We start from the raw sequence: 57,671 nt of genomic DNA, 5'->3' as shown, positions 1-57,671 counted from the left end.
GCCGTGTTCGGCCGGGTCGGCAGCTTCTCGGCCCGTGAGGTCTCGACCTTCGGCGCGCCGTCGCTGATCACCCGCGCCACCAACGACGTCCAGCAGGTGCAGATGCTGGCGATGATGACCTGCCTGATGGCCGTGACCATCCCGATCATGATGGTCGGCGGCGTTATCATGGCGATGCGGGAGGACCTCGGCCTGTCCTGGCTCGTCGTCGCCGTCGTGCCGGTGCTCTTCGTCTGCATCGGCATCGTCGTGTCGCGGATGGTGCCGGCCTTCCGGCAGGTCCAGGAGCGGCTCGACGACGTCAACCGGGTCATGCGCGAGCAGATCTCCGGCATCCGGGTGGTCCGCGCGTTCGTCCGCGAGCCGCAGGAGGTCCGGCGCTTCGAGCGGGCCAACGACGACCTGACCGCGGTCTCGCTGCGCGCGGGCCGCTGGATGGCGCTGATGTTCCCGCTCGTGATGGCCGTGTCCAATGTCGCCAGCGTCGGCGTGATCTGGTTCGGCGGCCACCGGGTCGACGGCGGCCAGATGGAGGTCGGCGCGCTCACGGCGTTCCTGTCCTACCTCATGCAGATCCTGATGTCGGTGATGATGGGCACCTTCATGCTGATGATGATCCCGCGGGCCTCGGTCAGCGCGGACCGGATCGGCGAGGTGCTCGCCACCCGCACCAGCGTCGTACCCCCGGCGCGGCCGGTCACCGAGGTCGCCGTCTCCGGCCACCTCGACCTCGAGGGCGTGGGTCTCACCTATCCCGGCGCCGAGGCGCCGGTCCTGCGCGACGTCACGTTCTCCGCCCGGCCCGGCCAGACGATCGCCGTCATCGGCTCCACCGGGGCCGGCAAGACCACCCTGGTCAACCTGGTGCCGCGGCTGCTCGACGCCACCGAGGGCACGGTGCGGGTCGACGGTGTCGACGTGCGCGACCTGGAGCCGGAGCTGCTCCGGTCGCGGATCGGACTGGTGCCCCAGCGCGCCTTCCTGTTCTCCGGCACGATCGCCTCCAACCTGCGCTACGGCCGCCCGGAGGCCACCGACGAGGAGCTGTGGGCGGCGCTCGAGATCGCGCAGGGTGCCGACTTCGTCCGCGCGATGCCCGAGCAGCTCGAGACCGCGGTGTCGCAGGGCGGTACGACGGTCTCCGGCGGCCAGCGGCAGCGCCTCGCCATCGCCCGCGCGCTCGTCCGGCGTCCCGAGATCTACCTGTTCGACGACGCCTTCTCCGCCCTGGACGTCGCCACCGACGCCCGGCTGCGCGCGGCGCTCCGGCCGGTGACCCGCGACGCCACGGTGCTGATCGTCGCGCAGCGGATCGCGACCATCCGCGACGCCGACGTCATCCTCGTCCTCGAGGACGGCGAGGTCGTCGGCCAGGGCACGCACGACGAGCTGGTGCGCGACAACGCGACGTACCAGGAGATCGCCGCCTCGCAAGGCATCAGGGGAGAAGAGGAGGTCGTGGCATGAGCGAGGTCTCGACCGGCTCGGCCGGCGGGGGCAAGCCCCCCGCCAAGACGGGCACCATGAAGCAGACCGAGCGGATCGTCCAGCAGGGCGGTCCCGGACGCGGGCCGATGGGCGGCATGGTCGGCCAGAAGGCCGACGACTTCGGTACGTCGGCCCGGCGCCTGGTCGCGCGGCTGCGGCCGGCGCGGGGGCGCGCCGTCGCGGTCCTCCTGCTCGGCATCGGCAGCGTCGCCTCGGTCGTCGTCGGCCCATGGCTGCTGGGCCGCGCGACCGACGAGGTGTTCAACGGCTTCATCGGCGGCCGCCTGCCCGAGGGCAGCACCAAGGCCGACGCGGTCGCGAACGCCGAGGCCGCCGGCGACAGCGGGTTCGCCGACTTCCTGCGCGGCCTCGACGTCGTCCCGGGGCAGGGCGTCGACTTCGACAAGGTCGCCCACATCCTGCTCATCACTCTGCTCGTCTACGTCGGCGGGCAGGTTCTCGGCTGGCTGCAGGGCTATCTGGTCAACGACATCGTCCAGGCGACCGTGCGGCAGATGCGCACCGACGTGGAGGAGAAGGTGCACCGGCTCCCGCTGGCGTACTTCGACCGGCAGCCGCGGGGAGAGCTGCTCAGTCGGGTCACCAACGACATCGACAACGTCGCCCAGAACCTCCAGCAGACGATGAGCCAGCTGCTCACCTCGCTGCTGATGGTGGTCGGCGTCCTCGGTGCGATGTTCTGGGTCTCCCCGCTGCTCGCGGTCATCTCGCTGGTGTCCGTGCCGATCGCCATGTTCGTCACGAGCCGGATCATGAAGCGCTCGCAGACGCAGTTCATCAACCAGTGGCGCCAGACGGGCCGCCTCAACGCCCAGGTCGAGGAGTCGATCTCGGGACACGCCCTGGTCACCGTGTTCGGCCGGCGCGCGGCGGTCGAGGAGGAGTTCGACGCCGCCAACGAGGAGCTCTACCAGTCGTCGTACCGCGCGCAGTTCATCAGCGGGCTCGTGATGCCGATGATGATGCTGATCGGCAACCTCAACTACGTCGTGGTCGCGGTCGTCGGCGGCCTGCGGGTCGCGTCGGGATCGCTGTCGCTCGGTGAGGTGCAGGCGTTCATCCAGTACTCCCGGACCTTCACCCAGCCGATCACCCAGATCGCGTCGATGGCCAACCTGCTGCAGTCCGGCGTCGCCTCGGCGGAGCGGGTCTTCGAGCTGCTCGACGCCGACGAGGAGGTCGACCCGGTGGACGCCGGCGCGGCGGGCGGCGCGACGCATCCGACGCGCTCGGCCCGGACGAGGGGCGAGGTCGCGTTCGAGCACGTGGACTTCTCCTACGACCCCGACGAGCCGCTCATCGAGGACCTCTCGCTGATCGCCCACCCCGGCCAGATGGTCGCGATCGTCGGCCCCACGGGCGCCGGCAAGACCACGCTGGTCAACCTGATCATGCGGTTCTACGAGCTCGACGGGGGCCGGATCACCCTCGACGGGGTGGACGTGACGCAGATGTCGCGCGCGGAGCTGCGCAGCCGGATCGGGATGGTGCTGCAGGACACCTGGCTGTTCGAGGGCACCATCCGCGACAACATCGCCTACGGACGCCCCGACGCGACCGAGGAGCAGATCCGCGAGGCCGCGCGGGCGACGTACGTCGACCGGTTCGTGCACTCCCTGCCGGAGGGCTACGACACCCGCGTCGACGACGAGGGCTCCAACCTGTCGGCCGGTGAGCGGCAGCTGATCACCATCGCCCGAGCGTTCCTGGCCCAGCCGGCGCTGCTGATCCTCGACGAGGCGACGTCGTCGGTCGACACCCGCACCGAGCTGTTGCTGCAGCAGGCGATGGCGGCCCTGCGCTCCGACCGGACGTCCTTCGTGATCGCCCACCGGCTCTCCACCATCCGCGACGCGGACCTGATCCTCGTCATGGAGCACGGGCGGATCGTGGAGCAGGGCTCGCACGCGGAGCTCCTCGAGCGGGACGGCGCGTTCGCCCGCCTGCACGCGGCGCAGTTCGCCGCGGCGGCGGGGTGAGCGACCCGCCAGCGCGTCACGGCGCGCAGGGACTCAGCAGTCGGACCGGAAGTACGCCGGCTCGCCGCCCGTGACCGCGATGGCGGCGATCGGGGTGTCGCCGGTGACCTCGTCGGGCGGGGCGTCGAGCAGGAACCCGAGATAGGGGAGTCCGTCCTCCTCGCCCGGCGGGAAGACCGAGGCCTGGTCGAAGCCGTCGTCGACGGGTTCGGTGAGGTCGGGGAACGCCGCCGCAAGTTCGCCGTACGTCGAGCCGACCTGGAGGCCGCCGTGGTCGGTCGCCGGGCCCGGCGCGGTCACCCAGAGCTGGACGATGGTCGCGTCCTCGTCGGTCAGGACCCGCAGCCCGCGGCCGTCGGGGTCGTCCTTCCAGTGGATCAGCTCGCTCTCGCAGATCGCGGCGCCGTCGGCGAACAGACCGGTCGCCTCCCACTCCGCGCGGGTCATGCCGACCTGGGCGTCGCCGACGGCGGCCGGCCGGATCACCAGCGCGGGCAGGTCCACCGGCGCCGGGTCGGTCGGGCTGGGCGGCGGCTCGGTCGCCGGCGGGGTGCTGGCGGGTGCCGGACGAGCGTCGTCGGGATCGTCTGCGGGATCGTCGGCGGAGCAGCCGGCGAGCGCGGCGGCGCCGAGGGCGAGCAGCAGGGCGAGGGCAGGAGTACGCCGGGTCAGCGGTCCGGTCATGTCCTCCGCCTACCCGCGAACGCGACGTACCAACCGAATCTGTCGCCGGCCGGGCCGCCGGACGACGAATCCGGTCGGTGCGTGGTACACCCGGGTCAGCGGCGGAGCACCTTGCGTGCGAGCAGGTTGCCGCCGAGCTGGATGACCATGACGAACGCGACGAGGGCGAGGATCGAGGCCCACATGACGACGTCGTCGAACTGCCGGAAGCCGAAGCGCTGCGCGAACGAGCCGAGTCCGCCGCCCGCGACGACGCCGGCGATGGCGGTCATGTCGACGATCGCGACGAACGCGAAGGTGTAGCCGAGCACCAGCGGGCCGAGCGCCTCGGGGACGAGCACGCTGAACGTGATCCGCGCACGGCCGGCGCCCATCGCGCGCGCGGCCTCGATGACTCCGGGGCTGACCGTGACCAGGTTCTGCTCGACGATCCGGCTGATGCCGAAGGTCGCGGCGACCACGATCGCGAACGTCGCGGCGGGCGTCCCGATGCCGGTGCCGACCACGACCCGCGCCAGCGGCTGCAGGGCGGCGACGAAGATGACGAACGGGATCGGGCGGAAGAAGTTCACCACGACGTTGAGGACGACGTACGACGGCCGGTGGGCGTACAGCCCGCCCTTGCGGGTGAGGTACAGCCCGAGCCCGAGGGCGAGGCCGAGCAGGCCGCCGAGCACGAGCGCGGTGGTGGCCATCAACAGGGTCTCGCCGGCGGCCTGCCAGAACTCCGGTTGCAGCTCGCCGAGCCGCGTGTCGATCGCGAGGCCGGGTGTCACGGCCCTCATCACGCGACCTCCGTCCAGCTGACGAGGGAGCCGATCTCGGTCAGGGCCCGTTCGATCGCGCCGGCGTCGCCGGCGAGGGCGAGGGTCAGGTTGCCGAACGTCGTGCCCTGGACCTCCTCGATGCCGCCGTAGACGAGCTCGAAGGCCACGTCGTGGCGCAGGAGGGTCGCGAACACCTCGGACTGGCGGACCTCATGGCCGCGGAACGCCAGCCGGACGAGGCGACCCGGGTGACGGGCGCGGAGCGCGGCGAGCGCGTCGGCGTCCGGGAGGTCGTCGACCACGGTGCCGACGAACCGCCGCGTCACCGGGTGCCGCGGGTCGGCGAAGAGGTCGACGGTCCGGCCCTGCTCGACCACACGGCCCGCCTCCATCACCGCGACGCGGTGGGCGATGCGGCGTACGACGTCCATCTCGTGGGTGATGAGCAGGATGGTGATGCCGAGCTCGCGGTTGACCCGCGCGAGCAGGTCCAGCACGTCCCGGGTGGTGTCGGGGTCGAGGGCGCTGGTGGCCTCGTCGGCCAGCAGCAGCCGCGGCTCGGTGGCGAGCGCGCGGGCGATGCCGACGCGCTGCTTCTGGCCGCCGGACAGGTCGCCGACCCGGGCGTGCGCCTTGTCGGCCAGGCCGACGAAGTGCAGCAGCTCGGAGATCCGGCGCTGCTGCTCGGCGCGGGACCGCCCGGCGACGCTGAGGGGGAAGGCCAGGTTTCCCCAGACGGTGCGCGACTCCATCAGGTTGAACTGCTGGAACACCATCCCGATGCCGAGCCGCAGCTCGCGCAGGCGCTTCTCGGGCAGTGTGGTCACCTCGACGCCGTCGACGACCACGCTGCCCGAGGTGACCGGCTCGAGGGCGTTGACCAGCCGGACCAGCGTCGACTTGCCGGCCCCGGAGTGGCCGATGATCGCGAAGATCTCGCCGGGCTCCACGCGGAGGTCGACGCCGTCGACGGCCCGGTGCGCGCGGTCGCCGCGGCGGGCGCCGGGGAAGTCCTTGACGACGCCACGCAGCTCGACGAGGGGAGCGGTCACTGCTGGGCGCGGATCTGCTTCTCGACCTCGTGCAGGCTCTGCTCGAGCTCGGCCTGGCCGAGGGTGACGAACTCGGCGGTGCCGCCGGCGGCCGCGTCCACGCCGTCCAGGACGGCCTGCGTCTGCTGGTAGACCTCGACCAGCCGGCGGAGCACCGGGTTGTCCTTGTCCTCGGCACGGACCGCGAAGATGTTGACGTACGGCACGGCCGTGGGGTCGCTGGCGTCGTCGACGACGATCGCGTCGTCGAACGAGAGCCCGGCGTCCTCGACGAAGTCGTTGTTGACGATCGCCGCGGCCACGTCGGGCAGCGAGGTCGGCGTCAGGTCGGCCTGCAGCGCCTTCACCTTCACCCGCGAGGCGGCCTCGTCGACGTCCGCGACGGTGGAGAAGATCGAGCCGCCGCCCTCGAGCTCGATCAGGCCGGCCGACTGCAGCACCAGCAGGCCGCGGGCCTGGTTGGAGTCGTCGTCGGGGACGATCACGGTCGCGCCGTCGGGGATGTCGGCGACGTCGTCGTACTTGTCGGAGTAGAGGCCGAGGGGATAGATCGCGGTCGCGCCGAGTGGGACCAGGTCGTCGTCGTTGGCGACGTTGTACTCCGCCAGGTAGACGATGTGCTGGAACTGGTTGGCGTCCAGCTCGCCCTCGGCGAGCGCCGGATTGGGGAGCGGGTACTCCGCGAAGTCGCGGATCTCCAGCTCGATCCCGGCCTCGCGGGCAGCGTCCTCGAACGTGGTCCAGTAGGGGTCGCTGGCGCCGACGGTGCCGAGCACGACCTTGACCGGGTCGTCCTTCGACGGCTCGGCCTGCTCCGTGGCGCCGTCGCCCCCGGTCGCGCGGCGGGTCTCGTCGCCGTCGCGGGTGAGGAGGAACACCGCGGCGGCGACCACGGCCAACGCCACCACCACCGCGCCGACGACGAGCGGCAGGCGGGACTTCGGGGCCTCGATGAGGGGATGCGGGTCGGACATGCCAGGTCAAAGGCGACTGGGCCGCTCGACATTCCGTCCCGGGGACGTTGGCTCCGTCACAGGCGGCGTGGAAGGCCGCGCCGAGAGGCGTGCGCGGGGCGCGGCGGCGAAATCCCGTTGTGCACGCCGGCCGCCCGACCTACCGTTGTCGCACACGGGAAAGGAGGTGGTCCGAAGAATGATTTCTCATCGGATGCGTGAGGTGGCTGCCCGCTAGCAGCCCAGCCGTTCTGAAGGCTGCGCGCGAATCCAACGCAGCCACCCGACCCGCAGGTGAGCCCGGACCATCCACCGGGCGGGGTCCCGTCCCGGGGCCACACCTGCGGGTCGCTGCATTTCGGCCCGTCCGCCGGCGTGCCCGGCGCCGGTGTCGCGCGTCACAGAAGGTTGTCGCACATCAACCAATCGTCATATGGTTGATCTACGACAACTATTCGAGTGATGACGAGAAGAGATGACGACTCGATGACGACAGCTCCGTCGGCCACCGCCGAACCGGGCCAGATGACGCACCGCGAGATCATGGAGGCCCTCACCGGGCTCCTGCTCGCGATGTTCGTGGCCATGCTCTCCAGCACCGTGGTGAGCAACGCCCTCCCCGCGATCGTGACCGACCTGAAGGGCAGCCAGACCGGCTACACCTGGGTCGTGGTCGCGACGCTCCTGACGATGACGGCGACCACCCCGATCTGGGGCAAGCTCGCCGACCTCTTCAGCAAGAAGCTCCTCGTGCAGGTGGCGCTGGTCATCTTCTCGGCCGGTTCGGTCGTCGCCGCGGTGGCGCCCACCATGAGCGTGCTGATCGGCGCGCGCGCCTTCCAGGGCCTCGGGGTCGGTGGCCTGACCGCCCTGGTCCAGGTGGTGATCGCGTCGATGGTGTCCCCGCGCGAGCGTGGCCGCTACAGCGGCTACATCGGCGCGGTCTTCGCCACCGCGACGGTCAGCGGCCCGCTGCTCGGCGGCCTGATCGTGGACAGCCCGATGGGCTGGCGCGGCTGCTTCATCGTCGGGATCCCGATCGCGGCGATCGCCTTCGTCGTCCTGCAGAAGACCCTCCACCTGCCCACGATCAAGCGGGACGTGAAGATCGACTACCTCGGTGCCACCCTGATCATGGCCGGCATCAGCCTGATCCTCGTCTGGGTCAGCCTCGCGGGCACCAACTTCGACTGGGTGTCCGGTACGTCGGCGGCGCTGGTCGCGGGCAGCGTGGTGCTGATCGGTGCCGCGCTGTGGGTGGAGGCGAAGGTCGCGACCGAGCCGGTGATCCCGCTGCGACTGTTCCGCGACCGCACCACCAGCCTCGCCACGGCGGCCTCGGTGATGATCGGCGTCGCGATGTTCGGTGCGACGGTCTACCTGAGCCAGTACTTCCAGCTCGCGCGGGGCATGAGCCCCACCGAGGCGGGCCTGATGTCGGTCGCGATGGTCGGGGGCCTGCTCGTCTCCAGCATCGTGAGCGGCCGGATCATCACGCGGACCGGGCTGTGGAAGCGGTGGCTGGTCGGCGGCATGGTCTTCGTCATCGCCGGCATCGCACTGCTCGGCACGATCGACACGACCACCTCGCTGTGGGTGATCGGCGGCTACATGGCGCTCACCGGCATCGGGCTGGGCGCGACCATGCAGAACCTGGTGCTCTCGGTGCAGAACAACGTCGCGATGGAGGACCTCGGCGCGGCCAGCTCCGTGGTCGCGATGTTCCGTTCGATCGGCGGCTCCGCGGGCGTCGCCGCCCTGGGCGCGGTCCTCGCCCACCAGGTGACCAGTGGGGTCAAGGACGGCGTGACCAGCCTGGCGAAGGCCGGCAAGATCAGCCAGGAGCAGCTCAGCGCGATGGAGCACTCCACCGGCGACATCCCCAGGCTGTCGGACCTGCCGGGCCCGATCCGGTCCGTCTACGAGGCCTCCTTCGGCGACGCCGTGGGGCACCTGTTCCTCGTCGCCGCGCCCTTCGCGGTGGTCGCCTTCCTGTGCATCCTGTTCATCAAGGAGGTCCCGTTGCGCACCACGAACGGCCCGGCCGAGGCGGCCCCGGCCGCCACGCCCGCCGGGACGACCGCGTCCGGCCGGGCGTCGGCGCCGACCGTCGCGGAGTCCGAGGTCGAGGCGGCCCTGGTCGCCGCCGGCGAGGCGGCCGACTACCCGGGCTACGAGATCGAGAGCGGGCGCGCCGACGAGGGCCGGCGGCGATGAGCACCCCGGCGCCGGCCGCGCTGAGCCGCACCGACGCGTTGCGCGACCTCGAGGCCGAGGTCGGCGTACTGATCCGCCGGGTCCGGCGGGTGATCGGCGAGCGGGCGCGCGCCGTGCACCCGGAGCTGATGCCGTCGTCGTACCTCATGCTCGGCTACGTCCGCGACCACGGCCCGCTGCGCGCCTCCGCGATGTGTGCGGTGTTCGAGATCGACAAGGGCGCGATCAGCCGGCAGGTGCAGCACCTCATCGAGCTCGGCCTGGTCGACCGCTCCCCGGACCCCGAGGACGGCCGGGCGACCCTGCTCAGCGTGAGTGCGCACGGTGCCGAGCGGCTCGCCGCCGTCGCGGCCGAGCGCCGGGAGCTGCTCGACGAGCGGCTGGGGGACTGGCCGGCGGAGGAGCTGCGGGACTTCGCGGTGTCGCTGCGGCGCTACAACGACGCGCTGGGCATCCCGGCCGATCGCTGACCGTCTGCCCCGCTGCGACAGTCCCGGCCCACAAGCACCGGAAACCGGCGTCGAACGGTGCTTGGGGGCCGGGACCATCGCGGTCGGGTCAGCGGATCCAGACGGCCGTGTCCGGCGGCAGCGTGGCGCCGGGCAGTGGGCCGCTGCTGATCAGCACCTCGCCCGCCGGCAGCGGCGCCGCCTCGGAGCCGGCGTTGAGGACGATCGCCACGTCGCCGCGGAGGACGACGAGCAGGTCGTCGTCGGCGACCGCGGTGGTCGCCTCACCGGCGCCGGCGAACACGGCCCGCCGCGCCGCGAGGGCGCGCCGGTAGAACGCCAGCGTCGAGTCCGGGTCGTCCTGTTGCGCCTCCACGCTGAGCGGCCCCCAGTCCGCGGGCTGGGGGATCCACGGCTGGCTGCCGGGCGGTCCGCCGAATCCGTACGGCGGCGCGTCGCCCGACCACGGCAGCGGGACCCGGCAGCCGTCGCGGCCCGGCTGGCCGGTTGCCCCCGGTTGACGCAGCCACGACGGGTCCTGACGCGCCTCGGGAGGCACGTCCACCTGCTCGAGGCCGAGCTCCTCGCCCTGGTAGAGGTATGCCGAGCCCGGCAGCGCGAGCATGGTCAACGTGGCGGCGCGCGCCCGGGCGAGACCGACCGGCCCGCCGCCGTACCGGGTCGGGTGGCGCTCGACGTCGTGGTTGGACAACACCCAGGTCGGTGCCGCATCCGCCGCCGCGACCGCGGCGATCGAGTCGTTGATGACGTGGGCGAAGGCCCGCGCCGACCACGGCGTGCCGAGCCAGCCGAAGTTGAAGGCCTGGTGGAGCTCGTCGGAGCGGATGAACATCGCCATCGACTCCGCGGTCTGCGTCCACGCCTCGGCCACCGCCATCCGGTCGCCGGGATAGGAGTCGAGCACGCGCCGCCAGCGGCGGTAGACCTCGTGCACCTCGGGCTGGTCCCACATCGGCTCGTCGTTGAGCACCCGCTCGACCATCGACTCGGCGAGCTTCGCCGGCTGCTCCGGACGCTTCTGGTCGCGCAGCGTGGCCTCCTTGTAGAGCCCGTGCGCCACGTCGACCCGGAAGCCGTCGACCCCGCGGTCCAGCCAGAAGCGCAGCACGTCCTCGAACATGTCACCGACCTCGGGATTGCGCCAGTCGAGGTCGGGCTGCGAGGTGTCGAACAGATGCAAGTACCACTGTGTCTTCTGGGCCGAGCGTGTCGCAGACGCCGCTCGCCGCCCGGGACTCGCTTCGCTCGCCCCACGGGCATCGCGGAGTGCCGCTTCGCTGCCCGCCTCGTCCGGCACCCGGGTCCAGGCAGGGCCACCGAAGATCGAGTTCCAGTTGTTGGGCGGCTCGGCGCCGTCCGGTCCACGGCCGGGGCGGAAGATGTAGCGCGCCCGCTCGGGCGAGTCTGGGTCGGCGGCCAGCGCCGCTCGGAACCAGGGGTGCTGGTCGGAGGTGTGGTTGGGAACCAGATCGACGATCACCCGCAGTCCCAGGCCGTGGGCCGTCTCCAGCAGTCGGTCGACGTCGGCGAGCGTGCCGAACAGCGGGTCCACGTCGGTGTAGTCCGCGACGTCGTACCCGTGATCCTTCTGGGGCGAGGTGTAGAACGGCGTGATCCACAGCGCGTCGACCCCGAGGTCGCGCAGATAGGGCAGGCGGGCGGTGATGCCGGGCAGGTCGCCGATGCCGTCGCCCGCCCCGTCCGCCGGCAGGCCGTCGGCGAAGCTGCGCACGTAGACCTGGTAGACCACGGCGTCCCGCCACCACGGACGATCGGTGGGGGCGGTCACGCGAAGTCCCGCGGGTCGACGGTGAACCACACGTGCTCGGCGGTCGCGACCACCTCGTCATCGGGGCCGTAGAGCGTCGCCGCGGTGTAGGTCCGGCGGCCGTCCAGGCCACGCTGCTCCCCGACGACGACATAGCGCTCCGACGTGCGCGGCACGCTGCGGACCTCGGCCGTCATCCGTCCCAGCACCGACGGGCGGCCCTCGAGGTCGCTCGACCAGCCACCCGGGCAGTCGAGGGCGGCCCAGGCCACCGGCACCGCGCTGTCGTACGGCGTCCAGGTGGCTGCGACCCGGTCGCCGCCGACCGCTCCGGGGAAGATCCGCAGGCCGTCGCCGACGCGCCGGTCGGGGCCGCACACGTAGCAGGTGGGGAACGGATGGGTCCGGTGGCCGGGGTAGTGGGCCTCGGCGTCGGCCGCCACCGTCGCCGGGACCGGTGCCACCGGCACCGGCCGCGCTTCGGCGTACACCGCCTCCGCGACGACCTCGCCGTCGTGGGTCAGGGTCGCGCCGGCGGCGGTCGGGAGCACGGGCATGGGGCGGTCGAGGGGAGGCGGCCGGCGCAGGGTGACGGTGACGGCGGTGCCGAGGCCCTGCGCGGGCAGCGTCGCGGCGAGCGCGCCCGCGGTCCAGCCACCGTTGCCCGAACGGGGCGGTCCGTTGAAGCGGTGCGGGACGATCAGCGGAGGCAGGGAGGTCACCGGGCCAGCATGGCAGGCGGGTGGTGTGCGCCCTTTCTCTTAATGGGTCAGAATAGGGGGGTGAGCGATCTCATCGACACCACCGAGATGTACCTCCGCACGATCTACGAGCTGATCGAGGAGGGCATCATCCCCCTGCGGGCGCGCATCGCCGAGCGCCTGCACCAGAGCGGGCCGACGGTGTCGCAGACGGTGGCCCGGATGGAGCGCGACGGCCTGCTGACCGTCGAGGGCGACCGCCACCTCGAGCTGACCGAGGAGGGCCACCGCCTCGCCACCCGCGTCATGCGCAAGCACCGCCTCGCCGAGCGGCTCCTCACCGACGTGATCGGCCTCGAGTGGGAGCTGGTCCACGAGGAGGCCTGCCGCTGGGAGCACGTGATGTCCGAGACCGTCGAGCGCCGTCTCATCGAACTGCTCGGTCACCCCACCGAGTCGCCCTACGGCAATCCGATCCCCGGCCTCGCCGAGCTCGGCCAGGACGCGGTCGGCGAGAACTTCATGGCCGACGTCGAGCCGCTCTCCCAGGCCGCTGGCGCGGAGAGCGCCCGCGCCGTGGTCCGCCGCATCTCCGAGGAGATGCAGAAGGACGACGCCCTGATGAGCGCCATGCGCCGGGTCGGCGCCCTGCCCGACAAGACCATCACCATCCAGGCCACCTCCGACGGGGTCCTGGTCGGCTCCGGTGGCGAGACCGCCGAGATCTTCCCTGAGGCGGCGGATCACATTTTTGTGAAGCGGTTGTAGGGGCGCCGGGCCGCGTGAGTTTCACCGGCCGGCCGGTGAAACTCACGCCTGGACGAGGAAACTTCCTCGTCCCAGCATGAGTTTTCTCGTCCCGGCTCACGTTATGACAACGCTCCCGGGCCCTCCGGCCGCCGGCACGGACGCCGGCACGGACGCCGGCACGGACGCCGGGGCAGGCGCCCGTACGGCGGCCAGGGCCGGCAGCCAGTCGCTCGTCCCGGCATCCACGGTGTACGACGCCAGGTCGTCGCCGCGGGTCGGGCCGCGGTTGACGACGACCACCGGGATCCCGCGCTGGGCCGCGCGGCGGACGAACCGCAGGCCGCTCATCACGGTCAGGCTGGAGCCGGCGACGAGGAGAGTGCCGCCGGTGGGGGCGAGCGCCTCGACGGCCGCGTAGCACCGCTCGACCCGCGGCTTCGGGACGTTCTCGCCGAAGAACACCACATCCGGCTTGAGCGGGCCGGCGCAGTCGGTGCAGGTGGGGACGACGAAGTCGGCGGTGTCGTCGAGGTCGACGTCGCCGTCGGGGCGGGTCGCGACGGCGGCGTGCCGCGCCGCCCAGCCGGGGTTGGCGTCCTCGAGCCGCTGCTGCAGCGCCCGCCGCGGCGTCGTACGCCGGCACGCGAGGCACACCACGTCGGCGATCCGCCCGTGCAGGGCGACCAGGGCAGGCGTTCCCGCGGCCTCGTGGAGACCGTCGACGTTCTGGGTGATGACGAGGTCGGCGCCCAGTGCCGCCACGGCGCGGTGCCCGGGGTTGGGCTCGGCGCGGCGCATCCGCGACCAGCCCAGGTGGCTGCGCGCCCAGTACCGCTGCTGGGCGGCCGGCCCCGACACGAACTCCTGGTAGGTCATCGGCATCCGCGCGGGCGCGCCGGGTCCGCGGTAGTCCGGGATGCCGGAGTCGGTGGAGAGCCCGGCACCGGTGAGCACGACGAGGGGCCCGCGGGCGCACAGGTCGAGCGCGGCCCGCTGATCGGGGCGCCGGCCGACGAGGGTCACCGGTCCAGGGTACGCAGCGGCACGAACACGTACCGGCCGTGCCGCTCGACGCGCAGCATGTCCCCGGCCACGGGACCGACCAGCACGCCGCCGCGGCGCAGCTGGCCGACCAGGGCAGGGGGCAGCACGTCCGCGTCGGCCGATACCAGCACCCGGTCGTACGGCGCCGACGCCGGCCAGCCGAGGACCGCCGGGTCGGCCTGGTGCAGCTCGACGCGACGGCTCCGGCCGAGGGCGGCCCGTGCCATGGCGAGCACCTCCGGGATCAGCTCCACCCCCACGACGTGTCCGTGCGGCCCGGCCAGGTGGGCCAGCAGCGCGGTCGACCAGCCGGAGCCGCAGCCGACGTCGAGGACCCGGTCGCCGGGCTCGACGTCGAGGAGCGTGAGCATCGCCCGCACCGTCGACGGCTGGGAGTTCGTGACGCCGTACCCGAGGGGCAGGGCCTGGTCCACCGCGGCGTACCGCCGCTGGTCGGGAGGCAGGAAGCCCGCGCGCTCGACGGCGGCGAAGGCGGCGCTGACGCGGCGCTCAGCCGTAGCGGAGCCGCGCACGCTCGCGCGCCTTCTCGGCCTCGACCTCCCGGTTCTTCGGTGGCGCCGTCGTCACCAGGTCGTCGAGGAGGTGCTGGGTGATGTGGGCGATCTCCGCGACGGCCCGGTCGAAGACCTCCTGGTTGGCCTGGCTGGGCTTCGTCGAGCCGCTGACCTTGCGGACGAACTGCAGCGCGGCCGCGGTCACCTCGTCCCGCGTGGCCGGGGGCTCGAAGTTGTTGAGCGGACGGATGTTGCGGCACATGCCTCCACGGTACGCCGGGAGGCAGGCGTGCCACGGGCTACAGCTCGAAGAACTGCGCATCCTCGCCGGTCACCAGCACCACCCGGCCGTCGGGAAGCGGCACGGTCCGCACCCGGTCGACGTCGGTGCCGTACTCCACTTGGACCCGGCGCTCGTGCAGGCGGCCGCCGGCGAGCTTGAGGACCGAGAGGTAGCCGACCCGGCGGCTGCCGGAGCGCTGGACGACGGTGAGGATCGTGCGGTGGTCGGGGAGCCAGGTGAACGCGCGGGGGTCGGTGCCGGCGAGCGGTTGGGTCCGGCGGCCGTAGCCGAGGACGTCGAGACGGGTCACCTTCCGGGTGTCGCGGACGTCGAAGAGCCCGACCTGGGCGCCCCAGCCGGCGCGGCCCTCAGGACCCTGCGGCCCCTCGCCGACGCCGATGAGCCGGGCCCGGCCGAGCGGATGGAGGTACGAGGAGAAGCCGGGGATCTTCAGCTCGCTGAGCAGTCGGGGCGCCGCGGTGTCGGTGAGGTCGACGGCATAGAGCGGGTCGATCCGCCGGAAGGTCACCAGGATCGCGAGATCGTCGAACCAGCGCACCGAGCGGATCTCCTCGTTGCGGCCCAGCCCGTCGAGCCGGCCGCGCTCGACGAGGTCCCGGCCCTGCCGCTCGAGGGTGAGCACCGAGTTGAAGTCGCCGGTCTCGCTGGTCGGGCCGACGGCCACGCGGAGCACGCCGCCGGCCTCGTCGAGCGACCAGCGGTCGCGGATCGCGCCCTCGACCTCGCCGGACGCGACGTGGGTGGCGCGGGTCCCGTCGAGCGCGAAGTCGAAGAGGTACGACGTCCCGCCGGTCCCGCTGCCCGGCACGAACCGCGGCATGACCGTCGCCCGGTCGGCGCACCAGTCGAGGCAGCCCCACCCCCCGCCGGCCGCGGCGGCGAGGTAGAGGTGGTCGGCGGACTCGTAGGCGACGTCGGTCAGCCCCGCCAGCCCGATCGCGTCCAGGGTGCCGGCGTCGCCGGCGTCGAAGCCGACCACGCTCGTGGTGCCGAGGGCGAGGTCGTCGGAGAGGAGGGCGACATCGCGGCAGTCGAGCAGCTGCGCGGCCGCGCCGTCGTCGACGGACACCGTCGGCAGCCAGTCCGCGAGGGTGCTGTCCTCGACGGCCTGCCGGTTGTGGGCGAGCGCCTCGTCGGGGCTGCGCTTGCCGGTGGGCTGCACGAAGTCGAGGTCGGGCAGGCCGTTGGCGAGGACCAGGCGGACGGTGTCGCCGTGCTGGCGTGCCGAGAGCCGCCCGCCGTCGTACCGGACGTCGTCGACGACCTCGGGCGCGGCGGGGTCGGCCAGCGACACGGTCAGCACCCGGGTGCCGCGGACCCCGGTGGGGCCGGTGGGGCCGCGGACGTCGCCGATCGCCACCACGGTGTCGCCGGCCAGCAGGATCTCGGGCTCGACGACGCCGGGCAGGTCGACGGAGGAGAGCCTGACGGTCGAGGAGCCGGTCACGTCGTACACGTCGAGGCGGTCGCGCCGCTCGACGAGCATCAGGCTGCCGTCGGTCTTGACGGTGTCGGGCTCGTCGACGCCCTCCTCCTGGACGTTGGTGCCGGTCTCGCTGCTGGTCTGCCGCTCGGTCCGCGGCGCCGCGACGGCGTGGCCGGTCGCGGGGTTCGCCGACGTGGTCGACAGATCGTTGCGGAGGGTGTCGTTGAGCGCGCCCGACTGCAGGGCCGCTGTCGGGACCGCGCCCCAGCCCCACGGCCCGACGACGTCCAGCCCCCGCCGGACGTACGACGCCAGCAGGTCGTCGCAGGACGCCGCCGCCTCCAGGTCGGCCTGGAAGGCGACGTGGCGCGGCAGCCGGTCGGGTCCGGCCGGGCCGGCGCCAGGCCCGCCAGGCCCGCCAGGCCCGCCGCCGGGGCCGCCGGCCAGGGTGCCGACGACGAACGCGCCCGCCAGCGCGGTCGCGGCGCCGGCGGTGAGCACGGGCCGCAGGACCGGCCGCCGGCGCCGGCGGCGTTCCCTGGCCGTCGCGGCGAGGATCGCGCCGACCGGCGCCGGGGCGGTCGGATAGTCGTCCCAGAGGTTCTCGAGGTCGGTCATGACGGGCTCCGTCCGGAGAGGTCGAGCAGATGGTCGTCGGCGGCGAGGTGGGCCAGCGCGCGGGACAGGCGGCTCTTCACCGTCCCCGCGGGGATGCCGAGGGCCTCGGCGGTCTGGCGCTCCGTGAGCTGGACGAAGTACCGGAGCACGACGACCTCGCGGTTGGGCTTCGTCAGGCCGCCGAGCGCCCGGTGGACGGCGTCGGCGAGCGCGACCCGGTCGGTCTCGTCGGGCTCGGCCGTGCGCGCCCCGTCGATCGGGGCGTCGTACTGCCGGTCCTTCCACCAGCGGGTACGGCGGCTGTCGCGCAGGCAGTTGAGCAGCATCCGGTAGACGTAGGCGTCCCGGTTCTCGGCCTCGGTCACCCGGCTCCAGCCGGTGTAGCAGCGCACCAGCGTGGTCTGGGCGAGGTCCTCCGCCTCGTGCGGCCGCGCGCCGAGGAAGACGGCGGCGCGGACCAGGCTCGACCAGCTCTGCTGGACATAGTCGGCGTACGCCGCCTCGATCTCGGGTTCCACAAGGTCTCCTCGCTGTGCTGAACCTATGACGGAGCCCGGGCCGCGAAGGGTTCCATCGAGTTCGCGACCGATGGAAGAGTGGGGGCCATGGCAGACAGCGCGCGCCCGTACGACGTCGTCCTGTTCGGCGCCACCGGCTTCACCGGGGGGCTCACCGCCGACTACCTCGCCGAGCACGCCCCGACCGGCCTGCGCTGGGCGCTCGCCGGCCGCAGCGAGCAGCGGCTCGCGGCGGTCCGCGACCGCCTGGCCGCCTCCCACGAGCGGCTCGCCGACCTGCCGCTGCTGGTCGCCGACGCGACCGACGCCGAGGCCCTGGCCGAGGTGGTGGCGACCACGAAGGTGGTCGCGACGACGGTCGGGCCCTACATCGAGCACGGCGGCCCGCTGGTCGCCGCCTGTGCCACGGCGGGCACCGACTACGTCGACCTCACCGGCGAGCCCGAGTTCGTCGACCGGACCTATGTCGAGCACAACGCCGCCGCGGAGGGATCCGGCGCCCGGCTGGTGCACTCCTGCGGGTTCGACTCGATCCCGCACGACCTGGGTGCCTACTTCACGATCGGTGAGCTGGCGAAGGAGGTCGGCGGGCAGATCACCACGCCGGTCACCATGCGCGGCGTGGTTCGCAGCAGGGCCGGCTTCTCCGGCGGCACCTTCCACTCCGCGCTCACCGCGTTCTCCCGGGCCCGGCAGATGAAGGAGGCCGCGTCGGCGCGACGGCGCCTCGAGCCGCGGCCCGAGGGCCGGCGCTCCCGCGCGGTCGCCGGTCGGCCCCGCCGCGACCCCGACCTCGGCTACTGGCTGCTGCCGCTGCCCACGATCGACCCGTTCGTCGTCGCCCGCAGCGGCGCCCACCTGGCGTCGTACGGGCCGGCGTTCACCTACTCCCACTACGCCGGCACGAAGACCCTGCGCTACGCCGCGGGTGGCGCGGTGGGCGTCACCGGACTGACGCTGGCCGCGCAGGTGCCGTCCCTGCGCAACGCCCTCCTGAAGCGGGTTCCCCAGGGCGAGGGGCCCTCGCCGAGCCGCCGCGAGAAGTCCTGGTTCACCGTCGACTTCGTCGCGGAGACCGCGGGGGCGAAGGTCCGCACGCGCGTGTCCGGCGGCGACCCCGGCTACACCGAGACCGCCACGATGCTGGCCGAGTCCGCGCTGTGCCTGGCCCTCGACGACAACCCCAACGTGGCGGGCCAGGTCACGACCGCCACCGCGATGGGCGAGGCGCTCCTCGGCCGCCTGCAGCGAGCGGGGATCGTGTTCGAGCGTCGCTGACCGCGGTCCCGCTCACCGGACGTCCTCGCCCGGGGGTGCCCGACGAAGCAACCGCTTGGGTACGCTGCTCGCGGCGCTCGGGGGCGCGCCATGGGGAGATGACCGTGCGGCGCCGGGGAGGGCCGACGTCCGCGCGCGTCCAGGGAGAGAGGGCCCGGCGATGGGGCGCGGGAGCGAACGACGTACGTCCGAGCGCGGCGCGAGCGCGCTGCTCGTGGCGCTGTTCTTGTCGGTGGCGATGGTCGCGACGGCGTTCGCGGTCGACCTCGGCCTCCAGCGGGTGCTGCGCCGCGACCTGCAGGCGGTCGTCGACGTCGTCGCGCTCGACCTCGCCCGCGAGCTGACCGGCAAGAAGGCGGGGGAGTACGACGCGGCGGCCCGGGCGGTCATCGACGCCGCCAAGCGCGACAGCCTGCGCCGCAACGACCGGCTCGTCGGCGGGGAGGTACCCGCGTCCGAGGTCGCATGGGAGCTGGTGTCGCTCCACGACGGCGCCTGGCGGCCGGCGGCGGCCACCGAGATCCCCGGCGGCGTGCGCGTGACGGCACGCTCCGACGTCGGCTTCGCGTTCGGTGCCTTCACCGGTGTCGACCGGGGCGGCGCGACCCGCACCGCCGTGGCGTCGGCCCGCGCCGGTGCCTGCCTGCGGGTGGGTTCGTACGCCGCCCAGCTGGACACCCAGCGCTCCTGGCTGTTGCATCCGCTGCTCGGCGAGCTGCTCGGCTCGGACCTCGCGCTGGCACTGCTCGATCCCGAGGCGGGGCTCGCGGGGGTGGACCTCAACCTGCTCGACCTGATCGACGAGCTGGACCCCCTCGTCAGCGCCGACATCTCGGCGGCCTCCTTCACCGAGGTGGCCGGCGTGGCGGTCGGCCTGTCGGAGCTGATGCTCGCCGCGATCCACGCGCTGGAGCGACAGAGCGGCCGGCTCGCGGAGATCGACCTGCTGCGCGACGTCTACAACGGCATCCAGGCGAACCTCCCGGCGGTGGGGATCGAGCTCAGCGACCTGGTCCGGCTCGCGACGGCCGACGACGCCGCGGCCAACCTGGACCTCGACCTGTTCGACCTCGTCGCCGGGTCGCTGGCGATCGCCAACGGCACCAACGTCATCAGGCTGCCCCTGACCGTGCGCCTGCCGCTGCCCCTGGGACCCGACGGAACCAGTCTGGTCGACCTGAGCGCCTCGGTGAAGGTCGGGCAGAAGCCCGTCGTCGACTGCGTCAAGGCGGAGAGCTCGCAGATCGAGATCGAGCTCCGCGGGGACGCGCTCGCGCTCGACCTCGGCGTCATCGCGGTCCGAGTCCCCCTCACGGTCCGGCTGACCCTCGCCGACGCGAGCGCCACGGTCACCGCCGTCGAGTGTCTGCCGGAGGGCAAGCGGATCGCGATGCTCGTCGACAGCGGCCTCCTCGGGGTCGACGTCCGCCTCGGACAGCGCGCGGACGACCCGGCCTCGCCGAAGCTGCGCGTCTCGCTGCTGGACGTGGGCATCCCGGGCTGGGACGGCATCGAGGTGGTGAGCGGGACCGTGGTCCTGGCGAGCGGGGCGAACCCGAACCGGCCGACCCGCAGCGAGCACCTCGACATCGTCGACGAGAACTACGACGTCAGCGTGCCCATCCGGCAGGGCGGCCTGGGCGTCCCGGACCTGTTCCTCGCGGTCAACAGCCTCAAGCTGCTCGGCGGTCTCGGTCCGCTGTCCGACCTCCTGGAGTTCCTCGGCATCCCGAGCCTGGCGCAGTGGGTCGTCGACCTGGTGCTCCAGGGCGTCGTCAACCCCCTGAAGAACAACCTCGACGCGTGGCTGCTCGCCCCGCTGCTCGACGCACTGGGCGCCGACCTCGCCGGTGGCACCGTGAGCGCGGTGAAGCCGGTCGACTGCGGGATGCCCCGGCTGACCGGCTGAGCAGGCTGAGGCCGGCGGACGCTCAGCCCGGGCAGGGATCCATGTCGAAGCTCGTGGACCGGGTGGTGGTCTGCCCGGCCCGGTCGACGGCGGTGACCGTGGCCGAGACGGCGCCGCCGATCGGGAAGGGGCCGATGGTGGCCGACCAGGTGCTGCCGGAGGAGGACATCGCCCTGTGGTCGCTGCCGCTGGCGCCCGACCAGGAGACGCGCACCGACTGCAGCCCAGAGGCGTCGGTGATCGTCGTGGTCACGGTCCGCCCGGAGCAGTCGGTGGGGCCGCCGACCGTGATCGTGCCGACGACCGGCGGCCGGTCGACGGTGACCTGGACCGACAGGACGAGGGTGCCGCCGGACCAGGTGAGGTCGACGGTGCCGGTGCTGCTGCCCTCACCGAGGGTGGCGCGGTCGACCGTGATGGTCAGGGGTGCACCGGCCCCGGGGGCCAGCGATCCGCCCTTCGGGGAGACCGACAGCCAACCCGCCCGCGGCCGCGCGCGGTAGTCCAGGGCGGCGCCGCCGGCGTTGCTCACGCGGACCGAGCCCGTGCTCCTCGCCCCGAGCCGCAGAGTGCGGGTCGACACCCGCAGCATGCCGGCCGCCGCGGCGGACCCGGTGGCCGCGGTCTCGCCCGCCGTCTCGCTCGGGGGCTCGGTCGTGGGCGTCTCCGGACCCTGGGTCACGGACGGCGGCGCCACGGATCCGGGTGCGGCCGGGGTGGCCGGGGTGGTCGGGGTGGTCGGCGAGGTGACCGACGGGTCCGGCGGGGTCGCCGCCGCGGTGCCGCGCGCGGGATCGGTCGCCACGGCCGGATCGGCGCCGTCGGGCCACCACGTCATTGCGGCGATCCCGCCCAGCACCAGCAGCAGTGCCACCAGGCCGGCCAACAGCGCGCGGCGCGGAGCGCTCCCGGTGCCCGCGCCCCCGGCCGCGGCCGGGCGGGGGCCGCCGGCGTCGACGTAGTAGCCGACCAGCCGCTCGTCGCCCAGCACCCGGTCGCGGAGCGCGGCGGGCGCGGCGAAGGCCGGGACGCCGGCGAGGAGGGCGAGCGGGCTGACCATGAGCCGGCGCCGGGTCTCGCACACCTCGCAGCGGTCGATGTGCCGGGCGACCCGCTTGCGGATCAGCGGGGAGAACCGCCCGTCCCAGTCGGTGAGGATGCCGGACAGGTCGGCACACAGCTCGCTGCCGCGGCGGGCGATGAGCAGCGCCCCGAGCGACCGCTCGACCTGGTCCCGCGCCCGGCTGAGCATGACGTAGGAGCTCTGCGGCGTCACCTCCATCGCCGCCGCCAGCTCGGCGCCCTCGAGGCCCTGGCGCAGGTGCAGGTCGAGCAGCGCCCGGTCGCGGTCGTTGAGACCCTCGATCGCCGCCCAGACCAGCTCGCGCAGCTCGTCTCGGACCGCCGCGTCGGTGATGTGGTCCTCGGGTCCGCTGCCGTGGTCAGGCATGGCCTCGAGCCACTCGTCGTCGTGCGCCTCGCGCGCCCGCCCCCGCAGCGTGCGCAGGCACTCGTTGCGCACCACGGAGTACAGCCACGGACGCAGCCGCGACGGGTCGCGCAGCTGGCCGACCTTCTCCGCCATCACGACGAAGGCGTCCGCGACGCAGTCCGCCGCCTCCTCGCGGCTGCGGAGCATCGAGTGGGCGAAGTCGTGCAGCCGGTCGGCGTACCGCTCGTAGACGCCCGCGAACGCCTCCCGGTCGCCCGCGAGGACGCCCGCGACGAGGGTCGCGTCGTCGGCAGGCGGGCCCGAGGCGGTCATGGCGTGATCGTAGGGACACAGGGGTGTGAGCGCCCACGGTTCCCGACCTTGCGTTTTGTTGGGCCGAGCGTGTCGGAGATCGACCTCGCCGCCCGGTCCTCGCTGCGCTCGGACCGCGGGCGTCGGTCGATGCGGCTGCGCCGCCGTCCGCCACGCTGCCGGCCGTGCTGCGCTCGGACCGCGGGCGTCGGTCGATGCGGCTGCGCCGCCGTCCGCCACGCTGCCGGCCGTGCCGCGCTCGGACCGCGGGCGTCGTCGATGAAGCTGCGCCGCCGGCCGCCACGCTGCCGGCCACCCGACGCTGGACGGTGCCCACAACGAATCCCCGCGAAGCCTGTGGGTTCTCCACTGTCACCGGCCCGGCGCGAGATGGAAGGGTCGAAACCGTGCCAGTGGTCTCTCGAATCGCCATCGTCAACCGCGGTGAAGCAGCCATGCGGCTGATCCACGCCGTGCGCGACCTCAACGCCCGTCACATCACCGCGGGCGAGCAGATCCGCACCATCGCGCTCCACACCGACGTCGACGCCGGCGCGGCGTTCGTGCGGGAGGCGGACGAGGCCCACCTGCTGGGGGCGGCGGCCGACCGGCCCTATCTCGACCTCGCCGCGCTCGAGCGCGCCCTGACCGAGACCCGGGCCGACGCGGCCTGGGTCGGGTGGGGCTTCGTGGCCGAGGACCCGGCCTTCGCCGAGCTGTGCGACCGGCTGGGCGTCACCTTCATCGGCCCGAGCGCCGAGGCGATGCGCAGGCTCGGCGACAAGATCGGCTCCAAGCTGATCGCCGAGGAGGTCGGCGTGCCGGTGGCGCCGTGGAGCGGCGGCAGCGTCGACAGCCTGGAGGAGGCGCTGGCCGCCGCGGAGAAGGTCGGCTACCCGCTGATGTTGAAGGCGACCGCCGGCGGTGGCGGGCGCGGCATCCGCAAGATCACCTCCGACGCCGACCTGACCGACGCCTACCAGCGGACCCGCGACGAGGCCGAGCGCGCCTTCGGCAGCGGCGTGGTCTTCCTGGAGAAGCTGGTCACCGACGCCCGCCACGTCGAGGTCCAGGTGATCGCCGACGGCCAGGGCACGGCCTGGGCCATCGGCGTGCGCGACTGCTCCGTGCAGCGCCGCAACCAGAAGGTCATCGAGGAGTCCGCCTCCCCGCTCCTCGGCCCGGACCAGACCGCGGACCTCAAGAGCGCCGCCGAGCGGTTGGCCAACGCCGTGGGGTACGCCGGCGCCGGCACCGTCGAGTTCCTCTACCACCCGGGCGAGCGGACCTTCGCCTTCCTCGAGGTCAACACCCGCCTCCAGGTCGAGCACCCGATCACCGAGGAGGTGACCGGCACCGACCTGGTCGCGCTGCAGATCCAGGTCGCGCGGGGGCTCCCGCTGAGCGGTGAGCGGCCTGCCGAGCGCGGCCACGCCGTCGAGGCCCGGCTCAACGCCGAGGACCCGGACCGCGACTTCGCTCCGGCCCCGGGCCGGATCAGCCGACTCGAGTTTCCCGCCGGACCCGGCATCCGCGTCGACACCGGTGTCGCCGAGGGCGACACGATCCCGGCCGACTTCGACTCGATGATCGCCAAGGTGATCGCCTGGGGCGCCGACCGCGACCAGGCGCTGGCCCGCCTGCGCCGCGCGATGGGCGAGACCACGGTCGTCATCGACGGTGGCGCGACCAACAAGAGCTTCATCCTCGACCTGCTCGACCAGCCCGAGGTCACCACCGGCGACCCCGCGTGGGCCGACACCGGCTGGATCGACCGGGTCCGCGGGGAGAGCCGCCTGCAGGCCGCCCGGCACGCCGGCGTGGCGCTCGTCGCCGCCGCGATCGAGGCGTACGACGAGGAGGAGCGCTCCGAGATCGCGCGTCTGCTGCAGACCGCCCAGGGCGGCCGGCCCCAGGTGCAGCACGATCCCTCCCGCACGATCGAGCTGAAGCTGCGCGGGGCGACCTACGCCCTCACCGTGCGGCAGACCGGACCGGCCCGCTACCAGGTCACGGTCGCCGCCGGCGGTGCCGGCGGTGCCGGCGGAGAGGTCCGCACGCTCACCGCCACGCTGGACCGCATCGACGACGTGCACGGACGGCTCACGGTCGACGGGCACCGGTTCCGGCTGGTGACCGCCACCCACGGCCCGATCCACCTGGTCGAGGTCGACGACGTCATGCACCGGATCAGCCGCGACGAGGGCGGCATGGTGCGCTCGCCCGCGCCCGCGCTGGTCGTCTCCACCCCCGTCGCCGTCGGCGACGAGGTCGCCGCCGGGCACCCGGTGCTGGTGCTGGAGTCGATGAAGATGGAGACCGCGCTGCACGCGCCGTTCACCGGACGGGTCAAGGAGCTCCTGGTCCGGGTGGGCGGCCAGGTCGAGACCGGCGCCCCCCTCGTGCGCCTCGAGCCGACCGCCGAGGCGGGCACCGACGACGGCGGGCAGGCGGGCGCCGCCGGCTCGCCGGCCGTCGACCTGGACCTGCCGACGCCCGCGACCGTCGCGGCCGGCGGCCGCAGCGCCGAGCAGCTGGCCGCGCTGAGCAGCCAGCTGCTGGGCTACGACGTCGACGCCGATCAGCGTCCCGCGCTGCTGGCCGACTACCTCGCGAGCCGTGGCGAGGACGCACCGGCCGACACGCTGCGCGCCGAGATGGCGCTGCTGTCGCTCTTCACCGACGTCGCCGAGCTCAGCCGCAACCGTCCGGCCGGCGACGAGCCCCCGGCCGAGCTGCGGGTGCACAGCTCGCGGGAGTACTTCCACACCTACCTGCGCAGCCTCGACCCCGAGCGCGGCGCGCTGCCGGACCACTTCCGCGAGAAGCTGCTGCGGGTGCTCGCGCACTACGGCGTCACCGACCTCGAGCGCACCCCGGAGCTCGAGCGCGCGGTCTTCCGGATCTTCCTCGCCCAGCAGCACGCCGCCGACGTCGACGTGGCGGTCGGCGTCCTGCAGCGGTGGCTGAGCGCCCCGCCGCCCCCGGCCGAGGACCGCGCGGCCGCCCGAGCACTGCTCGAGCGGATGGTGCGCGCCACCCAGCTCCGGTTCGCCGTCGTCGGCGACCTGGCGCGCTCCATCCGGTTCGGCTGGTTCGACCAGCCGCTGGTCGACGACGAGCGGCGCACGGTCCTCGAGGGAGTGGCCGCCGAGGTCGCCGCCCTGGCCGAGCCGGACGCCACCGACAGGGAGGCCCGGATCGCCGCCCTCACCGCGATCCCGGAGCAGCTGGTGGGCTTCCTCCGCGACCGGCTCGTCGACGGCCTGCCGCCCCGGGAGCCGCTGCTCGAGGTGCTGATCCGTCGGCACTACCTGGAGTACGACCTCCACGACCTGACCGTCGCCGATCCGGCTCGACACGGCGGGCGACCGGTCGTGTTCGCGGACTACGCCACCGACCAGAAGGGCGCGACCCGCGTCGTCTCCACGCTCGGCGACGTGACCGAGCTCGCCGACCCGGAGGGTCCTCTCGGCGCCGCGATCGGCTCGGCAGTGACCGCCGACCACGACCCCGACCACGCGGTGGTGGAGATCTACCTGCGCTGGCCCGACGCCCCGGCCGATCCCGACCTGGCCTCGGCGGAGGTGGCCCGGATGCTCGCCGGCCAGGAGTTCGCCCGCCGGGCCCGCCGGGTGTCGGTGGCGGTCTGCCCGGCCGCGCCCCAGCCGGTGGACTACTTCACCTTCCGCCCCCACGAGGGCGCTCTCGTCGAGGACACGCTGGTCCGCGGCATGCACCCGATGGTCGGCCGCCGGCTCAACCTGTGGCGCCTGCGGGAGTTCGACGTGACGCGGCTCGCCGCTCCCGACGACGTCCTGCTCTACGAGTGCGTGGCCCGGGCCAATCCCGCCGACCGCCGCCTGGTCGCCGCCGCGCAGGTGCGCCAGCTCGCCGTCGTACGCGACGACGAGGGGCGGGTGATCGCGCTCCCGCACGCCGAGCGCGCCGTCGAGAACTGCCTCGAGGCGATCCGCCGGGTGCGCACCGCCCGTGGCCGCGAGGGCACCAAGCTCGACGTCAACCACGTCTGGGTGACGGTCTGGCCGCTGGTCGAGGCCGACCTCGACCAGCTCACGGCGCTGCAGGGCAAGATCACCCCGCTCAGCGAAGGTGCCGGGATCGAGGAGGTGCTGGCCGAGGGGCGGGTCGCCGGCCCCGACGGCACGCCGACGCCGGTGGCGATCCGCTTCCACGCCAAACCGGGGGCCGGTGTCGTGGCCGACATCCTCGAGCCGCCGACCGAGCCGCTGGCCCCGCTCGACGAGTACGCCGGCAAGGTGCTGCGCGCGCGTCGCCGGGGTCTGGTCTACCCCTACGAGCTCCAGCCGGTGCTCGCGGGCGGCGGCAGCGTCGTCGAGCACGACCTCGACGCGTCCGGGAACCTGGTGCCGGTCGACCGCGCGCCCGGCCAGAACACCGCGGGCATGATCGTCGCCGTCGTCAGCACCCCGACCGCCCTGCACCCCGAGGGCATCACCCGGGTCGTGCTGTGCGGCGACCCGCTGAAGTCGCTCGGCGCCCTCTCCGAGCCCGAGTGCGCGCGCGTGATCGCGGCCATCGACCTCGCCGAGAGCCTGGGCGTCCCGGTCGAGTGGTTCGCGGTGTCGGCCGGCGCGCGGATCTCCATGGAGAGCGGCACCGAGAACATGGACTGGGTCGCCGCGGCGCTGCGCCGGATCGTGCAGTTCACCCAGGACGGCGGCGAGATCAACATCGTGGTCGCCGGCATCAACGTCGGCGCCCAGCCGTACTGGAACGCCGAGGCCACCATGCTGATGCACACCAAGGGCATCTTGGTGATGACGCCGGACAGCGCGATGGTGCTGACCGGCAAGCAGTCGCTGGACTTCTCCGGTGGCGTGTCGGCCGAGGACAACCACGGCATCGGCGGCTACGACCGGGTGATGGGGCCGAACGGCCAGGCGCAGTACTGGGTGCCCGACCTGGCCGGTGCGTTCGGTGTCCTGATGGCGCACTACGACCACACCTACGTCGTCCCCGGCGAGGCCGGGCCGCGGCGCGCGCCCACGACCGACCCGGTCGACCGCGACATCACGACCCACCCGCACCCCGGCGACTTCGCATGCGTCGGCGAGATCTTCTCGCCCGAGCACAACCCGGACCGCAAGCGGCCCTTCGACATCCGCACCGTGATGCGGGCGCTGGCCGACGCCGACCACGCCATGCTGGAGCGGTGGGCCGGCATGGCCGACGCCGACACCGCCGTGGTCGTCGACACCCGCATCGGCGGCTACCCGGTCAGCCTGGTCGGCATCGAGTCGAAGCCCGTGCCCCGGGCCGGCTTCCCGCCCACCGACGGACCGGACACCTACACCGCGGGCACCCTCTTCCCGCGGTCGTCGAAGAAGGTGGCGCGCGCCATCAACGCCGCGTCCGGCAACCGGCCGCTGGTCGTCCTGGCGAACCTGTCGGGCTTCGACGGCTCCCCGGAGTCGATGCGCAACCTGCAGCTGGAGTACGGCGCCGAGATCGGCCGCGCGATCGTCAACTTCCGCGGCCCGATCGTGTTCTGCGTGATCTCCCGCTACCACGGGGGCGCCTTCGTGGTGTTCTCCAAGCGGCTCAACCCGGAGATGACCGTGCTCGCGATCGAGGGCTCCTACGCGTCGGTCCTCGGTGGCGCGCCGGCGGCGGCCGTCGTGTTCGCCGCCGAGGTGGCCAAGCGGGCCGCGGCCGACCCGCGGGTCGCGGCGCTGGAGGAGCGGATCGACCACGCCGAGGATGGGGAGAGGGGCGCGCTGGTCGTCGAGCTCGCCGAGCTGCGGGCCCAGCTGCGCGCCGACAAGATCGCCGAGGTCGCCGCCGAGTTCGACGGCGTCCACCACATCCACCGTGCCGTCGAGGTCGGCTCGGTCGACGAGGTGATCGCGGCGCGCGACCTGCGTCCCAAGGTGGTCGCGGCGATCGAGAAGGGCCTCGACCGGGCCTGAGCCTGCCGCGGTCGCCGCCGCGAACGACACGAGGCCCCCGGTCGACGACCGGAGGCCTCGCGCGTGGTGCCGTGCTACTCGAGCGTGAGCATGATCAGCCCGGCCGGGTACCGGTCGCGGGCCGAGACGTAGACCCGGTGCCGGACCGGGTCCACGGAGACGCCGTAGACCTTGTTGCCGAACCTGTTCGCGGAGAGCCGGGCGACCTCGCTGAGGTCACCGGCGTCGAGGACCGTGACGCCGCTGGCGTCGAAGTTCTCGTTCTGCTCGCCCAGGTAGACCCGGCCGAGCTCCGGGTCGACCGCGACCGAGCGCCACATCGGCGCGGTGCGGGCGGCCTGGGCCACCTCGACGTACGTCTCGCCGTCGAACACCCGCAGCCCGACCGTGGCAGCCGCGCTGTCGCTGTTGGACACGTAGAGCCGGTCGTGCACGGCGTCGTACGCCACCCCGTGGCTGCGCCAGGCGGCGTCGGCGATCGGCACGTTCCGCACCATCGCGCCGGTGGCCGCGTCCATCACGACGAAGCCCGCGCCACGGGTCGCGCCGACGACGCGGCCGCGCTCGAGGTCGACGTCCATGCCGCGGACGTTGGCGCCGAAGTCGAACGGGCCGCGCTTCAGCGCGCCGGTGGTGCTGTCGACCACGACCCACTGCGCTCCCAGGGCCACGTACAGCTCGCCGGACGTGCTGTCGAGCGCCACGTCGCGGACCCCGTTGTCCGTGGCGAGGTCGACCCCGCCCTCGGTCGGGATGCTCAGTGCGAGCACCCGCACGCTGGTGTCGGCGGCGGGATCGACGACCCGCACCCGCGCCGGGCGCATCTCGTTGCCGACGAACAGGTGGCCGGTGACCGGGTCGACGGCCGAGCCGACCGGCTTGTCGTCGACGGACGTGTCGGCCCCGTCGGGCAGCACGGTCAGCGGCGTGGCGACGTAGTCGCCGTCGCCCGGCTCGGGGTCCACCGGATCGACCGGGTCGACCGGTCCGCCGGTGCCGTCGCCGGGCACCGGGCCGGGCAGCTCGCCGTCGACCAGCCGCTGGCTGACGGTGACGGCGACGGGGGTGTGCTCGTCGCCGGGTGGGTTGAGGCGGTGGTCGCGGTTGGAGACGAAGACGCGTTGGCGTTCCTCGTCGACGGCGATGCCGTAGCCGTCCTTGCCGTACTGCTTGCCGGTCTTGTCGACGAGGAGGTCGCCGTCGGCGAGGTCGTAGACGGCGAAGCCTCCGGTCTCGTTGGTGACGCCGGTGAAGCCGACGTAGACGAGGCCGTGTTCGGAGTCGATGTCGACTTGGCGGGCGTCGGGTCGGGTGGGGGTGTCCCAGACCTTGGCGAAGCCGTTGGCGGCGTTGAAGACCTCGACGTTCTTGGCGGTGGCGGTGTCTTCGAAGTAGGCGACGGCGAGGTTGCCGTTCTTGGGGTCGGCGGCGACGTAGTAGGCGCCGACGGTGCCGTTGACGGTGCCGATGGAGGCTCCGGTGGTGGCGTCGAAGACCTCGACCCCGCGGGAGGGGATGGCTGCGTAGACGTAGCCGAGGGTGGGGTCGATGTCGAGGGATCGGTTGGACTCGCTGATGGCGTAGGGGCCGCGGACGACCTGGCCGTAGGTGGCCTCGGCGAGGGAGACGACGACCCAGTTCTTGTTCTGCTGGCCGACGTAGAGGAGCTGGTTGGTGTCGTCGATGCCGAGGTCGCGGATGTTCTCGGGCAGGGTCATCGAGTTGACGACCTCGTCGGTGGCGGGGTCGATCTCCCAGATGGTGCGGCCGTTCTGGTCGCCGAGGAAGAGGGTGTCGCGTTCCTGGGAGAACGCGACGCCGGCGGGCAGCTGCGCGGTCACGTCGTCGACCGACTCCAGCTGGCCGAGCACGCCGTAGTCCGGGGTCTCCGGTACGACGCGGCGGCTGACGGTGACGGCGACGGGGGTCTGCTCGTCGCCGGGTGGGTTGAGGCGGTGGTCGCGGTTGGAGACGAAGACGCGTTGGCGTTCCTCGTCGACGGCGATGCCGTAGCCGTCCTTGCCGTACTGCTTGCCGGTCTTGTCGACGAGGAGGTCGCCGTCGGCGAGGTCGTAGACGGCGAAGCCTCCGGTCTCGTTGGTGACGCCGGTGAAGCCGACGTAGACGAGGCCGTGTTCGGAGTCGATGTCGACTTGGCGGGCGTCGGGTCGGGTGGGGGTGTCCCAGACCTTGGCGAAGCCGTTGGCGGCGTTGAAGACCTCGACGTTCTTGGCGGTGGCGGTGTCTTCGAAGTAGGCGACGGCGAGGTTGCCGTTCTTGGGGTCGGCGGCGACGTAGTAGGCGCCGACGGTGCCGTTGACGGTGCCGATGGAGGCTCCGGTGGTGGCGTCGAAGACCTCGACCCCGCGGGAGGGGATGGCTGCGTAGACGTAGCCGAGGGTGGGGTCGATGTCGAGGGATCGGTTGGACTCGCTGATGGCGTAGGGGCCGCGGACGACCTGGCCGTAGGTGGCCTCGGCGAGGGAGACGACGACCCAGTTCTTGTTCTGCTGGCCGACGTAGAGGAGCTGGTTGGTGTCGTCGATGCCGAGGTCGCGGATGTTCTCGGGCAGGGTCATCGAGTTGACGACCTCGTCGGTGGCGGGGTCGATCTCCCAGATGGTGCGGCCGTTCTGGTCGCCGAGGAAGAGGGTGTCGCGTTCCTGGGAGAACGCGACGCCGGCGGGCAGCTGCGCGGTCACGTCGTCGACCGAGACCAGGTCCTTCTCGTGGCGGTACTCGAAGGTCCCGCCCGGGTTGCCGGGGTTCCCCGGGTTCTCGGGATTCTCCGGGTTCTCGGGGTTCTCGCAGCCGAGGCACGGGCCCGGGTCCGTCGGGTCGATGACCTGCGGCTCGGTGTCGTCGGTGACCGCCTTGCCGTGCTCGTTCTTCACGATGGTCAGGCCGTCGTAGTACTCGCCGTCCGCCGTCCGCGACTCGTAGCGCAGCCGTCCGTCCTCGACCGTCACGAGCTGGTAGAGCTGTAGGCCGCCGCCCATCCGGCGCAGGTGCGCGCCGTTGTCGTCCCAGACCCGCGGGCCGGGCTTGTACTGCTTCTCGCCGACGTTGGAGACGACGTAGACCGGGCCGTCGTACGACAGGTCGGCGTCCCAGCTCTTCGGCAGGTCCTCCTCGGCGGCGTCGGTGTTGCCCCGCCCGTAGCCGTGGTCGTGGCCCTGGAGGACCAGGTCGACGCCGTACTTCTCGAAGACGGGCAGCCAGGCCTCACGCACCGCGCGGTTGTTGCGGCCCTCGTCGAGGGAGAACACCGGGTGGTGGAAGAACACGACCGTCCACTGGTTGGGGTTGTCCTTCAGCTGGTCCTCGAGCCACGCGGTCTGGATGGCGAGGGGCTCGGCCGAGCTGGCGTTGCTGTTGAGCGCGATGAAGCGCACGCCCTGGTAGTCGGTGGCGTAGACGGTGCCGTCGAGCAGGTCGTACGCCGGGCCGCTGCCGGACGGCCCGTTGTCGGGATAGGTGAACTGCGCCGAGAACTGCTCCGACAGCTCGGTGCCGTCGTACTCGTGGTTGCCCGGCGCCATCATGAACTGCTTGGTGCCCAGCCCGTAGCTGGTGGCCTCGTAGACCTCGGCCCACTGCTCGTCGCTGTCGTGATCGTCGACCAGGTCGCCGGCCTGCAGCACCATCCGCGCCCTCGGCGCGTCGCGGAAGGCGTTGCGGACGACCCGCGAGGCCTGCGACTTGATGCCGTTCTGGATGTCGCCGAAGTAGATGAACTCGAACGGGTCGTCGCTCGCCGCCTCGGTGGTGAAGTGCTGCCACTCGCTCCAGTTGGTGCCGTCGCCGACCCGGTACTGGTACGTCGTCCCGGGCTCGAGGCCGGTCATCCGAGCGCTGTGGAAGGTCTCGGTGTAGCCGAGGTCCGTCGTCACCTCCGTGTCGCGCTCGGAGACGAACACCCGCTGGTCGCTCTGGTAGGTCAGGCTGGAGGCGACGCGGAGCTCGGCCTTCGCCTCGCGCACGGCGGTCGACGTGCGCCACACGACGTTCTGGCTGGTCTTCGGGTCGTCGGTGGGCGTGAGCGTGATCCGGTCCGGGACCACGCTGGGCCGGTAGGTGACGGCGGGGTCCGCCGCGGCGGCCGCGGCGGTCGGTGCCAGGCCCGGTACGGCGACCGCGGCCAGCGCCGGGGCGGCACCGGCCAGCACGGCCGACGCCACCAGGGCGCCGATCGGCCGGCGGGTACGCCGGCGCAGGGACTCGAACATGCGTCGTCCTCTCGGAACGAGGGGGATGTCGGTGGGGGAGGGGGCGGACGTGGTCATCGCTTGCTCACCACGGTCCTGGTGACCTTCGCCGAGGTCACGGCGGAGGTGCCGGCGTAGACCACGCGGATCCGGTGCTTGCCGACGGCGAGCCGGGGCAGCCGGAAGCTGAGCCTCCCGTCGGCGGCGTCGCGCAACTGCTTGACCTTGACCTTGCGGCCGTCGACCACCAGGGTCACGCGGGCGCCGGGGGTGGCCATCCCGGGCACGTCGACGACCACCCGCACCTTGGCCCGGACGCCGGGGCGCACCTGCTGGGGCAGCTTCTTGAGCCTCACCGTCGCCACGGCCGGCGCGGCCGGTGTGCCCGGCTGCGGCGAGGAGCCGGTCGGCGGTCCGGTCGGGTTCTCGGTGGGGTTCTCGGTCGGCTCCGCGCCGGGTACCGCGGCCTCGGGCAGGTCGGGGCGCTCGATGCCGTCGCGCTTCGAGCCGGGGCCCGATCCGCGCGGCGTGTCGTCGGTCGTCACGAGCTTGGCGCCGGCGTCGTCCTTGGCGATGGTGAACGCGTCCACGAGCTCACCGGAGACGTTCCAGCTCTCGACGTGCATCTCGCCGTCGGTGACGTCCACGAGCTGGTAGAGCTGGGTGTTGGCGAGCGAGGTGCGCAGGTGCGCGCCGTTGCGGGTCCAGTTGTTGTCGTCGGTCGGGTCGAGCACGTAGTACTTCGGGCCGGCCACCGAGACCAGGTAGACCGGGCCCTTGTTGCTCCTCGCGGCGCTCGCACCGGTCGGCAGCCCGGAATCGTTGGCGACCAGGTTGCCGCGGCCGTAGGCGTGGTCGTGGCCCTGGGCGACGAGGTCGACGTCGTACTTCTCGAAGAGCGGGAGCCAGGCGTTGCGGATGGCGACGTTGTCGCGCCCGGAGCTGACCGAGAAGACCGGGTGGTGGAAGGTGACGACGGTCCACTGGTTGGGGTTGTCCGCGAGCACCGACTCCAGCCAGGCCGTCTGCGCCGCGAAGGCCTCGGAGTCGCCGGGGAAGTTGCTGTTGAGCGCGATGAAGCGCACGCCCTGGTAGTCGGTGTAGTAGACGTTCTCGGCGTACAGCTGGTCGATCCGCGGAGTCGTGGCCGGCCCGTTGCGCGGGTACTCGAACTGCGCGCCCCAGTGCTCGGCGAGCTCCGGGCCCGGGTAGTACTCGTGGTTGCCGGCGGCGGCGATCACGTTCATCGAGCCGTTGGACCAGCCCGCCGCGCCGAACCACTCGCCCCACTCGGCGTCGGAGTCGTCGGTGTCGATCAGGTCGCCCGCGTGCAGGACGGCCTTGGCGTAGGGGCGGGCCTCGTAGGCCGCGCGGAAGGTGCGCGACACGTAGGACTTGATGTCGTTCTGGGCGTCGCCCTGCACGATGAAGGAGAACGGCTCGGGCTCGGCGGCGGCCGTCTCGAACTCCAGCCACTCGCTCCACGTGTCGCCGTCGCCGACGCGGTAGAGGTAGGTCGTGCCGGGCGTCAGCCCGGTCAGGGTCGCCGAGTGCTGGCTCACCTCGTAGCCGAGGTCGGCGGTGAAGGTCGTCGAGGTCGCCGCCGTCTCGGTGGTCTTCGACGCGACGCCCTTGCCGGCGAGGGTGACCTCCACCTTCGGGGCGCCGGCCGCGGTGGAGGTCCGCCACGTGACGCTCTGCGAGGTGCTGGGGTCCTCGGTCGGGGTGAGCACGACCCGGTCGGGTACGACGAGCGGCGCGTGCACCGTCTTCGGGTCGACGGCCGGCGGGGCGAGCCCCCCGGCGGCGTACACGATGCCGGCGCCGGCGGCGATCGTCAGGGCGAGGCCGCCGACCACGATGGCGGGTCGCTTCGGCGCGCGCCAGCGGGAGCGCGGCTGTCGGTCTGAGGAGGTCATGAGGGTCCTCTCGGAGCCGTCGTGGGCACGACGGCATGCGGGCATGGGGCTGCGGTACGACTCCCGAGACAGCACGCGGCCCCCGGCACACCGGGTGTGGCGGGAACCGCGAGACGGCCGGAAGCTAGCAGCGCCCAGCTAACTCTTGGTGACCCTTTCGGCCCGCTCAGGCGGGGCGTCGCTCCACGTTCACCGAGAATGGGTCGAGGATTCGCTCACTGCTCGGTGCGTGTTGGCCGGACCCGCCCTCCTACGATCGCGCGGTGGACCTTCTCTTCACGGCGTTCGTCGGGGCCTGCTTCGGGGCGCCGGTCGCGTTCTTCGTCGCACGCGGTGCCGAGATCTTCGAGCGACCAGTCTTGCTCCGACGTGCCCGGACCGCGACCGTCGGATTGGCGGGTCTCATGTTCGGTTCGCTGCTCGGCGCCGTGGTTGTCAGCGGTGATGTTTCGACCACCGGCGGTTGGGTGGCAGCCGGGCTCTGCGCTGGACTCGTGCTGGCGGTGGCCTGTGCTGCTGTCGCCGTGGCCAAGGGTCGGCTCTGGCGCTCGCCGGAGTTCCCCGAGAAGGTCGAGGTCATGGTGCGTCCGCCTGGCGCGCCGCGGCCGATCGGGGGAGCGCACGCGGCACCGCTCGCGCCGCTCTGGTCGAGCCGCCGCTATCGGCGCAGTCCGGTGCGCATCGTGCTCGGCGGCGGACTTCTCGTGCTCGCCGGGACGGCGCTCGGCGTGGTCGCGGAGAGTCGTGGAAACACCATCGGCGTCGTCCTGTGCGGCCTGGGGACGGTGGGCACGCTTGTCGGCGTGGGTGTGCGCGACGCGTGGGGCGTCCTGCTGGGTCTCGTCGGGGTCGTGGCCGCGTCTGCCGGTGTGTTCGCGGGTTGGTTCGGGGCGGCCGGGATCGTCGTCGCCACCCTCGGCGTCGGGCTGCTGGGCGTGGTCTACCAGGACCGCGACGAACGGCCGAGCGGGTGAGCGTCGCCCGCCGGGGCCGAGGTCTCGGCCTCAGACGGGGGTGATCGGGATCGACCGCCGCGGCGTGAAGACGAACGACGCGCCGGTGCTGAACCGGGTGACGGCGACCTCGTCGGCCTCGGGCGCGGGCTCGTCGCGTCGTACGACGCTCGCGCGCCAGCCGTCCTCGCCGGGGAGCGGGTCGACGTCGACGTCGAGGTGCGGGTCGAGGGCGCGGACCACGGCTTGGAGGGCGGCCGTCCAGCCGGGGCCGCACAGCGAGATCCAGGCGTCGTCCTCGTGGGCGGGGGACGGGCGCACGAGCACGGTGGCGTCGGCGAGGGTCGCGTCGACGTACGCCGCGGGGTTGAGGAGGGGGTGGACGGCCAGCAGCCGGGTGGCCGCGGCCACCGGGTCCGGGGCGCGGTCGAGGCCGAGGGCGCGGGCGAGCCGCTCCGCGCCGAGGCCGGCCACGCCGACCAGCTGCTTGCGCCGGATCCGCTCCAGCTCGCCGTCGGTCTCGGTGCGCTCGGCGACCGCGAGCGCGAACGCGCGGTCGAGCAGGTGCATCTGGAGGCAGACCTCGTCGGCGATGCGGACCAGGGCGGAGTGCGAGAAGGCGGTGAAGTCGAGGTCGGAGAGCAGCGGACCGGCGTAGTCGGCGGCGCCCTCGTCGGTCGGGTCGACCGGGGTCAGCTCGAGGGTCGCGGCGCGCGAGCGCTCGTTGACCTCCAGGGCGGGGACCGGCTCCGGCACGGGATGCGCCGGGTCGATGCTCACCGTCCAGGCGCAGTGCGGGTGGCGGTCGGCCGGTGTGCGCGGCGGACGGTGGATCGGCCGGACCTGGGCGTGCGGGTTGGTGGCGATCGCGGTCGCGTCGAAGGTGGGGTCCTCGATGTCGTGGCACATGCCGCGCACGTAGTCCTCACCCATCGGCTCGACGTCCATCAGCGCGCCGCAGTGGTCGAGCCGGAACTCGCCGTGCCACGGGTCGTGCACGGTGTAGCGGAAGTCCATGAACTGCGGAGGAGCGCCGATGTCGAGCTGCAGCCCCTTGAAGATCGTGACGACGTCGCCCTGCCCGGGCACCTCGGGCGCGTACCCCAGCGCCCGTTGCATCCGCCGGGTGTAGATCGGCGAGGCCGCCGCCCACTCCTCGATCGCGATCTGGAGCATCTCCTCGCGGCCGAACGCGGCGATGCACCAGGCCATGCCCGAGCGGTCGATCAGCTGGCCCATCAGCAGCAGCTCGGGCACCAGGGTCGCCAGCTCGGCGCGGGTCAGGTCGGCGTAGCGGCTGGGGGAACGGTTCACCAACCGAAATTGTCGTGAATCGCCCGCATCGGCAGCAAATTCGGTAGTTGCGTCGTTCACGAGAGCCCCAGCCGGGCGGCCATCTTGTCGAGGTAGGTGAGGACGGCGGACTCGTCGGAGTCGGGGACGCCCCAGATCAGCTCGGAGGCGCCGGCGGCCATCCAGTCGGCGAAGTCCTCCTCGCTGGGCCGCTTCGCCACGAGCACGCGCACGTCGGGCTCGCCGTCGCGGCCGGCCTCGGCCCACTCCTTGCGCAGCAGCTCGGCGCTCGCCGCGACGTCGGTCGAGGTCGGGGTGGTCATCCAGCCGTCGGCGTGCGTGGCGATCCACTTCATCGTCTGGGGGCCGGCGCCGGCGCCGATGATCACGGGGATGCGGCCCTGCGGGGGCTTCGGGTAGGCCCAGCTCGGGCCGAACGAGACGAACTCGCCGTCGTACGACGCCTCCTCCTGCGTCCACAGCGCCCGCATGGCGCCGAGGTACTCCGCCAGCACGGTGCGCCGCTTCGCCGCGGGGACGTGGTGGTCGGTGAGCTCGTCGGTGTTCCAGCCGAACCCGGCGCCGACCGTGACCCGGCCGCCGGAGAGGTGGTCGAGCGTCGCCAGGGTCTTGGCCAGGGTGATCGGGTCGGACTCCACCGGCAGGGCGACCGCGGTGGACAGGCCGATCCGCTCGGTGACCGCGGCGCACGTGGCGAGCGAGACCCAGGGGTCGAGGGTGCGCAGGTAGCGGTCGTCGGGCAGCTCCTCCCCGCCCGTCGGGTGGAGGGCGTCGCGCCGGACCGGGATGTGCGTGTGCTCGGGCACGTAGATGGTGTCGAAGCCCCGCTCCTCGGCCGCCTGGGCGAGTCGGGCCGGCGTGATGCCGCGGTCGGAGGTGAAGAGGACGATCCCGTTGCGCATCCCCACAAACTAGAACGAGTTCTAGGAAATGTCTTGCGCCCGACGGATGCGTCTCCTATGTTGGACAGGTGTCCAGTCAGGTGTTCGAGACGCCGCGCCAAGGGTTGAACCCGCGGCAGGCCGAGACGGTGGAGCGGCTGTTCGCCGCGGGGCTCGAGGAGCTGCGCGCCGTCGGCCACGAGGCGCTGACGGTGCGCACCGTCGCCCAGCGGGCGGGCGTCTCGCCCGCCACGGCCTACACCTACCTCGCCTCCAAGAACCACCTCTTCGCCGAGCTGTTCTGGCGCCACCTCAGCTCCGCCGAGCCCGTCGGGCACGACGGGGGGACGGCGGTCGAGCGGTTGCAGGCGACCATGCGGGCGGTGACCGCACGGATCGTGGAGGAGCCCGAGCTCGCCGCGGCGGTGACCCCGGCGCTGCTCGGCACCGACCCCGACGTCGCCCGCCTGCGATTGCGGATCGGCGCGGAGTTCCTGTCCCGCTTCGATGCGGCGCTGGGCGAGCAGGCCGACCCGGAGGTGCTCGAGGTGCTGGTCCTGACCTTCTCCGGGGCCCTCCTCCAGGCCGGGATGGGTCTGATGACCTACGACCAGATCGCCGAGCGACTCGTCGCCGCGGTCGCCGTGATCATGCGAGGCAACTGATGGTGCCGACCGGCTCGACCTCCGGCGTCGACGCGCCCCTGGTCTTCGACCCCTACGACTACGCGTTCCAGGACGACCCCTACCCGACGTACCGGCGGCTGCGCGACGAGGCGCCGGTCTTCCACGCCCCGGCCGACGACATCTGGGTCGTCTCGCGGCACCAGGACGTCTTCGACGTGCTGCGCGACGACGCCGTCTTCTCCAACCGGATGGGCGTCTCGCTCGACGCGTCGGCGTGGAATCCCGAGGCCCACCGGGTGATGAGCTTCCTCGGCCTCGACGGCGCGGAGCAGGCGCGCATCCGCAAGCTGGTCTCGGCGGCCTTCACGCCGCGCCGGGTGCGTGAGCTGACGCCCGAGGTGCAGGCGCTGACGGAGCGGTACCTGGAGCGCACCTTCGCGGCCGACGCCGAGCGTGGGGAGGCCGACTGGATCGGCGACTTCGCGGGCCTGCTCCCGATGGACGTCATCTCCGAGATGATGGGGGTCCCGGAGTCCGACCGCGACGAGGTACGCCGCCTCGCGGACCTGGTCGTGCACCGCGAGGACGGCGTCCGTGACGTCCCGCAGGCCGGCATGGAGGCGTCCTTCGCCCTCTTCGACTACTACGGCGAGATGGTTCGCCGGCGTCGCGCGAGCGCCACCGACGATCTCACCTCGGCCCTCGTCGCCGCCGAGCTCGACGGCGACCGGCTCACCGACGGCGAGATCATGGCCTTCCTGTTCCTCATGGTCGTGGCCGGCAACGAGACCACGACCAAGCTGCTCGGCAACGCGCTCTTCCATCTCGCCGCGTATCCGGACCAGCAGGCGCAGGTGCTCGCCGACCCCGCCCTGGTGCCGGCCTGGATCGAGGAGACGCTGCGCCACGACACGTCGAGCCAGATGCTCGCGCGCCATGTCACCGAGGAGGTGGAGGTCGCGGGGGTCCGCATCCCCGCGGGCGCGAAGGCGCTGGTGCTGCTGGGCAGCGCCAACCGCGACGAGCGGGTGTTCACCGACCCCACGACCTACGACATCCACCGCGACAAGGCCGAGCTGGCGCGGATCCTCAGCTTCGGGACCGGACGGCACTTCTGCCTCGGCGCCAACCTGGCCCGGCTCGAGGCCCGCGTGGTGCTGGAGGAGCTGGTCCGCCGCGTCGCCGGCTTCGAGGTGCACGCGGACCGCGCGGTCCGGGTGCACTCCACGAGCGTGCGGGGCTTCGCCTCGCTGCCGGTCACGTTCGTCCCGCGCGAGGGGGTCTGATGGCAGCCTCCCGCAAGCCGGTCCACCCCGACCGCCGGCCCGCGGTCGTCACCGGTGCCTCCTCGGGGATCGGCGCCGCGACGGCTCGCGCGCTCGCGACCGCCGGGTTCCCGGTGGCGCTCGGTGCCCGTCGGGTCGACCGGCTCGAGGAGCTGGCGTCGGGGATCCGCGACGCCGGCGGCGAGGCCTTCGTGCACCCGCTCGACGTCGCGTCGACCGCGTCGGTCGAGACGTTCGCGGCCGCCGCGACCTCGGCCCTCGGCGACATCGAGGTCGTCATCAGCAACGCGGGCCTGCTCGCACCCGGCTCGATCGTCGACGCGACGACCGAGCAGCTCGCGGCCGAGTTCGACGTCAACGTGCTCGGCGCGCACCGTCTCGTCCGGGCCTTCGGCGCGGCGATGACGCGGCGGCGGCGCGGCGACCTGGTCTTCGTGTCCTCCGACACCGCCCTGCGGGCGCGCCCCTTCATGCGCGGCTACAGCGCCACGAAGTCCGGCCTGGAGGGACTGGTCGAGGCCCTGCAGATGGAGCTGGAGGGCACCGGCGTCCGCGCCAGCGTCGTGCGGCCCGGCCCGACCTGGTCGGAGATGGGCTCGGACTGGGAGGCCGAGGCCGGCGCGAAGGTCCTCACCGAGTGGATCAAGTGGGGCCACGCCCGGCACTCGCACTTCCTCAAGGCCACGGCCATCGCGGACGCGATCGTCACCGTGGTCAGCGCGCCGCGGGGCGTGCACCTCAGCCCGGTCGACGTGAACCCCGAAGCACCCGTCGCGAAGGAGGATCAGGCATGAACAGGGATCTCGATGCGCCGCCTCGGTCCTCGGCGGCCACCCGATCGGCACTGGACGCCATCCCCGAGGTCTCGACCGTCCTCGACGACCAGGCTGCCGACGTACCCGCCATCATCCGGGGCACCGGCCACCTCCCGGAGATGCGCGTCGACCCGATCGCGCTCTTCCACCGCGTCCGCGAGGAGTGCGGCGACGTCGGCCGCTTCCGGCTCGCCGACAAGCAGGTCGTGCTCGTCACCGGCGCGGAGGCCAACGAGGCGTTCTTCCGGGCGCCCGACGACGTGCTCGACCAGGCCGCCGCGTACCCCTTCATGACGCCGATCTTCGGCAAGGGCGTGGTCTTCGACGCCTCGCCCGAGGAGCGCCAGCAGATGCTGAAGAACCAGGCGCTGCGCGGCGACATGATGCGCGGGCACGCGCGGACCATCGAGGCCGAGATCCGCCGCATGGTCGCCGACTGGGGCGACGAGGGCGAGATCGACCTGCTCGACTTCTTCGCCGAGCTGACGATCTACACGACCTCGTCGTGCCTGATCGGCAAGCCCTTCCGCGACCAGCTCGACGGCTCCTTCGCCGAGATCTACCACCGTCTCGAGCACGGCACCGACGCCATCGCGTACGTCGACCCCTACGCCGACATCGAGAACTTCACGATCCGCGACGAGGCCCGTGCGGAGCTGGTCGCGAAGGTGCAGGCGATCATCGCCGCCCGTGTCGCCCAGGGCGAGATCCCCAAGGAGGACCGGGACCTGCTCGACGTCCTCATCGCGGTCGGGTACGACGCCGAGATGGTCACCGGCATCTTCATCTCGATGATGTTCGCCGGGCACCACACGTCGTCGGGCACCGCCTCCTGGGCGATGATCGAGCTGCTGCGGCACCCGGACGTGATGACCGACGTGGTCGCCGAGCTCGACGGGCTCTACGCGCCGGATGCCGACGGCACGGCGCCGGAGGTCTCCTTCCAGGCGCTGCGCTCGATCCCCGTGCTGGAGGCGGCGCTCAAGGAGACGCTGCGCCTGCACCCGCCGCTGGTCATCCTGATGCGGCTCGTCCAGGAGGACTTCGACCTGCTGGGCCGCACCATCCCGGCCGGCACGGTGCTCGCGGCGTCGCCGCGCGTGTCCAACCGGATCGAGGACGACTTCCCCGCGGCCCACACCTTCGACCCGGGCCGGTACGTCGACCCGCGGCAGGAGGACCTGCAGAACCGCTGGACCTGGATCCCCTTCGGGGCCGGCAAGCACCGCTGCGTGGGCAACGCGTTCGCGATGATGCAGATGAAGGCGATCTTCTCGGTGATCCTGCGCGACTTCTCCTTCGAGCCGGTGCAGGAGCTCGACTCCTACCGCGACGACTTCACCAAGATGGTCATCCAGCTCGCCCAGCCCGCGCGGGTCCGCTACCGCCGGCGCACCGCCGAGCGAGGAGCGGGCGCCGGCGAGCGTCGCGGGACCGGAGCGGCCTGATGCGCGTCGTCGCCGACAGCGGCCTGTGCCAGGGCCACCAGCTCTGCCAGGGCGAGGCCCCCGACGTCTTCGGGTTCGACGCCGGCGCCGATGTGGTCGTCGTCCTCGACCCGCGCCCGCCCGAGGAGCGTCGCGCCGACGTCTCCGCCGCCGTGAAGTACTGCCCCGCCTTCGCCCTGTCCATCGAGGAGGACTGATGGTTCCGACCAGCTCGACCAACGCAGACCCGCTGACCCGCGCCGAGATCGAGGAGTTCTGGGAGACCTGGCTCGACGTCAACCGTCGCGCCGAGCAGAGCGGTGACTGGCGGGTGATGGCCGAGTGGTTCGCCGAGGACGCGACCTACGGCTGGATGTACCACCCCGACGAGCACTTCATGGCCGTCGGGCGCGACCAGATCCGCGACTGGGCGATCGGCATCGAGATGGACGGCCTGGACGGCTGGCACTACGACTACGTCTGCACGATGATCGACGAGCAGAAGTCGATGATCGTGGGCTTCTGGAAGCAGCGCTCCGGCATCCTCGACGACAACGGCGAGGAGTACGAGATCCTCGGCATCGGCGGCTCGTGGTTCGGCGTCGAGCGCCAGTCGTCCGGCGCGGACGCGGGGCAGATCAAGATCGCCTGGCAGCGCGACTGGTTCGACCTGCCGTCCACCGCGCACACCTTCATGGCGATCGTGGAGGCCGGCAAGGCGCCCGACACGCTGCTCAAGCGGATGTCCGTCACGGGCCTCGACGTGCCCGGCCACTACCGCCTCGAGGACCTGCCCTCGACGGTGTGGCCGCCGCCGGTGGAGGCCGGACGGTATGTCACCCAGGCACCCGCTCCGGGGGCGGCGTCGTGACCTCCGGCGGGCTTCCTCCCGCCGCCCAGCAGCTGATCGACGGCAAGCTGGTCGCGGCGTCGGACGGGGCGACGTACCCGATCCTCGACCCCGCCACGGGGCGGGAGATCGGCGTCGCCCCGGACGGCACGCCGGCCGACGTGGACGCCGCGATCGCCGCGGCCCGGCGCGCCTTCGACGAGAGCGACTGGTCGACCGACCTGGCGCTGCGGGTGCGCTGCCTGCGCCAGCTGCACGCCGCGCTGCTGGACGACGCCGACGCCTTCCGCGCGCTGACGACGGCCGAGGTCGGGATGCCTGGCTTCATGATGGGCGCGGCCGGCTTCGACGTCCCCGTCGACGGGCTGAGGTGGGTCACCGACCTGCTCGAGACCTATGAGTTCGAGACGGACCTGGGGGTCGCCTCGCCGATGGGGATCCCCTCGCGTCGTACCGTGCGCCGGGAGCCGGTCGGCGTCGTCGCGGCGATCACGCCGTGGAACGTGCCGACCCAGATCAACCTCGCCAAGGTCGGCCCGGCACTGGCCGCGGGCTGCACCGTCGTGCTCAAGCCCGCGCCGGACACGCCGTGGGTGGCCGCCGAGCTGGGGCGGCTGGTCGCCGAGCACACCGACATCCCGCCCGGTGTCCTCAACGTGGTCACGCCCCGCTCCAACGAGGTCGCGTCGGTGCTGTCGACCGACCCGCGGGTCGACATGGTGTCGTTCACCGGCTCCACCGCGGTCGGACGCGCGCTCATGGCGGCCGCCGCGCCGACGCTGAAGAAGGTCTTCCTCGAGCTGGGCGGCAAGTCCGCCGCGATCGCCCTGGACGACGCGGACGTCGCCGCGGTCGCGGGCGCCACCGCGTTCGCCGCCTGCATCCACGCCGGTCAGGGCTGCGCGATCACGACCCGGCTGATCGTCCCGCGCGACCGCTACGACGAGGCGGTGTCGGTCGCGGCGGCGACCATGGAGTCGATCGGTGCGAAGGACCCCGCCGACCCGGGCGCGATCTGCGGCCCGGTCATCTCGGCCGCGCAGCGCGACCGCGTCGCGGCGTACTTCTCGATCGCCGCGGAGGAGGGCGGGCGCTTCGCCACGGGAGGCGCGGTCATCGACCGGCCCGGCTTCTGGGTGCAGCCGACCGTCGTCGCCGGCCTCGACAACTCCTCGCGCCTGGCGCAGGAGGAGATCTTCGGCCCGGTGCTCGTGGTCATCGCGCACGACGGCGACGACGACGCGGTGCGCATCGCCAACGACTCGGCCTACGGGCTCTCGGGCTCGGTCGACTCCGGGTCCCTGGAGCGGGCGAAGGCGGTCGCGGACCGGATCCGCACCGGCACCCTCGCCGTCAACGGAGGAGTCTGGTTCAGCCCCGATGCGCCCTTCGGCGGCTACAAGCAGTCCGGCATCGGCCGGGAGATGGGTGTCGCCGGGTTCGAGGAGTACCTGGAGACGAAGACGCTGGCGTTCCCCGCGTGAGCGGTGCACACCACAGTGACACCACAGTGACAGGAGTGACAATGCGTTTCCAGGACAAGGTCGTCGTGGTGACCGGCGCGGCCCAGGGCATCGGCGAGGCCTACGCACGGGCGCTGGCGAAGGAGGGCGCGGCGGTCGTCGTCGCCGATCTCAACGCCGAGGCGGGGGAGCAGGTCGCGACGCAGATCGAGGCGGACGGCGGCCGGGCGATCTTCGTGTCCTGCGACGTCTCCTCGGCGGCGTCGGCGGACGACCTGGTCCGGCGGACCGTCGCCGAGTTCGGCGGCATCGACCATCTGGTCAACAACGCGGCCATCTACGGCAGCATGGAGTTCAACCTGCTGATCAGCGTCGACTGGGACTACTACAAGAGGTTCATGGCCGTCAACCTCGACGGGGCGCTCGTCATGACCCGGGCCGTCCACCCCGAGATCGCCAAGCGCGGCGGCGGCGCCATCGTCAACCAGTCCAGCACGGCCGCCTACCTCTACTCCGGCTTCTACGGCCTCGCGAAGGCGGGCATCAACAGCCTGACCCAGCAGCTCGCCCACGAGCTGGGCGGTCAGCGGATCCGGGTCAACGCGATCGCGCCGGGCCCGACCGACACCGAGGCCACCCGCACCCAGGCCGGTGACGCGGCGAAGGACATCGTCCGCACCAGCCTCGCCATCAAGCGGATGGGCGCGGTCGACGACATGGTCGGCGCCCTGCTCTTCCTGCTGTCCGACGACGCGTCGTGGGTGACCGGCCAGATCCTGGCGGTCGACGGCGGCCAGACGTTCAGGCTGTAGCGGTGGCTGTCACGACCCGCGTCGGGTTCGTCGGCCTGGGCAACATCGGCCGGCCGATGGCGCTGCGCCTCGCCGCCGCGGAGGGCGTCGACCTGCTGGTGTACGACGTCGCGCCCGATCCGGTGGCGGAGCTGGTCGCCGCCGGCGCGCGTGCCGCCGGCAGCGTCGCGGAGCTCGCGGCGGCCGTGGACGTGGTCTGCGTGATGGTCCGCGACGACGACCAGGTCCGCGTGGTCGCCGCCGACGTCCCGCCCGGCACCGTGCTGGTGATCCACTCGACGGTGGCTCCCGCGACGCCGGCCGAGCTGGCCGCGGCCGGACTCCGCGTGCTCGACGCGCCGGTGAGCGGCGGACCGATGGGCGCGGCGGACGGCAGCCTGGCGATCATGGTCGGTGGTGCCGAGGACGACGTCACCACCGCGCGCGCCGCGCTCGAGGCGATGGGCGGCCGGGTCGTCCATGCGGGCCCGGTCGGTGCGGGGACCCGCATGAAGCTCGCCCGCAACCTGATCCACTTCGTCGCGTTCACCGCGGTCACGGAGGCCCAGCGGCTCGCCGAGGCGGCCGGGCTCGACCTGATCGCGCTGGGGGACGTGGTCCGCCACACCGACACGGTCACCGGTGGGCCGGGCGCGATCATGCACCGCGCCACGACGGAGCCGATCGCGCCGGACGACTTCTGGTACGACGTCTTCGGCCACGTCCGGGCGCTGGGGGAGAAGGACCTCGGGTTCGCGATCGCCCTCGCGCACGAGCTCGGCGTCGACGTACCGCTGGCGGAGCTGGCGATCGAGCGTCTCGGGCCCGGCCTCGGCCTTCCTGTGGAGGACGCGCGCGACGAGCGGAGTGATCGGTGAGGCTTTCCTCGACCCTGGCCCCGGGTCACACTGAGAGGAAGGTCGATGTGTCCCCACACCCGTCAGGAGCGCCGATGCTCGAAGTGCCCGTCGACGGAGTGCGGCGTCTGCGCATGTCCTGGGAGGAGTACGAGCGGCTCCCCGACCGGCCGCGCACCGAGTGGGTCGACGGCGAGGTGCTGGTGATGTCGCCGCCCGCTCAGCCGCATGCGTCGGCGGTGGCCCGCCTCATCACGGCGCTGGTGAACGCCTTCCCCGACCTCGAGATCGGCACCGAGGGCGGCCTCTGGCTGCCCCGCAACCGGTTGCGCGGCCCCGACGTGATGATGGCCGAGAGCCGCACCGACGAGGTCTTCCGGACGGTCATGCCGCTCTTGGTCGCCGAGGTGCTCTCGCCGAGCACCCGCGGCGAGGACACGATCCGCAAGCCGATGGAGTACGCCGAGGGCGGCGTCGAGCGGCTCTGGATCGTCGATCCCGACCTGCGCACCATCGACGCCCTGCTCAACGTCGACGGCGCCTGGGAGACCGAGGCCCACCTCGACGACCGCGAGCCGGTGGCCGAGATCGTGATCGGAGACCACGGCGCCGTCGTCCTCGACCTGCGGGAGGTCCTGCGATGACGGGCCCGGACGGCCAGCCGGTCGACGAGCCGGTCGGCGAGCCGACCGACAAGTTCGGCGACCTGCCGGAGCTGCGCGCCCGAGGGCTGCGCAAGATGGAGCAGGTCTACGGCTTCGACATGGCCGACGGCGAGGGGGACTTCTTCCGCTACACCGCCGACCACCTGTTCGGCGACATCTGGCAGCGCCCCGGTCTCAGCGACCGCGATCGCCGGCTGTTCCTCATCGGCCTGCTCGTCGGTCAACGGGCCGACGACGTCCTCGGCATCCAGGTCCCCGCCGCCCTCGCCAACGGCGAGCTCGACGCGGAGGCCCTGCGCGAGCTGGTCATCCTCGCCTGCCACTACGACGGGTGGCCCAACGGATCCCGGTTGAACTCGGTCGTCGAGGACGCGATCGGCCGCGCCCGCCGGGCCGCCGAGCGTCGGGAGCCGGAGGTCAGCTGACGAGCGGGTTCCGCGTCTTCAGATGGTCGGGGCCTTCGCCCAGGAGCGCGACTGTCGGCAGGCCGGCGAGAGCCTGCACTGCTCCGAGCGCCTGCTCCGGGGTCGAGGGCGGATCGTAGGCGCGGGGGTGAGTGGCAATGGCGAGGAACTCGTCCCCCTTGGTCCCTCCTCGTCTGCTCTCGCCCCTCGTCGCCCGACGTCGCCCGACGTCGCCCGGCACCGGCGTGAGCCGGCTCACAGGTCCTTGTTAGCCTCGGGAGCGATGACTCGCGACGTGGCGCAGGCGGTTCCGGACCGCAGGGCGGAGCCGGTGACCCCGGTCGTCCTGGACACCTTCCTCAACACCCCCGTGACCCGGCCCGGCGGCGGGCTCGGCATCTGGCGGGTCCCGACGGCCACCATCGGCGACGAGGAGCTCGAGGTCGCTCGCGACTGGCTCGACGAGGACGAGCGGCGGCAGGCGTCGTCGTACGTCCGGGCCGAGCTGCGGCTCGCCTACGAGATCGCGCACGCCGCCGCGCGCCTGGTCGTCGGCGCGGCGACCGACACGCCACCGGAGAAGGTCGTCTGGGGCCGGCATCCCTGCCCGGGGTGCGGTGAGCCGCACGGCCGGCCGCGCGCCGAGGGCGCGGGCGTGGAGTTCTCGCTCAGTCACACCCCGGGGCAGATCCTCGTGGCGGTGACTGAGGCGCCGGTCGGGGTCGACGTCGAGCGCCACCCCGACGACCCGGTCGCTCTCGCGAAGCTGCTGCACCCGCGTGAGTCCGAGGAGATCGAGGCCGCCGCCCAGGGCACCCTCGACGGCGGCCGGGCCACGGTCCGGTTCACCCGCGCGTGGTCACGCACCGAGGCGTACCTGAAGGGCATCGGCATCGGGCTGGGCCGCGACCCCCATCTCGACTACCTCGGCACCGACGAGGCGGCCGGCCGCAGCCTCGGGCCGTGGACCGTGCGCGATGTCGTCGTCCCGGAGGGGTACGGCGCCGCGGTGGCCGTCCTCGCCTGAGCTCCGGGGGCCGCGCGCGCCAGCACCGATCTGGCGATCCCTCCTCGGATCGTGCGGCGTCACCGGGAGCCAAGGTTAAATCTTGCGCCCCAGGCGCACTTTTACCCGAAATCCCTCCACCCGGGACTTTGGTCCTCCCTACGCTGCTGGGTGGGATCCGTTCGTCCCCTCCGTCTCGGGAGGTGCGGGCGCTCGGAGGAGGCAGTGTCGACCCGGGTTCGCGGTGGGGCGTGGACGGCGGGCTCGACGGCCTCCGGTTCTCGGCCGCCCGATTCAGCATCATGGCAGCTTGTCGCGGCACCCCTCGGCGCGACGCAGTGGGGGGTACCCGAACATGTCCATCTCCGTGCGCCGACTCCGGCGCCCTGCCGAGCCGGAGCGGGCCGCGACCGCCCGCCGGTGGCGGCACTCGATCGCTCTCGCGCTGCCGGCCCTCGTGCTGGCCAGCGCCACCCTCGGCGGCCCGGCCCTCGCCGACGACGCCGCCGACCCGGGCCCTGATCCCGCCACCGCCCCGTCGGCGTCCTCGCCGGAGACCCCGGCCGAGCCCGCCGCGGACCCGAAGCCGGAGCCCGCGCCGGAGTCCGAACCGGAACCGAAGCCCGCGCCGGAGCCCGAGCCGGCCCCGGAGCCGAAGCCGGAGCCGGAGCCGAAGCCGAAGCCCTCCACCGAGCCGGGTGCCGACGAGGGCGATCAGGCCGGCGAGAAGCCGGCCGACGCGCCCGACGAACCCGCCGAGGAGCCGGCCGACGCGTCCGCCGACAAGGAGGACGCCGCGCCGGGCGACGCGTCGACCGGACCGTCGGAGCAGACCACGCCGGCCGCGGAGTACACCGCGGTCCAGGCCGCGGCCAAGGCCGGCAAGGCTCCGAGCGCCGTCGTGCCGCAGGCCGTGAACGACAAGAAGGTCGTGGTCTGCAAGTACGTCAGCACCCCGGGCGGCTACTCCCACCACGTCATCGTCCCGTCGGTCAGCTCGCTCAAGGACTGGACGCCCGCGATGGGCTTCCCCTCCTTCGCCTTCGCCGACGCGCACGACTCGATCGTGATCCGCTACCTCGACGACAGCGAGATCCCCGGCCAGGTGCCGAACTCCGCCTGCCCGACGATGGTGAACCCGCCGACGCTGACCCTGCTCAACCCGTGCGGCGCCAACAACACCAGCTGGGCCGACCCGGCCAGCTCGCCGGCGTACACCTGGGTGCGGAACCCGGACGGGTCGATCACCTTCACCGCGAACCCGGGCTACCTCTTCCCGTCGAACACCCCCGGCGGACTGACGTCCTTCACCAGCCCGCCGCCACCGGTGGACACCGACCCAGTCAACCAGAACTGCGGCAACACCGACATCGTGGTCACGCCGCCCGCGCTGCAGATGGACGACCCCTGCGGCGTCGGCAACGCGATCTGGCTGAACCCGGGCAACACCGCCGCCTACACGGTGGCGATGGACACCCCGGGCGCCGGGCAGGTCACGCTCACCGCGAACGCGGGCTACACCTTCCCCGGGCCGTCGCCGACCCACGTCTACGCCCCGCCGGTGGAGACCAACACGGATCCCTGCCCGACCGTCGTGCAGCCGCCGGTGGTGCCCACCGTCAACCCGTGCGGCCCCGACAACGTCGCGTTCGGCACCGTGCCGGCCGGTCCCTGGACGTCGTCGGTCGACCCGGGCGACGGGTCGCTGACCCTCACCGCGACGGGCAACAACGTCTTCCCGGGCGGGACGAAGCTGCACGTCTACAACCTCCCCGCCGACAACGACCCGGCGTGCCTGGTCGCGCCGGCGCTGGCGCCCAGCGACCCGTGCGGTCCCGGCAACGCCGCCTGGATCCCGCCCGTCGCCACCGCCGGCTACACCGTCTCGGTGGTCAACGGGGTGATCCAGCTGATCGCCACGCTCGGCAACCTGTTCGTCGGCGACCAGCCGACCTACACCTATCCGGCCTCGGCGCCGGTCGACTCCGGTGTGGTGTGCGAGGTCGGTGGCGTCCAGGAGACCGCGCCGCCGAAGAAGTCGGACGACGACACCGGCGCGGTCGGTGGACAGCAGGCCACCGCGCTGCCGAACACCGGTGGTCCCGACGGCTGGCTGATGCCGCTCGGCGTCCTGCTGGTGCTCGCGGGCGCCGGGCTGGTCCTCGCCCGCCGCGGCCAGGTGGCGTAGCGCACGCGGGCCGGGTGCCCGACGTACGGAGCCCGTGCCGGGAGTCCCCGGCACGGGCTCCCGTGCGTCCGGGGCCGGATGCGGCGGGGCGACGCGCGTGACACTCAGCGTCGCGCGATCGCGACGCCCGCGAGCAGCAGGACGATCAACCACATGACTCCGCCGGCGATCCACAGCACGTAGGGAGAGACGCCCCGGAGGCCGGATCGGTTGCCTCCTGCCCGGGATCGGTTCGCCGAGGACCGGTCGAGCCGGGTCGGACTTCTGTGATGGAGAAAGTGCTCCCGGTCAGTTTCTGCGCTGCGCGAAGGTGGGGCGACGCCGGGCGCCCGGCCCGCCGTCTGCTCGTGGAGGAAGAGATGAACGCATCGATGTCCGTCGCCGACCGGGGAGTCCCCGCCCGCACCGCCCGGGCGGCCGAGATCGCCACGCTGGCCGAGCGTGACTGGCGGTTGCTGATCGGCGGCGCGCTGGTGCCGGCCGAGGGCGGGGCCACCTTCACGGTGAGCGACCCCTACACGCAGGAGGCGATCGTCGCGGTGCCCGACGCCTCCCTCGCCGACGTCGACCGGGCGGTCGCGGCGGCCGAGGCCGCGCTGCCGGGGTGGCGGGCGACGCCGGCGCTCGAGCGCGCCGCACTGGTGCGGCGGTTCGCGGACCTGGTCGAGGAGCACGGCGAGGAGCTGGCCCTGCTCGACACGGTCGACGCGGGGTCCCCGATCTCCAACGCCCGCGTCGACGTGGAGGTCGCGCTGCTCCAGATGCGGATGTACGCCGGGTTCGCGCTGGAGATGAAGGGCGCCACGATCCCGGCGAGCGAGAACCTCCACCTCACGGTGCGCGAGCCGGTGGGGGTGGTCGCCAAGATCTTCCCCTACAACCACCCGCTGATGTTCGCCTGCCGGATGGCTGCCCCGCTCGTGGCCGGCAACCCGGTCGTGGCCAAGCCGCCGGAGGCGGCGCCGCTCTCGACCCTGCGGCTGGCCGAGCTGGCCCGGGAGGTGTTCCCGCCGGGCGTGGTCAACGTCGTCGTCGGCGACGGACCGGCGGTGCCGGACCGACTGGTGCGGCACCCGGCGGTGCGTCGCATCGGGTTCATCGGCTCCGAGCCGACCGGGCGGGCGATCCAGCGGGCGGCGGCCGAGAGCGGCGTCAAGCAGGTGACGCTCGAGCTCGGCGGCAAGAACGCGATGGTGGTCTTCGAGGACGCCGACCTGGAGCGGGCGGCGGCCGGCGCGGTCGCCGGCATGAACTTCACCTGGTCCGGCCAGTCCTGCGGCTCCAACTCGCGGCTGCTCGTGCACCGCTCGCTGCACGACCGGCTCGTCGAGCGGGTCGTCGAGCTCGTGGAGGCCCGCACGATCGGCGACCCGCTCGACGAGGGCTCGGAGCAGGGCACCATGATCAACCGCACCCAGTTCGACAAGTCGCTGTCCTACGTCGACATCGCCCGATCCGAGGGTGCGGTGGTCCGCACCGGCGGTGGCCGTCCCGCCGGACCGGGCTTCGAGGACTCGCTGTTCGTCGCGCCGACCGTGCTCGTCGATGTCGCGCCCGCCTCGCGGATCGCCCGGGAGGAGGTCTTCGGGCCGCTGCTCTCGGTGATCGCCTTCGACACCGAGGAGGAGGCGGTCGCGATCGCCAACGATGTGGAGTACGGCCTGACGGGCAGCGTGTGGACCAAGGACCTCGACCGTGCGGTCCGCGTCGCGCGGGCCCTCGAGGCCGGGTTCGTGTGGGTCAACGGCTCGAGCCAGCACTTCCCCAACGTCCCGTACGGCGGGGTGAAGGCCTCCGGTGTGGGCGGCAAGGAGGAGTGCCTCGAGGAGCTGCTCTCCTACACCGAGGAGAAGGTCATCAACATCATGACCTGACGCGCCGTGAGCTCGTCGCGTGCCCCGTGCCCCCGGGGCGAGGACGTGTCGAGGAGCTCGAGCCGCCGGCGGCTCAGAGACCCAGTGCGGCCACGTCGAGCTGCAGGTCGTGCCGGCTGGTCATGATCAGCTGGATCGACTCCGGCGCGAGCAGCTCGGGGAAGCGGGCCGAGGGGGCCGAGACGGACATCGACGCGATCGCCCGGCCGGTCCCGTCGCGCAGCGGCACGGCGACCGCGCTGACGCCCTTCTCGGTCTTCTGGTTGGTGGTCGCGAAGCCGTTGCGCCGGCAGGCGCGCAGCTCCCGGAGCAGTGCGGCCAGGTCGCGGTCGCCGAGGGCGTCGCCCATCGCGTCGGCCCCGTCGCTCTGGTAGAGCCGGCGCAGCGCGTCGTCGGTCAGGTCGGCGAGCAGCGCCTTGCCCCCGGCCGACGTGCTGGCTGGCAGCACCGCGCCCATGCGCGAGACGATGCGCAGCGTCCGGTTGCCCTCCTGGCTCCACAGGAAGTGGATCTTGGTGCCGACCCGGACCACGAGGTTCGCCGTCTCGCCGGTGCGGTTGGACAGCAGCTCCAGGTGCGGTACGGCGACGTCGCGCAGCTGCCGGGTCCACGACAGTCCGACCGGACCCACCCCGAGCGCCGGCCCGGGGCGATAGGCCTTCGACTCGTCCTGCACGGCGAAGCCGTGGAAGACGAGCATCGACATCAGCCGGTGCACGGTCGACTCGGCGACGTCGAGGTCGCGCGCGGCGGTGCGCAGCCGCAGCTCGCCGTGATCGCGGAGCATCTGGATGAGCCGCAAGGCGCGGTCCACCGACGACACCATGTAGGCCGGCACCTCGCGGGACTTCTCGGGCTTCTGCATTCCAGAAGTATCTGGTCCTGCCTTCTGCAAGACAACAGAGTTGAGGGACCGGCGTGACGGGCGTCACCCACCGGACCGGCGGCACCACCGCGGTCCGCCATGCCCCGGACCACGCCTCTCTCGGAGCCCCACCACCACGGGTGGACGACCTCCCGTGCCCAGGAAGGAAGCTCGATGACCGACACCACCCTGCAGCGGCCCGGCCCCCGCACGCAGCCGGCGGCGGGCCCGCGGCGGCGTACCGCCGGCTGGCGCTCCCTCGGCTACCGCTACGGCATCGTGGCGGTCTGGATCGTCGAGATCGCCGTCTTCGCGGTGCTCGCCCCGGAGACCTTCCCGACCGCCGCCAACATCACCTCGCTGCTCAGCTCGCAGGCGGTGCTCCTCCTCCTCGCCCTGGCGTTGGTCCCGACCCTGGTCACCGGGGAGATCGACCTGTCGATCGCGGGGACCATGACGATCGCGGCGACCACCGCCGCGCAGCTCAACGCCGTCGCCGGCCTCGGCGTGTGGCTCGCGGTGGCCCTCGGGCTGGGCGCCGCGCTCGCGGTCGGGCTGGTCAACGCCTTCCTCACCGTCAAGGTCGGCGTCGAGAGCATCATCGTCACCCTCGGCATGGGCACGCTGCTCGTCGGCCTGTCGGTCTGGCTCAGCGACTCGCTCACCATCAGCGGCGTCTCGCCGGAGCTCGGCAACCTGCTCAACACCCAGCTGGCACGGGTGAACACCGCCTTCTTCCTGGCGATCGGCGTCGGCGTGGCGATGTGGTTCGTCTACCGCCACACCGTCTTCGGCCGCGGCGCCGTCTTCGTGGGGAAGAACGCCGAGGTGGCCCGGCTGTCCGGCCTCCCGGTCGCGCGGATCAAGGTGCTCAGCTTCGTGGGGACCGCGCTCCTGGCGGGCGCCGCGGGCATCGTCGTCATCGGCATCGCCGGCGGTCTCCAGCCCACCTCCCTGCAGACGCTGCTGCTGCCCGCCTTCGCCGCGGCCTTCCTGGGCTCGGCGATCGTCGAGCCCGGCACGTCCAACCCGATCGGCACGATGATCGCCGTCCTCTTCCTCGCCACCGGGATCAGCGGCCTCGTGCTGGTCGGCCTGGACCCGTGGATCCGCGACGTCTTCTACGGCGCCGCCGTGGTCGTCGCCGTCACCGTCTCGCGCATCGCCGCGATGGCCGCCCCGTCCGCGGGGCGTCCGTGAGCTCGGGCTCCGTCCCACCTCTGCATCCCAAGGAGAAGTCGATGTCCTCAGCACCACGGATCCCCGGCCGCGCCGGCAGGATCGTCGCGGCCCTGTCCGCCGCCGGTCTGGCCGCCGCGCTCGCCGCCTGCACGTCGCCGGCCGAGACCGCGTCGGGAGGCGGGGGCGGCGACGTCCCGCAGGCCGTCGTCGACAACGTCGCGGCGCACACCGGGCCGGTCGAGGCGACGTACGCCGGCCCGGCCTTCGACGTGAGCGCGCTGCGCGGCACGACGGTGTGGTGGGTGACCCAGTACGCCGGCAACCCGTTCCTGGCCAGCATCGGCCGCAATCTGACCGAGGCGCTCGCCAGTGTCGGCGTCGAGGTCACCACCTGCGACGGCAAGGGCAACCCGGTCGACGCCAACGCCTGCATCCAGCAGGGCATCGCCCAGGGCGCCGACGCCATCCAGGTCGACGGGCCCGAGCCGGCGACGTACGCCGAGTCGCTGGCCGCGGCGGAGAAGGCGGGGATCCCCGTGCTCTCGGGTGCCGCCGTCGACGTCACCACCACCGACCTCGCCGACGGCCTGGCCGGCCAGACCAGCCAGCCGTTCGCCCTGACCGGCGAGCTGGCCGCCGACTGGATCGTCCGCGACTCCGGGGGCGAGGCCGACGTCCTCTTCCTCACCACCCCCGACGTCGTGGGCTCGGTCTCGGAGCAGAAGGCCTTCGAGGAGCGGATCGAGGAGACCTGCCCGGACTGCTCGCTCACCGTCAAGGGCGTCACGCTCGCCAACTGGGCCAACGACCTCGGCCCGACGACCAGCTCGGAGCTGGTGAAGAACCCGGAGATCACCTACGTGGTGCCGGCCTTCGACCCGATGACGCAGTTCACGAACCCGGCGATCCTGCAGGCCGGGCGCAGCGATCTCACGGTGGTCACGGTCAACGGCAACCTGCCGTTCCTGCAGGAGCTGGCGAAGGGCTCGCCGATCAAGGCGATGGTCGGCATCGACCTCGACGCGCTGGCCTACCTGGAGGCGGACCAGCTGCTGCGGGCGATGGCCGGCCAGGAGACGCTGTCGGAGGTGGTCGCGCCGGTGCGGATCTTCGACCAGGACAACGTCGGCGACCTGGTGCTGGAGGCGGACGCCGCCGACGACGGCTCGTGGTACGCCGGCAGCGGCGCCTACGCCGAGCTGTTCGCCGGGATCTGGAAGCAGTGACTCCGGTGGGGGCGGTCATCGAGCTGCGTGACGTGCGCAAGTCGTACGTGCCGGGCGTCCCGGTGCTCCAGGGCGTCGACCTCGACGTCCGAGCCGGTGAGGTGACCGCCCTCGTCGGCGCCAACGGCAGCGGGAAGTCCACGCTCGTCAAGATCCTCAGCGGCTACCACGAGCCCGACCGCGGGTCGCGGATCCACTTCGGGGACCAGGATCTCGAGGGGCACATCCATCCCGCGCGCGCCCGTGCCGCCGGCGTCCGCTTCGTCCACCAGGAGTCGCGGATGGTGACCGGCCTGTCGGTGCTGGAGAACCTCCTCGTCGACCGGCTCGCGGCGGGGTCCCTCGCGCGGCTGGACTGGCCGGCCGAGCGGCGCCGGGCGCAGGCCTTCCTCGACGACCACGGCATCGGCGTCGACGTACGCGACGACGCGGGCACGCTGTCGCTCGCCGACGCGGCCAAGATCGCGATCGCCCGGGCGGCCGGGCCGGAGAGCGACGGCGGACTGCGGGCACTGATCCTGGACGAGCCGACCGCCGCGCTCGGTCGCGACGACGCGGCGGAGATGCTCGACTGGGTGCGCGCCCTGGCCCGGAGCCGTGCGGTCGGCGTGCTGCTCATCGGTCACCGGCTCGAGGAGATCCTCGCGACCGCCGACCGGGTCGCGGTGCTGCGCAACGGACGCATCGTCGCGGACACGCCCGTGGCGGAGCTGGACCACGACCGGCTCGTCGAGCAGATCGTCGGCCGCGCGATCGACGCCTACTACCCGCAGCGCGACGGCCGGACCGGGGCGCCGGTGCTCGACGTCGCCGACCTGAGCGGCGGCGCGGTGCGGGGGATCTCGTTCTCCGTGGCGGCCGGGGAGGTGCTCGGCATCACCGGCCTGCCGGGCTCCGGCTTCGAGGACGTGCCCTATCTCCTCATGGACCCGCGCTCCGGCGCCCAGGGCGAGCTGACCGTCGACGGCCGGCGGATCCGGGTCGCGAGCACGCCGGTGCGCACCCGGGTGCGAGCCGGGCTCGCGCTCGTGCCGGCCGACCGCAAGCGCCGCGCGCTGGCCACGTCGGTGTCGGTCACGGGCAATGTCGGCCTGCCGCACCTGCGCCGGTTCCGGCGTTGGGCGGGGCTCAGCGCCCGCGCCGAGCACCGCCTCGCCGACGGCGTCGTGCGCGACTACGCCGTCTCGCCCGCCGACGCCGGCGCCCTCGCCGGCAACCTCAGCGGCGGCAACCAGCAGAAGGTCGTCATCGGCAAGTGGATGTCGACGCGGCCCCGCGTCCTCGTCGTCCACGAGCCCACCCAGGCCGTCGACGTCGGCGCCAAGGCGGAGATCTTCGCGCTGCTCGCGGCCGCGGCCGCCGGTGGCATGGCGGCCGTCGTGGTCAGCGTCGAGTACGACGACCTGGCCCACCTGTGCGACCGGGTGCTGGTCGTCGGTGCCGGCCGCGTCGTCGCCGAGCTCGCCGGCGACGCGCTCACCCCCGCATCGCTCGCCACCACCGCGTACCGCTCGGGGGTCGAACCCCTCCCCGAGCCGGCCCCCATGCGCTGAACTAGGAACCGAAGGAAACCCGAGGAATCATCATGACCACTCATCACGACACCGGGACCGGCGCCAGCCAGGACCTCTACATCGGCGTCGACACCGGCGGCACCTTCACCGACATCGTGGTGATGGACGCCGTGGGCACCGTCTACGCCACCAAGGCGCCCACCACGCCCGACTCCCTCGACGTCGGCGTCTTCGACGCGCTCGCGCTGGTCGCCGAGCACCGGGGCGAGACGGTGCGCGAGCTGCTGGGCAAGGTGGTGACCTTCGGCCACGGCACCACCCAGGCGACCAACGCCCTGATCGAGCGCCGGGGCCGGCCGACCGGGCTGATCACGACCCGGGGGTTCGGCGACACCCTCATCATCCAGCGGCTGATGGGCTTCACCGCCGGGGTGCCGGTCGAGAAGCTCGGCGACTTCAGTGAGCGGTCCTACCCGGACCCGATCGTGCCGCGCGACCTCATCGCCGAGGTGCCGGAGCGGGTCGACCACGCCGGCGAGGTCGTCGTCCCGCTGGACGAGGAGGCGGTCCGGGCCGAGGTGCGGCGGCTCGTGGACGCCGGCATCACGTCCTTCGCGGTGTGCCTGCTCTGGTCCTTCCGCAACCCGGCGCACGAGCGGCGGATCGGCGAGATCGTCCGCGAGCTGGCCGGCCCGGCGGCGTACGTCAGCCTCTCGAGCGAGGTGAACCCGGTGCTCGGCGAGTACGAGCGGACCGCGACCACCGTGCTCAACAGCTACCTGGGCCCGGTCGTCGAGCGCTACCTGGAGAGCCTGGAGGCGCGGCTGCGGGCGGAGGGCCTGGCCGGCCGGTTCAGCGTGCTCAACAGCATCGGCGGCGTGATGAACGCCCGCGACGCGGCCCAGCGCGGCGTGCTGCTCCTCGGCAGCGGGCCGACCGGCGGCGTGCTCGGCTCGCACCACCTGGCCGCCCAGCTCGGCCACCGCAACATCATCACCTCCGACATGGGCGGCACCAGCTTCGACGTCGGCCTGGTCGTCGACGGGAAGCCGGTCGTCAAGGCGGTCACCGAGGTCGCGAAGTACCACGTCGCGACACCGATGGTCGACATCACCGCGATCGGCGCCGGCGGCGGCTCGATCGCCACCGTCGTCAACGGCAAGCTCCGCGTCGGTCCGGCCAGCGCGGGCTCCTATC

The 57,671-nt window shown here is 72.8% G+C and carries 44 protein-coding genes (2 of these 44 only partly in view); 27 read left to right on the top strand and 17 right to left on the bottom strand.

Features of this window, described 5'->3' with window-relative positions; genetic code table 11:
• A protein-coding gene (locus ACPZVR_RS06845; protein WP_436698831.1) for an ABC transporter ATP-binding protein crosses the window boundary here: on the top strand, positions 1-1,467 show its 3' portion. It extends 276 nt beyond the left edge of the window; 1,467 of the gene's 1,743 nt are visible here — the last part of the coding sequence; its start codon lies off the left edge, out of view; its stop codon occupies positions 1,465-1,467.
• On the top strand, positions 1,464-3,488 hold the full coding sequence (locus ACPZVR_RS06840; protein WP_436698830.1) for an ABC transporter ATP-binding protein: 2,025 nt from the start codon (positions 1,464-1,466) through the stop codon (positions 3,486-3,488). The genes ACPZVR_RS06845 and ACPZVR_RS06840 overlap by 4 nt, the downstream gene beginning before the upstream one ends.
• 33 nt (positions 3,489-3,521) lie before the next feature.
• Here ACPZVR_RS06840 and ACPZVR_RS06835 read toward each other — a convergent pair whose 3' ends face one another.
• The 4 genes from ACPZVR_RS06835 to ACPZVR_RS06820 all read right to left on the bottom strand — a co-directional run bounded on the left by ACPZVR_RS06835 (position 3,522) and on the right by ACPZVR_RS06820 (position 6,965).
• On the bottom strand, positions 3,522-4,172 hold the full coding sequence (locus ACPZVR_RS06835; protein WP_436698829.1) for a hypothetical protein: 651 nt from the start codon (positions 4,170-4,172) through the stop codon (positions 3,522-3,524).
• Between the two features lie 95 nt (positions 4,173-4,267).
• The gene (locus tag ACPZVR_RS06830) at positions 4,268-4,957 is read right to left on the bottom strand and encodes a methionine ABC transporter permease (RefSeq protein WP_436698828.1); all 690 of its coding nucleotides are present in this window, start codon (positions 4,955-4,957) and stop codon (positions 4,268-4,270) included.
• Positions 4,957-5,991, bottom strand: a complete 1,035-nt coding sequence (locus ACPZVR_RS06825; RefSeq protein WP_436698827.1) for a methionine ABC transporter ATP-binding protein — start codon at positions 5,989-5,991, stop codon at positions 4,957-4,959. Before ACPZVR_RS06825 ends, ACPZVR_RS06830 begins: the two co-directional genes overlap by 1 nt.
• On the bottom strand, positions 5,988-6,965 hold the full coding sequence (locus ACPZVR_RS06820) for a MetQ/NlpA family ABC transporter substrate-binding protein (protein ID WP_436698826.1): 978 nt from the start codon (positions 6,963-6,965) through the stop codon (positions 5,988-5,990). The genes ACPZVR_RS06825 and ACPZVR_RS06820 overlap by 4 nt, the downstream gene beginning before the upstream one ends.
• A gap of 465 nt (positions 6,966-7,430) precedes the next feature.
• Between ACPZVR_RS06820 and ACPZVR_RS06815 the strand changes: the two genes are divergently transcribed.
• Positions 7,431-9,161 (top strand): MDR family MFS transporter, encoded by a 1,731-nt coding sequence (locus tag ACPZVR_RS06815; protein WP_436698825.1) that lies wholly within the window; start codon positions 7,431-7,433, stop codon positions 9,159-9,161.
• Positions 9,158-9,631 carry a MarR family winged helix-turn-helix transcriptional regulator gene (locus tag ACPZVR_RS06810; RefSeq protein ID WP_436698824.1) on the top strand — a complete coding sequence of 158 codons (474 nt, stop codon included), beginning with the start codon at positions 9,158-9,160 and terminating at the stop codon, positions 9,629-9,631. The genes ACPZVR_RS06815 and ACPZVR_RS06810 overlap by 4 nt, the downstream gene beginning before the upstream one ends.
• 88 nt (positions 9,632-9,719) lie before the next feature.
• On the opposite strand, the gene ACPZVR_RS06805 is transcribed toward ACPZVR_RS06810, so the two are convergent.
• Complete coding sequence (locus ACPZVR_RS06805) at positions 9,720-11,420, bottom strand: glycoside hydrolase family 13 protein (RefSeq protein ID WP_436698823.1); 1,701 nt, start codon at positions 11,418-11,420, stop codon at positions 9,720-9,722.
• On the bottom strand, positions 11,417-12,121 hold the full coding sequence (locus ACPZVR_RS06800) for a hypothetical protein (RefSeq protein ID WP_436698822.1): 705 nt from the start codon (positions 12,119-12,121) through the stop codon (positions 11,417-11,419). The genes ACPZVR_RS06805 and ACPZVR_RS06800 overlap by 4 nt, the downstream gene beginning before the upstream one ends.
• Before the next feature lie 60 nt (positions 12,122-12,181).
• Between ACPZVR_RS06800 and ACPZVR_RS06795 the strand changes: the two genes are divergently transcribed.
• Positions 12,182-12,868 (top strand): iron-dependent transcriptional repressor DtxR, encoded by a 687-nt coding sequence (locus ACPZVR_RS06795; RefSeq protein ID WP_436698821.1) that lies wholly within the window; start codon positions 12,182-12,184, stop codon positions 12,866-12,868.
• A gap of 96 nt (positions 12,869-12,964) precedes the next feature.
• Here ACPZVR_RS06795 and ACPZVR_RS06790 read toward each other — a convergent pair whose 3' ends face one another.
• The 5 genes from ACPZVR_RS06790 to ACPZVR_RS06770 are packed head-to-tail and all read right to left on the bottom strand — an operon-like array spanning position 12,965 to position 17,275.
• Positions 12,965-13,873 carry a Sir2 family NAD-dependent protein deacetylase gene (locus ACPZVR_RS06790; protein ID WP_436698820.1) on the bottom strand — a complete coding sequence of 303 codons (909 nt, stop codon included), beginning with the start codon at positions 13,871-13,873 and terminating at the stop codon, positions 12,965-12,967.
• On the bottom strand, positions 13,870-14,427 hold the full coding sequence (locus ACPZVR_RS06785) for a protein-L-isoaspartate O-methyltransferase family protein (RefSeq protein WP_436698819.1): 558 nt from the start codon (positions 14,425-14,427) through the stop codon (positions 13,870-13,872). Before ACPZVR_RS06785 ends, ACPZVR_RS06790 begins: the two co-directional genes overlap by 4 nt.
• Entirely contained in the window at positions 14,405-14,671 is a 267-nt protein-coding gene (locus tag ACPZVR_RS06780; RefSeq protein ID WP_436698818.1) for a DUF2277 domain-containing protein, read from the bottom strand. The genes ACPZVR_RS06785 and ACPZVR_RS06780 overlap by 23 nt, the downstream gene beginning before the upstream one ends.
• Positions 14,672-14,708: 37 nt before the next feature.
• A complete protein-coding gene (locus ACPZVR_RS06775; RefSeq protein WP_436698817.1) occupies positions 14,709-16,757 on the bottom strand; it encodes a beta-propeller domain-containing protein in 2,049 nt (682 codons plus the stop codon).
• Positions 16,754-17,275, bottom strand: coding sequence for a SigE family RNA polymerase sigma factor (locus ACPZVR_RS06770; protein WP_436698816.1), 522 nt, complete (start codon positions 17,273-17,275; stop codon positions 16,754-16,756). Before ACPZVR_RS06770 ends, ACPZVR_RS06775 begins: the two co-directional genes overlap by 4 nt.
• Before the next feature lie 87 nt (positions 17,276-17,362).
• On the opposite strand from ACPZVR_RS06770, the gene ACPZVR_RS06765 reads away from it, so the two are divergent.
• Together ACPZVR_RS06765 and ACPZVR_RS06760 are read left to right on the top strand one after the other, a co-directional pair.
• The gene (locus tag ACPZVR_RS06765; protein ID WP_436698815.1) at positions 17,363-18,553 is read left to right on the top strand and encodes a saccharopine dehydrogenase family protein; all 1,191 of its coding nucleotides are present in this window, start codon (positions 17,363-17,365) and stop codon (positions 18,551-18,553) included.
• A 160-nt stretch (positions 18,554-18,713) separates the two neighbouring features.
• Positions 18,714-20,462 carry a Tad domain-containing protein gene (locus ACPZVR_RS06760; RefSeq protein ID WP_436698814.1) on the top strand — a complete coding sequence of 583 codons (1,749 nt, stop codon included), beginning with the start codon at positions 18,714-18,716 and terminating at the stop codon, positions 20,460-20,462.
• A gap of 22 nt (positions 20,463-20,484) precedes the next feature.
• Here ACPZVR_RS06760 and ACPZVR_RS06755 read toward each other — a convergent pair whose 3' ends face one another.
• Entirely contained in the window at positions 20,485-22,227 is a 1,743-nt protein-coding gene (locus tag ACPZVR_RS06755; protein WP_436698813.1) for a sigma-70 family RNA polymerase sigma factor, read from the bottom strand.
• Between the two features lie 386 nt (positions 22,228-22,613).
• On the opposite strand from ACPZVR_RS06755, the gene ACPZVR_RS06750 reads away from it, so the two are divergent.
• Complete coding sequence (locus tag ACPZVR_RS06750) at positions 22,614-28,160, top strand: ATP-binding protein (RefSeq protein ID WP_436698812.1); 5,547 nt, start codon at positions 22,614-22,616, stop codon at positions 28,158-28,160.
• Positions 28,161-28,234: 74 nt separating this feature from the next.
• Here ACPZVR_RS06750 and ACPZVR_RS06745 read toward each other — a convergent pair whose 3' ends face one another.
• Positions 28,235-32,389, bottom strand: a complete 4,155-nt coding sequence (locus ACPZVR_RS06745) for a fibronectin type III domain-containing protein (protein WP_436698811.1) — start codon at positions 32,387-32,389, stop codon at positions 28,235-28,237.
• Between the two features lie 53 nt (positions 32,390-32,442).
• The gene (locus tag ACPZVR_RS06740; RefSeq protein WP_436698810.1) at positions 32,443-34,287 is read right to left on the bottom strand and encodes a fibronectin type III domain-containing protein; all 1,845 of its coding nucleotides are present in this window, start codon (positions 34,285-34,287) and stop codon (positions 32,443-32,445) included.
• A 263-nt stretch (positions 34,288-34,550) separates the two neighbouring features.
• Here ACPZVR_RS06740 and ACPZVR_RS06735 point away from each other — a divergent pair, with 263 nt between their 5' ends.
• Positions 34,551-35,261 (top strand): hypothetical protein, encoded by a 711-nt coding sequence (locus ACPZVR_RS06735; protein WP_436698809.1) that lies wholly within the window; start codon positions 34,551-34,553, stop codon positions 35,259-35,261.
• Positions 35,262-35,291: 30 nt separating this feature from the next.
• Here the strand turns inward: ACPZVR_RS06735 and ACPZVR_RS06730 are convergent, their stop codons facing one another.
• Both ACPZVR_RS06730 and ACPZVR_RS06725 read right to left on the bottom strand, forming a co-directional pair.
• Positions 35,292-36,554, bottom strand: a complete 1,263-nt coding sequence (locus ACPZVR_RS06730; protein WP_436698808.1) for a hypothetical protein — start codon at positions 36,552-36,554, stop codon at positions 35,292-35,294.
• Between the two features lie 56 nt (positions 36,555-36,610).
• The gene (locus ACPZVR_RS06725) at positions 36,611-37,456 is read right to left on the bottom strand and encodes an LLM class F420-dependent oxidoreductase (RefSeq protein WP_436698807.1); all 846 of its coding nucleotides are present in this window, start codon (positions 37,454-37,456) and stop codon (positions 36,611-36,613) included.
• A 68-nt stretch (positions 37,457-37,524) separates the two neighbouring features.
• Between ACPZVR_RS06725 and ACPZVR_RS06720 the strand changes: the two genes are divergently transcribed.
• The 14 genes from ACPZVR_RS06720 to ACPZVR_RS06655 all read left to right on the top strand — a co-directional run bounded on the left by ACPZVR_RS06720 (position 37,525) and on the right by ACPZVR_RS06655 (position 51,687).
• Positions 37,525-38,100, top strand: coding sequence for a TetR/AcrR family transcriptional regulator (locus ACPZVR_RS06720; RefSeq protein WP_436698806.1), 576 nt, complete (start codon positions 37,525-37,527; stop codon positions 38,098-38,100).
• Positions 38,100-39,347 carry a cytochrome P450 gene (locus ACPZVR_RS06715; protein ID WP_436698805.1) on the top strand — a complete coding sequence of 416 codons (1,248 nt, stop codon included), beginning with the start codon at positions 38,100-38,102 and terminating at the stop codon, positions 39,345-39,347. The genes ACPZVR_RS06720 and ACPZVR_RS06715 overlap by 1 nt, the downstream gene beginning before the upstream one ends.
• The gene (locus tag ACPZVR_RS06710; RefSeq protein ID WP_436698804.1) at positions 39,347-40,141 is read left to right on the top strand and encodes an SDR family oxidoreductase; all 795 of its coding nucleotides are present in this window, start codon (positions 39,347-39,349) and stop codon (positions 40,139-40,141) included. Before ACPZVR_RS06715 ends, ACPZVR_RS06710 begins: the two co-directional genes overlap by 1 nt.
• Positions 40,138-41,610 carry a cytochrome P450 gene (locus tag ACPZVR_RS06705; RefSeq protein WP_436698803.1) on the top strand — a complete coding sequence of 491 codons (1,473 nt, stop codon included), beginning with the start codon at positions 40,138-40,140 and terminating at the stop codon, positions 41,608-41,610. Before ACPZVR_RS06710 ends, ACPZVR_RS06705 begins: the two co-directional genes overlap by 4 nt.
• A complete protein-coding gene (locus ACPZVR_RS06700; RefSeq protein ID WP_436698802.1) occupies positions 41,610-41,807 on the top strand; it encodes a ferredoxin in 198 nt (65 codons plus the stop codon). The genes ACPZVR_RS06705 and ACPZVR_RS06700 overlap by 1 nt, the downstream gene beginning before the upstream one ends.
• Positions 41,807-42,460 (top strand): hypothetical protein, encoded by a 654-nt coding sequence (locus tag ACPZVR_RS06695; protein WP_436698801.1) that lies wholly within the window; start codon positions 41,807-41,809, stop codon positions 42,458-42,460. The genes ACPZVR_RS06700 and ACPZVR_RS06695 overlap by 1 nt, the downstream gene beginning before the upstream one ends.
• Positions 42,457-43,923, top strand: coding sequence for an aldehyde dehydrogenase (locus tag ACPZVR_RS06690; RefSeq protein ID WP_436698800.1), 1,467 nt, complete (start codon positions 42,457-42,459; stop codon positions 43,921-43,923). Before ACPZVR_RS06695 ends, ACPZVR_RS06690 begins: the two co-directional genes overlap by 4 nt.
• A 41-nt stretch (positions 43,924-43,964) precedes the next feature.
• Entirely contained in the window at positions 43,965-44,714 is a 750-nt protein-coding gene (locus ACPZVR_RS06685) for an SDR family oxidoreductase (protein ID WP_436698799.1), read from the top strand.
• 2 nt (positions 44,715-44,716) lie between these two features.
• Positions 44,717-45,571, top strand: a complete 855-nt coding sequence (locus ACPZVR_RS06680) for an NAD(P)-dependent oxidoreductase (RefSeq protein ID WP_436698798.1) — start codon at positions 44,717-44,719, stop codon at positions 45,569-45,571.
• A 74-nt stretch (positions 45,572-45,645) separates the two neighbouring features.
• On the top strand, positions 45,646-46,194 hold the full coding sequence (locus ACPZVR_RS06675) for a Uma2 family endonuclease (RefSeq protein ID WP_436698797.1): 549 nt from the start codon (positions 45,646-45,648) through the stop codon (positions 46,192-46,194).
• Positions 46,191-46,640 (top strand): carboxymuconolactone decarboxylase family protein, encoded by a 450-nt coding sequence (locus ACPZVR_RS06670; RefSeq protein WP_436698796.1) that lies wholly within the window; start codon positions 46,191-46,193, stop codon positions 46,638-46,640. Before ACPZVR_RS06675 ends, ACPZVR_RS06670 begins: the two co-directional genes overlap by 4 nt.
• Positions 46,641-46,902: 262 nt before the next feature.
• A complete protein-coding gene (locus ACPZVR_RS06665) occupies positions 46,903-47,646 on the top strand; it encodes a 4'-phosphopantetheinyl transferase family protein (RefSeq protein ID WP_436698795.1) in 744 nt (247 codons plus the stop codon).
• A gap of 334 nt (positions 47,647-47,980) precedes the next feature.
• Entirely contained in the window at positions 47,981-49,813 is a 1,833-nt protein-coding gene (locus ACPZVR_RS06660) for an LPXTG cell wall anchor domain-containing protein (RefSeq protein ID WP_436698794.1), read from the top strand.
• Between the two features lie 359 nt (positions 49,814-50,172).
• Positions 50,173-51,687 carry an aldehyde dehydrogenase family protein gene (locus ACPZVR_RS06655; RefSeq protein ID WP_436698793.1) on the top strand — a complete coding sequence of 505 codons (1,515 nt, stop codon included), beginning with the start codon at positions 50,173-50,175 and terminating at the stop codon, positions 51,685-51,687.
• Between the two features lie 73 nt (positions 51,688-51,760).
• On the opposite strand, the gene ACPZVR_RS06650 is transcribed toward ACPZVR_RS06655, so the two are convergent.
• Positions 51,761-52,552 carry an IclR family transcriptional regulator gene (locus ACPZVR_RS06650; RefSeq protein WP_436698792.1) on the bottom strand — a complete coding sequence of 264 codons (792 nt, stop codon included), beginning with the start codon at positions 52,550-52,552 and terminating at the stop codon, positions 51,761-51,763.
• Between the two features lie 174 nt (positions 52,553-52,726).
• Here ACPZVR_RS06650 and ACPZVR_RS06645 point away from each other — a divergent pair, with 174 nt between their 5' ends.
• The 4 genes in view from ACPZVR_RS06645 to ACPZVR_RS06630 are tightly spaced (at most 41 nt apart) and all read left to right on the top strand, a layout consistent with a single transcriptional unit that may run on beyond the window.
• A complete protein-coding gene (locus tag ACPZVR_RS06645; protein WP_436698791.1) occupies positions 52,727-53,752 on the top strand; it encodes an ABC transporter permease in 1,026 nt (341 codons plus the stop codon).
• 41 nt (positions 53,753-53,793) lie between these two features.
• The gene (locus ACPZVR_RS06640; RefSeq protein WP_436698790.1) at positions 53,794-54,960 is read left to right on the top strand and encodes a sugar ABC transporter substrate-binding protein; all 1,167 of its coding nucleotides are present in this window, start codon (positions 53,794-53,796) and stop codon (positions 54,958-54,960) included.
• A 5-nt stretch (positions 54,961-54,965) separates the two neighbouring features.
• Positions 54,966-56,513, top strand: coding sequence for a sugar ABC transporter ATP-binding protein (locus ACPZVR_RS06635; protein WP_436698789.1), 1,548 nt, complete (start codon positions 54,966-54,968; stop codon positions 56,511-56,513).
• A gap of 32 nt (positions 56,514-56,545) precedes the next feature.
• On the top strand, positions 56,546-57,671 hold the 5' portion of the coding sequence (locus ACPZVR_RS06630) for a hydantoinase/oxoprolinase family protein (protein ID WP_436698788.1). It continues 1,031 nt past the right edge of the window; only the first 1,126 of its 2,157 coding nucleotides appear in the window; it begins with the start codon at positions 56,546-56,548; its stop codon lies off the right edge, out of view.

The sequence above is a fragment of the Nocardioides segetis genome (assembly GCF_051390595.1).
In the GTDB taxonomy this organism is placed as follows: domain Bacteria; phylum Actinomycetota; class Actinomycetes; order Propionibacteriales; family Nocardioidaceae; genus Nocardioides.
Note: the sequence above shows the minus strand (reverse complement) of the source record. Positions and strands in the feature narration are given on the sequence as shown.

Excerpts from the sequence above, each read along its gene's own strand:
- ACPZVR_RS06745 (WP_436698811.1), bottom strand. The coding sequence starts at position 32,389 with ATGTTCGAGTCCCTGCGCCGGCGTACCCGCCGGCCGATCGGCGCCCTG.
- ACPZVR_RS06780 (WP_436698818.1), bottom strand. The coding sequence starts at position 14,671 with ATGTGCCGCAACATCCGTCCGCTCAACAACTTCGAGCCCCCGGCCACG.
- ACPZVR_RS06705 (WP_436698803.1), top strand. The coding sequence starts at position 40,138 with ATGAACAGGGATCTCGATGCGCCGCCTCGGTCCTCGGCGGCCACCCGA.
- ACPZVR_RS06755 (WP_436698813.1), bottom strand. The coding sequence starts at position 22,227 with ATGACCGCCTCGGGCCCGCCTGCCGACGACGCGACCCTCGTCGCGGGC.
- ACPZVR_RS06830 (WP_436698828.1), bottom strand. The coding sequence starts at position 4,957 with ATGAGGGCCGTGACACCCGGCCTCGCGATCGACACGCGGCTCGGCGAG.
- ACPZVR_RS06685 (WP_436698799.1), top strand. The coding sequence starts at position 43,965 with ATGCGTTTCCAGGACAAGGTCGTCGTGGTGACCGGCGCGGCCCAGGGC.
- ACPZVR_RS06810 (WP_436698824.1), top strand. The coding sequence starts at position 9,158 with ATGAGCACCCCGGCGCCGGCCGCGCTGAGCCGCACCGACGCGTTGCGC.
- ACPZVR_RS06640 (WP_436698790.1), top strand. The coding sequence starts at position 53,794 with ATGTCCTCAGCACCACGGATCCCCGGCCGCGCCGGCAGGATCGTCGCG.
- ACPZVR_RS06715 (WP_436698805.1), top strand. The coding sequence starts at position 38,100 with ATGGTGCCGACCGGCTCGACCTCCGGCGTCGACGCGCCCCTGGTCTTC.
- ACPZVR_RS06765 (WP_436698815.1), top strand. The coding sequence starts at position 17,363 with ATGGCAGACAGCGCGCGCCCGTACGACGTCGTCCTGTTCGGCGCCACC.
- ACPZVR_RS06740 (WP_436698810.1), bottom strand. The coding sequence starts at position 34,287 with ATGACCTCCTCAGACCGACAGCCGCGCTCCCGCTGGCGCGCGCCGAAG.
- ACPZVR_RS06645 (WP_436698791.1), top strand. The coding sequence starts at position 52,727 with ATGACCGACACCACCCTGCAGCGGCCCGGCCCCCGCACGCAGCCGGCG.
- ACPZVR_RS06710 (WP_436698804.1), top strand. The coding sequence starts at position 39,347 with ATGGCAGCCTCCCGCAAGCCGGTCCACCCCGACCGCCGGCCCGCGGTC.
- ACPZVR_RS06675 (WP_436698797.1), top strand. The coding sequence starts at position 45,646 with ATGCTCGAAGTGCCCGTCGACGGAGTGCGGCGTCTGCGCATGTCCTGG.
- ACPZVR_RS06695 (WP_436698801.1), top strand. The coding sequence starts at position 41,807 with ATGGTTCCGACCAGCTCGACCAACGCAGACCCGCTGACCCGCGCCGAG.
- ACPZVR_RS06650 (WP_436698792.1), bottom strand. The coding sequence starts at position 52,552 with ATGCAGAAGCCCGAGAAGTCCCGCGAGGTGCCGGCCTACATGGTGTCG.
- ACPZVR_RS06665 (WP_436698795.1), top strand. The coding sequence starts at position 46,903 with ATGACTCGCGACGTGGCGCAGGCGGTTCCGGACCGCAGGGCGGAGCCG.
- ACPZVR_RS06815 (WP_436698825.1), top strand. The coding sequence starts at position 7,431 with ATGACGACAGCTCCGTCGGCCACCGCCGAACCGGGCCAGATGACGCAC.
- ACPZVR_RS06760 (WP_436698814.1), top strand. The coding sequence starts at position 18,714 with ATGGGGCGCGGGAGCGAACGACGTACGTCCGAGCGCGGCGCGAGCGCG.
- ACPZVR_RS06835 (WP_436698829.1), bottom strand. The coding sequence starts at position 4,172 with ATGACCGGACCGCTGACCCGGCGTACTCCTGCCCTCGCCCTGCTGCTC.
- ACPZVR_RS06725 (WP_436698807.1), bottom strand. The coding sequence starts at position 37,456 with ATGCGCAACGGGATCGTCCTCTTCACCTCCGACCGCGGCATCACGCCG.
- ACPZVR_RS06820 (WP_436698826.1), bottom strand. The coding sequence starts at position 6,965 with ATGTCCGACCCGCATCCCCTCATCGAGGCCCCGAAGTCCCGCCTGCCG.
- ACPZVR_RS06775 (WP_436698817.1), bottom strand. The coding sequence starts at position 16,757 with ATGACCGACCTCGAGAACCTCTGGGACGACTATCCGACCGCCCCGGCG.
- ACPZVR_RS06660 (WP_436698794.1), top strand. The coding sequence starts at position 47,981 with ATGTCCATCTCCGTGCGCCGACTCCGGCGCCCTGCCGAGCCGGAGCGG.
- ACPZVR_RS06670 (WP_436698796.1), top strand. The coding sequence starts at position 46,191 with ATGACGGGCCCGGACGGCCAGCCGGTCGACGAGCCGGTCGGCGAGCCG.
- ACPZVR_RS06840 (WP_436698830.1), top strand. The coding sequence starts at position 1,464 with ATGAGCGAGGTCTCGACCGGCTCGGCCGGCGGGGGCAAGCCCCCCGCC.
- ACPZVR_RS06655 (WP_436698793.1), top strand. The coding sequence starts at position 50,173 with ATGAACGCATCGATGTCCGTCGCCGACCGGGGAGTCCCCGCCCGCACC.
- ACPZVR_RS06700 (WP_436698802.1), top strand. The coding sequence starts at position 41,610 with ATGCGCGTCGTCGCCGACAGCGGCCTGTGCCAGGGCCACCAGCTCTGC.